Consider the following 55,460-nt stretch of genomic DNA (forward strand, 5'->3'; position numbering starts at 1 on the left):
CTCGGCCGCGCTGACGCCCTCTCCGACATGCAGGTCCACCGGGATGCCGCGGCCGTTGTCGCGCACGCTGACGCTGTTGTCGGCATGGATCTTCACGCGCACAAAGTCGGCATGACCGGCCAGCGCCTCGTCAATGCCGTTGTCCACGACCTCGTAGACCATGTGATGCAGGCCCGAGCCGTCGTCGGTGTCGCCGATATACATGCCGGGCCGCTTCCGGACGGCCTCCAACCCCTTCAGAACCTTGATGGAATCGGCGCCGTATTCGGCGGGTTGCGCTGCGGCTTCGCTCATGCGTGGGATTTCCTGTTCTTGCCCCTTCGATATAGCCATCCGGGCAGGGAAAGTCACGCCAGCGGCCCTGTTTTTCGCAATCTTTCGCGCATTTAGCCGGCCAGAAGCTGGCTTGCGCCAATCGCTGCGCCGACCGCCACCAGAAGCCAGCCCGAGACGAGGTTCATCCGCCGCATCCCCGCCGCCGTTGCCAGCCGCCGCCGCGCCAGGGCCAGCGCCCCGCCCATGCCGAGGTTCAGCGCGAAGGGGATGGCGCCCGACATCAGGACGATGATGCCGATGTCGGGCGGGCCGAGCCGGGCGATGTCGAAGAAGCCCGGCAGGACGCCGACGTAGAAGAGCGCCGCCTTGGGGTTGCCGGTGATCGCCATGAGGCCGGCGGAAAAGCCTGCCCAGCCTCCGGCGCGCGTCAGGCGGCTGTCGGTGTCCGGCGGACGGCCGGCATGGCGGATCAGCGCGATGCCCATGCCGGTGAAGACCAGAACGGCGATCCAGCGGAGGACCGCCAGGATCTCGGCCTGCGCGCCCGCGACAAGCGACAGGCCGAAGATGGCGATCAGCGGCCAGAGCATGTCCCCGATGGCGACACCAAGCGCCAGCGGCCAGACCCCGGCCCACCCGCCCGAGAGGCCGCGCGCCATGATGGCGACCCAGACCGGCCCCGGCGTCAGCCAGATCGCCACCAGCGCCCCGGCATAGAGCCAGATCGAGTCGGGCCCGAGGCTCATACGTCCTCGACCCGCGAGGCGCCGTCCAGCTTTGCGACCCGCAGCGCCCGGGCGCGGGGGCCGAAGTCCGAGAACAGCTCCGGCCCGGTGCCGGTCAGAAGGCTCTGGGCCGGCAGGGCGCAAATCAGGTCGTAGAGCGCGGCGCGGCGGTCCGCGTCCAGATGCGCGGCCACCTCGTCCAGCAGCAGCAGCACCGGCTGGTCCGACAGCGCGCGGGCATTGGCGAGGATCAGCGACAGCAGCAGCGCCTTCTGCTCGCCGGTCGAGGAAAGCGCGGCGGGCATGTCCTGCGGCCCCCAATGCGCCCCCAGATCGGCCCGGTGCGGGCCGGTCAGCGTCCGCCCCGCCGCCAGATCGCGCGGGCGCATGGCGGCCAGCCGCTCGGCGATGCTGGCAGGGTCCGGATCGTCCGCCTGCCCCTCGCCCGCCAGCAGCGTCAGGCGGGCGGCGGGAAAGGCGCCAGCCTCCTGCGCCGCCATGACCTGCGCCAGCGCGTCCTGCCGGTTGCGGGTGAGGGCCGCGCCGGCCTCGGCCATCTGCGCCTCCAGCGCGCGGTGCCAGCCGGGGTCCGTGATCTGGTCCCGCAGCAGGCGGTTGCGCTCGCGCATGGCCTTGTCATAGGCCAGCGCGTGGTCGGCATGGTCGGGCATCAGGCTGAGGGTCAGGCGGTCGAGGAACCGCCGCCGCCCCTCGGGCGCCTCGGTCCAGAGCCGGTCCATCGCCGGCACCAGCCAGACGACGCGCACCAGCCGCGCCAGCGCCGTCTGCGCGACCTGCTTGTCGTCGATGCCGACGCTGCGGGGCTGTCCGGGCGGCGCCGTCGTCTCGACCCGGTGATCGCCAAGCGAGGCGCGGATGCGCCAGCCGGCGTCCTTGCCCTGCCGCGCCTGCTCGGGAGCTGGCGCGGCGCGCAACCCCCGGCCCGGGGCCAGCATCGAGACCGCCTCGAGAATGTTGGTCTTGCCCGACCCGTTCGGCCCGAAGATCGCCAGCGGCCGGGCGTCCAGATCAAGCTCGAGCCGAGGCCACGAGCGGAACTGCGCCAGCGACAGGCGATGCAGCGTCACACGCGCATCGGCATGACGACATAGACCGCGCTTTCGTCGCTGCCCTCGCGGATCAGCGCGGCGTCGCCCGAGCCGTTGAACAGGAACACCGCGTTGTCGCGGTCGACCTGGCTGGCGATCTCTTGCAGGTACTTGGCGTTGAAGCCGATCTCGAGCGTTTCGTCGGCATAGGCGACGATCAGCTCCTCCTCGGCCGCGCCGGCATCGGGGGCGTTCACCGACAGGACCAGCCGGTCCTGGTCCAGCGACAGCTTCACGGCGCGCGACCGCTCGCTGCTGACGGTGGCGACGCGGTCGACCGCGCGGGCGAAGTCGCTGGCATCCACCTCGAGCTTGCGGCCGTTATGCATGGGGATGACGCGGCTGTAATCGGGGAAGGTGCCGTCGATGACCTTCGAGGTCAGGGTGATCGTGGGCGTGGCGAAGCGCACCTTGGTCTCGCTGACCGAGACGGCGATGTCCGCCTCGTCATCGTCCAGAAGCTTGCGCAGCTCGGCCACGGTCTTGCGCGGGACGATCACGCCCGGCATCTCGTCGGCGCCCGCCGGCAGCGGCGCGTCGATCCGCGCGAGCCGGTGCCCGTCCGTCGCCACGCAGCGCAGCACCGGGCTGCCGTCGGACTGCGCCACATGCATGTAGACGCCGTTGAGGTAGTAGCGCGTTTCCTCGGTCGAGATCGCGAATTTCGACTTGTCGAAGAGCCGCCGCAGCACGCCGGCCGGAGCCCGGAAGTTGGCGCTGTACTCGCTGGAGGCCATGACGGGGAAATCCTCGCGCGGCAGGGTCGCGAGGCTGAAGGAGGACCGCCCGGCCTGCACGGCAAGACGCCCGGTCGCGTCGTCGCTGCTGATCTGCACCAGCGCCCCGTCGGGCAGCTTGCGCGCGATCTCGTTCAGCATCACGGCGCTGACGGTGGTCGCGCCGGATCGCTCGACCTGGGCTGCGGCCTTGTCCACGACCTCGGTGTCAAGGTCGGTGGCGCGGAAGCTGACGCCCTCGGGCTTGGCCTCGATCAAGACGTTGGCCAGAATCGGGATGGTGTTGCGCCGCTCGACGACGGACTGGGCCTGAGACACGGCCTTGACCAGAACGGCACGCTCGATCGAGAATTTCATCTGCTTTCCCTGCCCCTTGTACCACCCGGCCTTGCGTCGGACCTGATGTGTAACCGCCCGCGCGAGCGGTCACAAGATTTTCGTGAGCGGGATCAGGCCTCGAGCAGCCGCTTCAGCACGGCCACGTCCTCGGCCAAGCTGGTGTCCTCGACCATCAGCTCGTCGATCTTCCTGACGCCGTGCATGATCGTCGTGTGATCGCGCCCGCCGAAGCGGCGCCCGATCTCGGGCAGGGACCGGCTGGTCATCTGCTTGGCCAGGTACATCGCGATCTGGCGCGGCCGGGCGACGTTGCGGGCGCGCTTCGGGCCGATGAGGTCGGCCAGGCGGATGTTGTAATGCTCGGCCACCTTGCGCTGGATGTCGTCGATGCTGACCTTGCGGTCGTTCGTGCGCAGGATGTCGGCCAGGCATTCCTGCGCCAGCTCCAGCGTGATCTCGCGGCGCAGAAGGCTGGCATGGGCGAAGAGGCGCTGCAGCGCACCTTCCAGCACGCGGACGTTGGTGCTGATGCGGTGGGCGAGGAATTCCAGCACGCCAGCGCCGATCTCGACATCGGGCTGCTGGGCGCGGAAGCTGTCGGTCTTGGACTGCAGGATGCCGAGGCGCAGCTCGTAGGTCGTCGGGTGCAGGTCCACGATCAGCCCGCAGCTGAGACGCGACTTGATCCGCTCCTCGAGCCCCTTGATCTCGGCCGGGGCGCGGTCGGCGGAAATGACGATCTGCTTGCCCTGATCGACCAGCGCGTTGAAGGTGTGGAAGAACTCCTCCTGCGTGCTGTCCTTGCCGGCGATGAACTGCACGTCGTCGACCATCAGCATGTTCACGTTCCGGAACATGCCCTTGAAGTCCATGATCGTGCTTTCGCGCAGGGCCTGCACGAAGCGGTACATGAACTGCTCGGCCGAGAGATAGAGCACCTGCGCGACCGGATGACGCGCCTGGAAGTCATGGGCGATGGCATGCATCAGGTGCGTCTTGCCAAGCCCGACGCCGCCATAGAGGAACAGCGGGTTGAAGCCGACGGGTCCGCCCTCGCCCACGCGGCGGGCGGCGGCATGGGCCAACTCGTTCGGCTTGCCGACCACGAAGTTGCTGAAGGTGTAGCGCGGGTCCAGCGGGGCGCCCAACTCGGCGCGGGGGGCGCGGGTCGTCGCGGGCGCGGCGCGTTCGGTGCGGGCCGGAGCCGCGGCGGGGGCATCATCGGCGGGCGCGGCCTCGGCGGGTGCGTCCTCGCGCAGGCGGGCGGCGGGCGCGCCGATCTCGAAGCGCAGCCGCTCGACCTCGGCGCCGGCGCGGTTCAGGACCGAGACGATCTCCTTGGCGAAGTGCCGGTTCACCCAGTCCGAGATGAACCGGGTCGGGCTGGCGAGGCGGGCGGCGCCGTCCTCGATCGAGGTCAGACGCAGGGGCTTGATCCAGTGGTTGTAGTTGTTCGGTCCAACGCTCTGCTCAAGTTCGGCGCAAGCCCGACCCCAGATACCGTCCATCATCTGCCTCATTTCCCGTGCCTGTCCCCAACCCCGCCGGTTCATCCGGCGGCCAGATCATGTGCCGCATGGGGTGCAGCGAACAGGACGCCCCTGCAGCCAAAGCGGCCGCATGTCGGGGCATCGCCCTTCGGTGTCGCCAAAACGGAGCATGTGGCGGTCGGTGGCAGCCGACAGCCCCTTTTCCGAGGGCGAATGTGAAAAAATCACAGCTTACATGGCCGGGTTTTCGAAAAGTCCGCAGACTGCTCGAAGGCTCGGCCCCCCATGCGACGTGAATCGCAAGGAGGAAACTAGCGCCTGCCACGGCGGGGCTGCAACCGAACTATGAGCTTGACAGAGTGTTAACGGATTCGAATCTGCGAGCTGGTTGAGTCCGTTGCAGAAAAACACCAGAGGGCTGTTTTTTAACGGTTTATTAAGAAGTTTTCGCAGCTGCGGCAATGGCAACGGGCGCATGCGTGAAGCATGCGCCCGTCGTTCCGGAAGGCCTCAAGAAGGCCGGTTTTGCTGGCTGCGGACGCGGCTGCGCCCGTCCCGATCAGGCCTGGCCGAGGGCGCCGACGCGGGCCGCAAGGCGCGAGATTTTCCGCGATGCAGTATTCTTGTGGACGACGCCCTTGGTGACGCCGCGCATCAGCTCGGGCTGGGCGATCCGCAGGGCTTCCTTCGCCGCGTCGGCGTTGCCGGAAGCGATGGCTTCCTCAACCTTGCGGATAAAGGTGCGGATGCGCGAGCGGCGGGCCTTGTTGACGTCGGTGCGGCGCTCGATCTGGCGGGCGCGCTTCTTGGACTGGGGCGTGTTGGCCATGAGAGGCTCCTTGTGTCTTCAGCGTTGTTCGGTTCGCGCAAAAGACCCAAGGCTCCGGCCCCGGAAAGGGACGGACTCGATTCTTGCCTAAGCGGGCCCACGCGCATGTAGCCGGGGCCTATACGGCAACCCGGCAGGAAAGGGAAGCGGGAATCAGCGGTCGCGAAACTGCGCCTCGCGCTTCTCGAGAAAGGCGGCCATGCCCTCTTTCTGGTCTTCCGTCGCGAACAGGGCGTGGAAGGCCCGGCGCTCGAACAGGAGGCCCTCGCGCAGCGTCGTCTCGTAGGAGCGGTTCACCGCCTCCTTCACCGTCTTGGTCGCGATCTGCGATTTCTCGGCGATCTTGCGGGCGGCGGCCATCGCCTCGGACATCAGCTTGGCCGCGGGGACGACGCGGCTGACGAGGCCCGCGCGCTCGGCCTCGGCGGCGTCCATGAAGCGGCCGGTGAGGTTCATGTCCATCGCCTTGGACTTGCCGATGAGGCGCGTCAGGCGCTGCGTGCCCCCGATGCCGGCGACGACGCCGAGGTTGATCTCGGGCTGGCCGAACTTGGCGGTGTCGGCGGCGATGATGAAGTCGCAGACCATCGCCAGCTCGCAGCCGCCGCCCAAGGCGTAGCCGCTGACGGCGGCGATGATCGGCTTGCGCACGCGGCCGATGGCGTCGATCTGCGCGCCGAAGAGATCGGCGTCATAGACATCGACATAGGATTTCGTGGACATCTCCTTGATGTCGGCGCCGGCGGCGAAAGCCTTCTCGCTGCCGGTCAGGACGATGCAGCGCACCTTGTCGTTGCGGTCCGCATCGGCGAGCGCGGCGGACAACTCGTCCAGAAGCTGGGCGTTCAGCGCGTTCAGCGCTTCGGGTCGGTTCAGCCGGATCAGCGCGACCTCGTCCTCGATGTCCACGATGATGGTTTCGTAAGCCATAGGCTCAGGCCCTCGTTGCCGTTGCAATGGCGCGGACCCTAGCAGCATGCGCGGGCGGAATCCATGCGTCAGCGTTGACAGGCAGGGCAGTAGAAGCTGGACCTGCCGGATTGCACGACGCGCCGCACCTCGCCGCGGCATCCCTCGCGCAGGCAGGGCAGGCCCGCGCGGTCATAGGCGCGGAAGCTGTGCTGGAAATAGCCCAGCTCGCCCGTGGCCTGCCGGTGATCGCGCAGGGACGAGCCGCCGGCGGCGATCGCGTCGGTCAGCACGTCGCGGATATGGCCGACCAGCGCGGCGATGCGCGCGGCCCCGATGCGGCCGGCGGCGCGGCGGGGGTCGATGCCGGCGCGGAACAGCGCCTCGCTGACATAGATGTTGCCAAGGCCCGCCACGATGCGCTGGTCCAGCAGGATCTGCTTCACCGGCGCCCGGCGCCCCGCGAAGGCCGCCGCCAGATAGGTCGCGTCAAAGCCCGGATCGAAGGGTTCGGGGCCGAGATGGTCCAGCAGCGGATGGCTCTGCCCCTCGCGGATCAGGTCCACCATGCCGAAGCGGCGGGCGTCGTTGAAGGTGATGGTCGTGCCGGCCTCGGTCACCAGCACGACGTGGTCGTGGCGCGGCAGGATCGCGGGATCGCGGTGAAAATCGCCGGGCGCCTGGCCCTCGATCAGCATGCGCCCCGACATGCCGAGGTGCCACAGCACCGTGCCGCCGCGGTCAAGATCGGCCAGCAGGTATTTCGACCGCCGCCGGAGCGCCGTCACCCGCGCCCCGGTCAGCACCTGCACCAGATCGGGCGGCAGGGGCCAGCGCAGGTCGGGGCGGCGCGCCTCGGCGCGTGCGATGCGCGCGCCCTCCAGATGCGGCAGCAGGCCCCGCCGCACCGTCTCGACTTCCGGCAGTTCTGGCAACCCGGTCCCTTTCGTCGCATTGTGCCCCGCGCTTGCCCCGGCCATTGTGCCGGGCGCGGGCCGGGCTTATCTGGCAACGGAACGGGAAAACGGCAAGCGCATGACGGACAGCAGACAGACCCATTTCGGTTTCCGGACCGTGGACGAGGATGCCAAGGCCGGGCTGGTCCACGGGGTCTTCTCTTCCGTCGCCTCGCGCTACGACGTCATGAACGACCTGATGAGCGGGGGCGTCCACCGGCTGTGGAAGGCCGCGCTGATGGACTGGCTGGCCCCGCGCGACGGCCAGCACCTGCTGGACGTGGCGGGCGGGACGGGCGACGTCGCCTTCCGCTTCCTCGACCGCGCCCCCGGCGCCCGCGTCACCGTCTGCGACATGACCGAGCAGATGCTGGTCGAGGGGCGCAACCGCGCCGAGGCGGTGGAGAAGGCCGACCGGCTGGCCTGGGTCACCGGCGACGCGATGGCGCTGCCCTTCGCCGAGAACAGCTTCGACCGCTACACGATCAGCTTCGGCATCCGAAACGTCACCCGCATCCCGGACGCCCTGGCCGAGGCTTACCGCGTCCTGAAGCCGGGCGGCCGGCTGATGGTGCTGGAGTTCAGCCAGATCCCGGTGCCGGCGGCGCAATGGGCCTATGACCGCTACAGCTTCAACGTGATCCCGGCGATGGGGCAGGCGGTGACGGGCGACCGCGACAGCTACCAGTATCTCGTCGAATCGATCCGCCGCTTCCCCGACCAAGAAGGCTTCGCGCAGATGATCCGCGAGGCGGGCTTCGACCGCGTGCAGTACCGCAACCTCTCGCTTGGCATCGCCGCGCTGCATTCCGGCTGGAAGCTCTAGGCCTTGCGCGGACCCCACAACATCCTGCGGCTGATCCGCACGGGCGCCACGTTCGAGCGCACCGGCGCCATGGAGGCGGTGCTGAACGCGGTGGACGCGCCCATCCGCCTGCGCCTCGCCGCGCGGGTGCTGGGCTGGCCCTTCCGCTGGCTGGGCTACAAGGGCGATCCGACCCTGCCGCCGCTGACGCGCGCGATCACGGCGCTCGGGCCGGCCTACATCAAGTTCGGGCAGATCATGTCCACCCGCGCCGACGTGGTGGGCGTCGAGCTGGCCGGCCAGCTTCGCATGCTCCAAGACCGGCTGCCGCCCTTCCCGACCGCCACCGCCCGGCAGGTGATCGCGGCCGAGCTGCGCGCGCCGGTGGACCAGCTCTTCAGCGAGTTCTCCGAGCCGGTCGCCGCCGCCTCCATCGCCCAGGTCCACCGGGCGCGGGTGCGCGAGACGGGGCAGGAGGTCGCCGTCAAGGTCGTCCGCCCCGGCATCGGCCGCGCCTTCAGCCGCGACATCGACGCCTTCCACCTCGGCGCGCAGATGATCGAGGTGCTGCTGCCCGGCGTGCGCCGGCTGCGCCCGCGCGACGTGGTGCGGCACTTCGAATCGGTCGTCACGGGCGAGCAGGACCTGCGGCTCGAGGCTGCCGCCGCCTCGGAATTCGCCGAGAACACCAAGGACGACGCGACCTTCCAGGTGCCGCTGCCGCATTGGGCGCTGTCCTCGCGGCGCGTGCTGACGGCCGATTGGGCCGAGGGCCTGCCGATGGGCGACCGCGAGGGGCTGATCGCCGCCGGCCACGACACCGCGCATCTGGCGCGGCGGGTGATCCAGCTGTTCCTCAGCCACGCCCTGCGCGACGGCTTCTTCCATGCCGACATGCATCACGGCAACCTCAAGGTCGCCGCGAACGGGGACATCATCGCCTATGACTTCGGCATCATGGGCGAGATCGACGAATATACCCGCCGGGTCTATGCCCAGATCCTCTACGGCTTCATCCAGCGCGACTACCGCCTGGTCGCCCGCGTCCATTTCGAGGCGGGCTACGTCCCCCGCGACCGCGACGAGGCCGCCTTCGCCCGCGCCCTCCGCGCCGTGGGCGAGCCGATCTTCGGCGCCGATGCGACCCGCATCAGTATGGCGAACCTGCTGTCCTACCTCTTCGAGGTGACCGAGCGCTTCGGCATGCCGACCCGGACCGAGCTGATCCTGCTGCAGCGCACGATGGTGGTGGTCGAGGGGGTCGCCCGCTCGATCGATCCGCAGCTGAACATCTGGGACGCGGCCAAGCCCGTCGTGACGGACTACATCCGCAGCAGCATCGGCCCGAAGGCCGCGGTCCACGACATGCGCCGCGTCGCGCAGACCATCGGGCGCTACGGCCCGTTGCTGCCGCAGATCGTCGAGAACGCGCTCTACGAGCGTGCCCATCCCGAAGAGGCGCGCATCGCGATCATCAGGACCCGCAGCCGCGCGGTGCCGTGGCTGGCGGCGGGCTTCGGCATCGCCTCGGGCATCGTGATCGGGATGCTGATCTAGCTCAGAAGCAGAGGATCTCGGCCTCGGCCTCGGCGCGGCGCAGCTCGGCCACGTCCTCGCCCAGCTGCGGCATCGAGCGGAACATGCCCGACCGCTCGCCGGTGGTCTGCCGCATCCTCAGGATCGTCTCGGCGCCGACATAGTCCTGATAGGGCAGCACCTCGGCGATCCGGTCGATCGCGCAGGAGCAGCGGTCGAGGAAGTCCCGCGTCTGCCCGTTCGTCGCCATGCAGGCGAAGACGTATTCCGCCCGCGCGTTCGTCGGATAGTCGTTCACCGCCTGCGCCCCCGCGGGCGCCGCCGCCGCAAGCGCCGCCGCGAGGGCGGCGGCGGCCGGGACCGCTCGGCTCACTGCAGCACCAGGCTGCTGCGATAGCCCGGTCCGCCCGGTGCGGTCTCGGCGCGCAGCTCGCGGATCGGCTCGGTTGGGTCGGTCATCACGAAGGTCATGGTCAGGCTCTCGAAGCCGCCCATCCGCGCCGCGTTCGGGTCCTCGGCGAAGGGCGTGAACTCGGCCAGGGTGGCGCCGTCCTGCTGCGTCAGGCTGCCGCCGCGGAACAGCGCGTCCTTCATGCGGTTGCGGATGTAGTGGGGATTGCCGCCGGTCATCGTCGCCATGTCGCGGGCGGTCTGCTCGAGGAAATAGGTCAGGACCGGATCGCCGCCCGAGGCCGGGAAGGGACCGATGCGCCGGCTGCGCGTGCCGTCCTCGCGCGTCATCTCGAGGACGGGCTGGCCGTCCGAGGGATCGACCGCCTCGGCCAGCGTCAGGCGTCCGTCCGCCACGGGGCGGAAGCCCTCGGCCGCCGGACCCTCCAGATCCAGCTCCCACGCGATCGTCTCATCGCCCAGTTGCCACGGCCCGCGCTCGGCAAAGACCGCATCGCCCGCCTCGCCCGCCCCTGCGGCCAGCGGCGCCAGCAGCATGGCGGCGGCAAGTCCTGCCGCCCGAAACACCTGTCGCATCGATTGTCCTCCCATCGTCGCGCGGACCATGATGCCGCCCCGGCGCCGGCCCGCAAGACCCGGCCGCGCGGCTCTCCACCATTTGTCCTAGGCCAGCAGCCGGGCAAGGATCTCGGCCAGGTCGGCCGGCCGCACGGGCTTTTCCAGAAGATGCACCCCCATCGCCGCGCAGGTCCGCGCGATTTCGGGGTCGCGATGGGCGGTGATCATCACCGCCGGCACCCACCGGTCCGAGGCGGCGCGCAGCGCCTCGATCGAGGCCGTGCCGGTGTCGCCGTTCTCGAGATGGTAGTCCGCCAGGATCACGTCGGGCGGCTCCTCGCCCATGGTCGCCAGCGCCTCGGCCGTGCCGCCGGCAAGGCGCGGGACCATGCCGAAGCGGTCGCGCAGGATCATCTGGTAGCCGCGCCGCATCTCGGCATCGTTCTCGACCACCAGCGCGACGCGGCCGCGCAGCCGCATCAGGGCCGGCTCGGCGGCCACCGGCCGGGGCGCCGCGTCGCCCTCGACGATCGGCAGGCCGACGCGGAAGACCGTGCCGCGCATCGCCTCGGAGCTGAGGCTGATCGGATGGCCGAGCTTCGCGCAGGCGCGGCGCACGATCGACAGGCCCAGCCCCATGCCCGGCGCGCCGTTGTCGTTCGACAGGCGCTGGAACTCGTCGAAGATGCGGTTGCGGTCCACCGCAGGGATGCCCACCCCGGTGTCGTAGACCGTCAGCCAGCACATGCCCTCCCGCCGCCGCGCCCCCACGGCGACGCCGCCGCGATGGGTGTATTTCAGCGCGTTCGACACCAGGTTCTGCGCGATCCGCCGCAGGAAGACCGGGTCGCTCTCGACGATCTGCTGGGTCGGCACGAAGCGCAGGCGCAGCCCCTTGGCCTCGGCGACGGGGGCGAATTCGGCGGCGAGGCGGCGGAACAGCTCGCCCAGGGGCACCGGCTGGCGGTTGAACTCGATCCGCTGGCTGTCGAGGCGCGAGATGTCGAGGACGGCATGCATCAGCTGCTCGACCGATTCGAAGGCGTCCGACAGGCGGCCGGTCAGCTCCTGCTGGAACTCGGTCATCGGGGTGTCGTTCAGCGCCGCCAGGAACAGCCGCGCGGCCGAGAGCGGTTGCAGCAGGTCGTGGCTGGCCGCGCGCAGGAACCGGGTCTTCGAGCGGTTCGCCTCTTCGGCGGCGGCGCGGGCGACGGCCAGCTCGCGGTTGCGCTGCGAGAGGTCCGCCATCGCCTGCTCCAGCTCGCGCCGGCGGGCCTGCACCTCCTGCTCCAGCGCGACGGCGGCCTGGAACATGGCCCAGGCCGAGCCGCGCGAGTCCTCCAGCCGGTCCAGCCGGTCGATCAGGACGCGGCTGATCTTGTCCAGCTTGGCGACCTGCCGCTCGGGCGGGTCGTCCTCACGCAGCATGGGCCGCCGCGTTGCCTGGGTCCATGAAGGCGAGGCCGACGAAGGTCTGGTTCACATGCATGCCGCTGTGCTGCTCGCCATAGGTGTTGAAGCCGGCCACGCGATGCTGCGCGTAGATGCGCGACATCGTCTCGGCCAGGCCCGCGCGCTCCAGCGCGAGGCGGCGCAGGATGCAGTCGAAGGCCAGCACCATCAGCGGCGGGCGGGGCAGGGCGGCCAGCGCCTCGGCCATGCCCTGCGTCATGTCCTCGGACCGGCCGAGGGTCAAAACGGTGCCGGTGTCGATGGCCGACATTAGCGACAGGCCGCCGTCCTCGGTCACGGCGCTGATGGCGCGGACGTGGAAGCGGCGGCCGGTGCGGATCAGCAGCGGCCGGCGGGCGAACTCGGCCGGGGTCAGCTCGTCCGGCCGGACGCCGATCAGCCGGGCATATTCCTCGGCCGCCGGCTCGGCGTTCAGCTCCAGGATGCGGCGGCGTTCGGGGGTGGCGGCGGTGACGACGGCGCGCACGTCGCTCGGGCTGAAATGGGCGAAGGTGATCTCGCTGACCTCAAGGTCGGTCTCGACCAGCAGGAAGACCGCCGCGTCCGAAAAGACCTGCCCGCCCGCCAGCAGCCAGGTCTCGCGAAAGTCCAGCCCGTCGCCGGCCGAGCCGCCGAGGACGGGGACCGAGGGCAGCGCCGCGTCGAGGGCGGCGACCAGCACGTCCTCCTGCCCGGCGATCCCGTCTACCAGCAGCAGCCCGAAGAGCGAGCGGCGCGGGTCGGGCGCGAAATCGCGGTGCAGCCGCCGCAGCCGGTTCATCCAGTCCGAGACCGGCAGGTCGGACAGGTCCGGCAGGGTCAGCACGGCAGCGCGGAAATGGCGGGCGGGAAAGCCGATCGCAACGACGCTGCCCGAGGCGTAGCCGCGCGGCCCGATCTCGCCCGCCGAGGAGCAGCCCGCGATCACGCAGTCCGCCGGCAGTCCGGGCGCCAGCCGCGCATGAAGCTGCGCCAGCTCCTCGCCCTTGGCGCCGAAGACCAGCACGATGGCGGGATTTACGGCGCGCAGGCCGGCCAGCAGGATCGGGGCCATGTCGGCCTCGCCGCGGTCGGCCTGCACGGCCACCGGCCCGACGGTGCCCTCCTTCACAGCCGGGCCGGTATCCATCACCCGGCCTCGAACAGCCGGATCGAGTTGGCCAGCAGCACCGCCTGCGTGCGGCGCCGGGCGTTGATCTTGGACATGATGGCGGTGATGTGGGTCTTCACCGTCGCCTCGGCGATGGACAGCTCGTAGCTGATCTCCTTGTTTGCCTTGCCCTGGCAGATCAGCCGCAGGATCTTCATCTGCTGCGGCGTCAGGGACGAAAAGCGCCGCGCCAGCTCGGCCCGCGCCTCGTCCTCGGCGCTGTCCTGGCTCGGCTCATAGCCCTCGGGGGTGACGTGCTCGCCCTCCCACATGCGGCGCAGGCTGTCGACCAGCGCCTCGCGCGAGAGGGACTTGCTGATGTAGCCCTGCGCGCCCGCCGCCATCGCGGCCGAGATCATCGCGCCCTCCAGATCGGCCGAGATCATTGTGATCGGCACGTCCGGCAGCTGCCGGCGCAGCGTCACGATCCCCTCGGCCCCGCGCGCGTCGGGCAGGTTCAGGTCGAGGATCACGGCATCCGGGGCGCCCTGCGTGCGGATCTGCTCCAGCGCCGCGGCAAGGCTGCGGGCCGTGCGGACATTCTTGAGGCCGAAGCTGATCTTCAGCGTCAGGGCCAGCGCGTCGCACATCAGCGGATGATCGTCGACGATCAGGATTTCTCGGACCTGGTCGGCGGTGGCTCGCTGTGACGACGTCGCGCGCACCTCTCTGGCCGCTGCGGTCATGGCTATCCTCCCTGTGACGCGCGCGATCCCCTCCGCCGGCGTCAAAGCCAAGTGTAGAAGCCTCGGCAGACAAAGCAAGCGGATGATGCGACGAAAGTCGCATGATCGGGACGTTGTGAGCGAAGGTGCGCCATGCCACGCTGGCAGCGCGACAGGCACGGGAGGGTTCATGTCGATCACGCGCCGCAGCGGCTTCGCGCTGGCCCTTGCGCTGGCGGTTCTGGCGGTGGCCGGCCGGGCCGATGCCGATCCGGCCGCGCTGCTGCCGGTCGTCACCGTGGGCGTGCAGGAGAACGGCACAGTCAACTGGGAGCTTCAGACGATCCAGGCGCGCGGGCTCGACCACGCCAACGGCTTCCGGCTGGAGGTCCTGCCCTTCGCCGGCGCGCAGGCGACCCAGGTCGCGATGCTGGGCGGGCAGGTGGACGCAATCGTCTCGGACTGGTTCTGGGTGGCGATGCAGCGCGGGGCAGGGGCGGGGCTGACCTTCTGGCCCTATTCCACCTCGGTCGGCGGAGTGGTTGTGCCGGCCGACAGCGCGGTCCATGAGCTGGCCGATCTGGAGGGGCAGGCGATCGGCATCGCCGGCGGGCCGCTGGACAAGAGCTGGCTGATCCTGCGCGCGCTTCACCGGCAAGAGACGGGGCGCGATCTGGCCGAGGTGACGCAGCAGGTCTATGGCGCCCCGCCGATCATCCAGAACGCCGCCGAGACGGGCGAGGTCGCCGGCGCGATCAACTTCTGGCATTTCTCGGCCAAGATGCAGGCGGCCGGGATGCGCCAGATCGCGACCACGGCCGAGGCGGCCGAGACGCTCGGCCTGTCCCCCGACACGCCGCTTCTGGGCTATGTCTTCCGCGACAGCTGGATCGAGGCGAACCCGGCGCGGGCGCAGGGGCTGGCCCGGGCCTCGCGGCAGGCCAAGGAGCTGCTGGCCACCGATCCCGCCGCGTGGGACGAGCTGCGCCCGATGATGAATGCCGCCACCGACGCCGAGTTCGAGGCGCTGCGCGACGGCTGGCTGGCCGGCATCCCGCCCGAGGGGCCGGTCGATGCCGGGGACGCGGCCGATCTCTTCGCGCTGATGGCCGAGCTTGGCGGCGACGAGCTGACCGGCGGCCTCGACGCGCTGCCCGAGGGGCTGTTCTGGCAAGGTGAGTGACCGCCCCCTCTTCCTGCGCCGCAGCCCCGGCCTGATCCCCGGCCTTCTGTCGGTTCTGGCACTTCTGGCGCTGTGGGCGGTCGCGGCCGAGCTGGCGGAGAACGCGCGCCGGATGCCCTCGCCGCTGGCGGTGGCGCTGCGGGTGCAGGCGCTGGCCGTAAGCGGCGAGCTGTGGTTCCATGCCGGCATGACCCTCTCGCGCGTGGCGGCCGCCTTCGGCATCGCGATGGTGCTGGGCGGGGTGCTGGGTCTCTGGATGGGGCGCTCGCGCGCGGCCGACCACTGGCTGAACCCCGGCCTCGTCATCCTGCTGAACATCCCGGCGCTGGTCGTGATTGTCCTTTGCTACATCTGGATCGGGCTCAACGAGACGGCCGCGATCCTGGCCGTCGCGCTGAACAAGATCCCGCTGGTGACGGTGATGCTGCGCGAGGGGGCGCGGGCGCTGCGTCCCGATCTGGACGAGATGGCGCGGGCCTTCCGCATGTCGCCGCTGGCGCGGCTGCGCCACGTGATCCTGCCGCAGCTCGCGCCGCATCTGGCGGCGGCGGCGCGGGCGGGCATCTCGCTGATCTGGAAGATCGTGTTGGTGGTTGAGTTTCTCGGCCGCTCGAACGGGGTCGGCTTCAAGATTCACCTCCTCTTCTCCAGCTTCGACGTGGCGGGCGTCCTGGCTTGGGCGCTGGCCTTCGTCGCGGTGATGCTGGCGATCGACCTGTCGATCCTGCGCCCGTGGGAGGCCGGCGCGAACCGCTGGCGGCACGATGAGGCTTGAGCTGCGCGCCAAGTCCTTCGGCAACCAGCCGGTGCTGGGGCCGCTGACGCTGAGCGTCGCGCGGGGGCAGCGGGTCGCGCTGCTCGGCCCGTCGGGCATCGGCAAGTCAACGCTGCTGCGCATCCTCGCGGGCCTCGATCGCAGCTTCGATGGCCGGCTGACGGCCCCCGAGCGGCTGGCGCTGGTCTTCCAGGAGCCGACGCTGCTGCCGTGGCGCCAGGCCGAGGCGAACATCACCCTCACCACCGGCGCGACCCCCGCCCGCGCCCGCGCGCTGATGGCCGAGGTCGGGCTGGCCGGGCACGAGGCGAAGTTTCCGCGCCAGCTTTCGCTCGGCCAGCAGCGCCGCCTGTCGCTGGCCCGCGCCTTCGCGACCGATCCGGGCATCCTGCTGATGGACGAGCCCTTCGCCAGCCTCGACGCCGACACCGGCGCGCGGATGCTGGACCTGACCGAGGCGCTGCTGACGCGCAGCGGCGCCGGGCTGGTGCTGGTCACGCATGATCCGGCCGAGGCGGCGCGGCTTGGCGCGACCGCGCTGCGGCTTGCGGGAAGCCCGGCCGTGCTGGGCTAGCTGGCCTGATCGAAGCTCTGGTCCCAGATGTTGCCGTTCGTGTCCTCGACATGGACATGGATCGGCTGGCCGTTCGGCTGGTAGGCGAAGCGGAAGACCGGGTCCTCGCTGACCGAGATGCCGGCGCTCATGGTGAAGAGCAGCTCATCCCCCTGGCGCACTTCCAGCCGGTCGATGAAATGCGCGGGGATCGGCAGCAGCGTTAGCTGGTCGCGCTGGAGTCCCGAGAAGTTCGGATGCCGGATCATCAGCGTTCCGATCTGACGCCCGTCCTCGGCGGTGCTGCGCCAGCGCATCTGGCCCATGACCTGCCGCATCTCGGCCATGTCGCGGCCCGGAGGGGCCGAGCATCCGCCCGCCGCCTTCACGAAGCGCCCCGCCATGACCGGCGCGCCGTCCTGCAGCGTCGCGATGGCGCGAACGCCCGAATAGCCGTCCACCCGCAGCCGCACCTCGAAATCGAGCGGCATCATCGCGTCGCCGAACGCGTATTCGGCGGCGACAGGCGCGGGATTCTCGTCCACGATCAGGCTGAGGCTCTGGATCTCGGGCGCGCCCTGCGGCTGCAGCAGGTGGACCGGCACGATGGCCGCCTCATGCGCGCGCATGGGCGCGGTCAGGTCCAGCACGCCCGCGTCCTGCGGCGGCTCGGCCTCGAGCCCGAGGACCGAGACGCGCAGGTCGTCCCAGGTGGGCGAGGGCAGTAACGGGTTCTCCTGCGCGAATGCGGGCACGGCCCACAGGCACAGCGCGGCAGTCAGCAGGGGTCTCATCGCTTATCCTCCCTTGGACATTCGGCGATAGATGAACTCGGCGGTGTCGGCGGCCGCATCCGCCTCGGCGGCGGCGACAACCTCGGCATGCAGCGGCGAAAGCGAGCAGACCGGATCGGTCGCCCGCGCATCCCCGGCCAGCGCCATCGCCTGGCAGCGGCAGCCGCCGAAATCGACGGTCTTGCGCGCGCAGCTTTGGCACGGCTCGGGCATCCAGGCGGTGCCGCGGAAGGCGTTGAAGCTGTCCGACAGGTGCCAGATGTCCGACAGACTGCGCTCCTTCACGTTCTCGAAGCGCATCCACTTGATCGACTGCGCGGCATGGCAGGGCAGCACCGTCCCGTCCGGCCCGACATTGAGGCCGATGGAGCCCCAGCCCCCCATGCAGGCCTTGGGATAAGCCGCGTGATGGTCGGCGGGCACGTAGTCGATGACCATCCGCCCACGCAGGCGGATGCGGGCGTCGTTGACGATCTGCCGGGCAAAGACGGCCTGCTCGCGCGTCGGCATCAGCGCCTTGCGGTTCAGGTCCGCCCACCCGTGGAATTGCACGGTCGCCACCTCGATCCGCCGGGCGCCGAGACGCTCGGCCAGCTCCAGCATGTCGGGCAGGCGCTCCATGTTCTGGCGGTGGACGACGGCGTTGATGGTCAGGGGAAAGCCGATCTCGGTGACCCAGTCCGCGAAACCCATCTTCTTGTCCCAAGACCCCGGATGCCCGCTGATCCGGTCGGCCATGTCGGGGCGGATTCCCTGAAGCGAGAGCTGGACATGATCGACGCCGGCCGCGTCCAGTTCCTGAAGTCGCGCCTTGGTGATCCCGATGCCCGAGGTGATGAGGTTGACGTAGAGCCCCGCATCCCGCGCATGGGCGACGATCTGCGCCAGATCGCGTCGCGCCCCCGGCTCGCCGCCCGAGATGTGGACCTGCAGCACGCCGAGCGCGGCGGCCTCGCGGAAGACGCGGCCCCAATCATTGGCCGGAAGCTCGCCCGCCGCACGCACCAGCTCGACCGGGTTCGAGCAATAGGGGCAGGCGAGGGGGCAGCGATGCGTCACCTCGGCCAGCATCGCCATGGGCAGGCCGGGGGTGACGGGGTTGCCGTCCAGATCGCGCGGCTGGTCCTGCTGGTCCTTCATGCGGCCTCCTTCAGGAACACCATGCGCCGCTCGATCAGCCCGGTCAGGAAGTCGCGCATGTCCGAGGCGATCTGGTCCTCGGGGGCATTGTAGCGGGCGGCGAGGTCGCTGGCGATGGTGGCCAGCGAGCGGGTGCCATCCAGCTCGGTCAGGATCGCTTCCCCGATGGGGTCCAGCTGCATCGCCCGCTCGGGCGCCTGCAGGACGCGGATGCCGCGGACGCGGTCCTCGGCCAGCCGCACGCCGCGGGGCAGGTAGGGAATGTCCGCGGGGGCGATCAGGTGGCTCATCGCGCCATGCCCTCGCCGGGGCGCCAGGCGCCGGGGGGGATGTTGCCCTCGACATAGCCGTGCCACAGCGCGTCGAGCTGCGCCCAGAGCACGTCCGTCTTGAAGGTCAGCGCCGCTGCCGCCGCGTCTTGCTTTTCCAGCGTGTTGGCATGGGTCAGCACGTAGTTGAGGCCGAACTTCACGTCTTCGGGCGCCTCGGTCAGGCGCTTCTTGAAGTAGGCAAGGCTGGAATCGTCGGCGAAGTGGTAATGCGCCAGCAGCCCCTCGATCCGCTGCGCGTGGATCTTGGGCGCGAACAGCTCGGTCAGGCTGGCGGCCACGGCGTCCAGCAGGGGCATCTCGCGCACGAAGCGGACATAGGCGTCCACGGCGAAGCGGGTCGCCGGCATGATCCCGACCCCGCTGGCGACATAGTCCGGGTCCAACCCGACCGCCTGTGCGAGGGCCAGCCAGCGCCGGATGCCGCCGCCCTCGGCGGTGCCGCCGTCATGGTCCTCGATCCGCTTGCGCCAGGCGCGGCGCAGGTCCGGGTCCTCGACGCGGGACATGAAGGCGGCGTCCTTCATCGGGATGCGCGACTGGTACATCCAGCGATTGATGACCCAGGCCCGCACCTCGTCGGGGGTGCAGTGCCCCCCGTGCAGGCGGCCGTGGAAGGGGTGGCGGTCGTGATAGCGTTCGGCGCCGATGGCGCGCAGGCGGGCCTCGAAGGCGTCGCGGGAAAGGGGGGCGTCCTGGATGTCCTTCACAGCGTGATCTCCATGCCGTCGCGGCCGACCTGCCAGCCCTGCGCCTCTGCCGTCGCGGTCTGGGGGCTGGCGGGGTCCGTCAGCGGGTTCGAATTGTTCATGTGGACGAAGATGCGCCGGCCGATGGCCGAGGCGGCAAGCACGTCCATCGTTTCGGTCGCCGGCATGTGTCCCATGCGGCGGCCGGTCTTCTGGCCGAGACCCATGCGGATCATCTCGTCATCCTCCCACAGGGTGCCGTCGAAGAACAGCGCGTCCGCGCCCTCGATCCGCGCGGCCAGCCAGTCGGGCATCGCGGCGCAGCCGGGAACATAGAGCGCCCGGCGGCCGTTCGCGGTCAGCTCGACCCCCACGGTGGTCTCGCCCACGAGGCCGGTCTCGACCACCTCGCCCTCCTGATAGAGCGGCACCTTGCCCGGCACGGCGAAGATCTCGGCCGTGAGGCCCGGCAGCAGCTCGAACGGCGCGTCCAGCGCGACGGCTCGCCGCGGCACCAGATCGGCGCGCACTGCGCCCAGCATCGGGTTCTGCGCCAGCACCTCGTGAATGGCCGCCGTCGCGAACAGCTCGAAGGGCTGGCTCTCGCGCAGGGTCAGAAGGCCGGCGACATGGTCGATGTCACCGTTCGTCACCAGCACCGCGCGCAGTGGCATCTGCCGCAGGCCCGTCGGATGCAGCGCCGGCGTCGCCTGCACCTGCACGCGGATGTCGGGCGAGGCGTTCAGGATCGCCCAGTCCTTGCCGTCCGCGCTGATCGCGACCGAGCTTTGCGTCATCGAAGGGATGCGGCCTGCGCGGGCAGCGTTGCAATTGCCGCAGCCGCAGTTCCATTGCGGCAACCCTCCTCCGGCCGCCGCGCCCAGGATGATGATCCGCATCTTGCCCCTTGCCGATGAAAAGACCCCGTCCGACAGGATCGGACGGGGCCGCAGAAGTGCCTGCCTGTTCGATCAGATCAGAACAGAACCGGCTCGTCTTCGGCCGGTGCGTACATGTTGATTTCCATGCCGCAGGCGATTTCTTTCAGGATGGGCTTCGTCCAGGCCATGTGCTTCTCCTCCAAGCCAGAACGCCGCGAGGGCGTCTGGACCAAAATGTAGAACGCAGGCAGGATCGGTCAACCCGACAAAGGTCGCAAGTTGCCCGCGCCTGCTGTCTGCATGGTCCAGAACGGGAAGTTTCGGCAAATGTTCCACCTCATCGTGACCGTCTGCCTTGCCGCCTCGTCCCAGAGCTGCGCGCCGGTGCTGCTGCCCGAGGGGGATGCAGGTGACTTGGCGAACTGCGAGGCGGGCGCGGCGCGAATCGCCGAAGGCTGGATGGAGGGCCGGACGGACCTGCGCGCCGCGGGTGCGGCCTGCACGGCGAACGCGGACCTGCCCGCCGCGCCCCTGCAAGAGATCGCGCCGGGCGTGCATGTTCAGCTTGGCGAGCCGGTGCAGATGGAGCAGTCCGCGAACGGGCGCATCGCCAACCTGGGCCTCGTTATCGGCGAGACGGTCGTGGTCATCGACGCAGGCGTCTCGCGGGCCGAGGGGCAGGCGCTTTATGTGGCGCTGCGGCGTCTGACGGACCGCCCGGTCTCGCATCTGGTGCTGACGCATCTGCATCCCGACCACATCTTCGGGGCCGGGGTCTTCGCCGAGGCGGGGGCCGAGATCGTGGTCCATGCCGCCTTGCCCGACGCACTGGCGGTGCGGGGGCCGATCTACCTCGAGAACGTGCAGCAGCTCTATCCCCCTGCCGAGTGGATCGGGACGGAGGTTCCGGTGCCGGACCGCCTCGTCGCGGGCACCGAGCGGCTGGAGCTTGGCGGGCGGGCGCTGATCCTGACCGCGCATCCCCTGGCCCATAGCGAAAGCGACCTGACGGCGCATGACACGGGGGCGGACGTGCTGTTCGCGGGCGATCTGGTCTTCCGGCAGCTGGCGCCGGTGGTCGACGGCTCGTTGCCCGGCTGGCTGGACTGGCTGGCGGCGCCGCCCCGTCCGCAGCCGCGGCTGATCGTTCCCGGCCACGGCCCCGTCGCCGAGGGCTGGGATCAGGCCGTGGCGCCGCAACGTCACTTCCTCGAGGCGCTGGCCGCCTCGGTCCGCCAGCAGATCGCCGCGGCCGTGCCGATGTCGCTGGCGGTAGAGGCCGTGGCGGATGCGCTTTCGCCGCTGTCGGGCGACTGGAACGACTTCGACGCGACCATCCGCCGCAACGCCACCGCCGCCTACAAGGAACTGGAATGGGAGTGAGAATGGTTTGACAGTTTTGCGCAATTTGCCTTTTGCTTGCGTTAACGCCCGGACATGATCGCCGGAACATCAAGGGAGGAAGTCTTGAGGATCACGTTTTTCACGACCGTCGCCGCCATGGCCCTGGCCGCCGGCAGCGCACAGGCGCAGCTGGTGATCGAACCGGGCAGCGATGACCGCATCAATTGGCAGAGCCTGGACGAGTTCGCCGCCGCCCATCCCGAGATCGAGGGGCAGAGCTTCAACATCCTCGGCCCCTGGCTCGGGGGCGACCAGGAGCTGTTCCAGTCCGTCATCGCCTATTTCAACGACGCGACGGGCGCGACGGCCAATTACAGCGGCTCGGACAGCTTCGAGCAGCAGATCGTCATCGACGCCGAGGCAGGCTCGCCCCCCGATGTCGCGGTCTTCCCGCAGCCGGGCCTTGCCGCCGATCTGGCAGAGCGCGGCCACCTCCGCCCGCTTGGCGCCGAGACGGCCTACTGGCTGCGCGAGAACTACGCCGCCGGCGAAAGCTGGGAGGCGCTTGGCACCTATGCCGGGCAGGACGGCACCGATGAGCTGTTCGCCTTCCCCTACAAGGCCGACGTGAAGTCGCTGGTCTGGTTCGTCCCCGAGAACTTCGAGGATGCCGGCTACGAGGTGCCGACCACCTATGAAGACCTGAAGGCCCTGACCGAGCAGATCGCCGAGGATGGCGAAACGCCCTGGTGCATCGGCCTGGGTTCCGGCGGCGCGACCGGCTGGCCGGCGACGGACTGGGTCGAGGACCTGATGCTGCGCACCGCCTCGCCCGAGGATTACGACCGCTGGACCACGAACGAGATGCCGTTCAACGACCCGGTCGTCGTGAACGCCATTGAGGAGTTCGGCTGGTTCGCCAAGAACCCCGACTTCGTCGCGGGCGGTACGGGCGGCGTCACCTCGACCGACTTCCGCGAAAGCCCCGCCGGCCTCTTCGCCAGCCCCCCGGCCTGCTACATGCACCGCCAGGCGAGCTTCATCCCGACCTTCTTCCCGGAAGGCACCGTGGTGGGCGAGGACGCGGACTTCTTCTACATGCCCGCGCCTGAATCCGGCGATCTGGGCCAGCCGGTCCTCGGCGGCGGCACCATGTTCGCCGTCATGTCGGACAATCCGGCGGCGATGGCCTTCATCGAGTTCCTCAAGACCCCCTTCGCGCACGAGATCTGGATGGCGCAGCAGGGCTTCGTGACCCCGCATAGCGGCGCCAACCTGGAAGCCTATGACGATCCGGTCGTGCGCCGGATGGGCGAGATCCTGCTGGAGGCGACCGTGTTCCGCTTCGACGGCTCGGACCTGATGCCCGGCGCCATCGGCGCGGGGGCGTTCTGGACCGGCATGATCGACTTCGTCGGCGGCGCCGAGGCGCAGGCCGTGGCCGACCAGATCCAGGCCACCTGGTCCTCGCTGAACTGACGACAGGCGGCGGGTTCGGCCCGCCGCGCCCCGCGGCGCTGAGGGAGGAGCCCCATCATGGAACTGTTCTGGCTGGCGACCAGCACCATCTTCATCGGCGTCTTCGGCTGCGTCGCTTGGTTCTGGGGCTCGAACTGGGTGCTGGACCGCATCCTGCCGCCCCGCGGCCCGAAGTCCGGCGACAACATCCGCCGCGCCAACCAGATCCGGCCCTGGCTGTTCCTGGGGCCGGCGATCCTGTTCCTGTCGATGTACCTGGTCTATCCGGTCATCGACAGCCTCTGGCGCTCGCTGCACAACGCCAACGGCTCGCGCTTCGTCGGCACGGCCAACTACCAGTGGCTGGCCGGGGACGCGAAATTCCGCGAGTCGATGGTCAACAACATGCTGTGGCTCTTGGTCGTGCCGGCGCTGGCGACGGTGTTCGGCCTGTTGGCGGCGCAACTGACCGACCGGCTGAAATGGGGCAGCATCGGCAAGTCGCTGATCTTCATGCCGATGGCGATCAGCTTCGTCGGCGCGGGCGTCATCTGGCGCTTCATCTACGAATACCGCGCGGCCGGAGAGACGCAGATCGGCCTTCTGAACTACATCGTCACCCAGCTCGGCGGCCAGCCGCAGCTGTGGCTGACCCTGCCCGGCTGGAACAGCTTCCTTCTGATGATCGTGCTGGTCTGGATCCAGACGGGCTTTGCGATGGTGATCCTGTCGGCCGCCCTGCGCGGCATCCCAGAGGAGACGATCGAGGCCGCGATCCTCGACGGCGCCTCGCCCTTGCAGGTCTTCTTCAAGATAAAGGTGCCGCAGATCATGGGCACCATCGCCGTCGTCTGGACGACCATCACCATCGTCGTGCTCAAGGTCTTCGACATCGTCTTCGTGATGACGAACGGGCAATGGGGCACGCAGGTGCTGGCCAACTACATGTATGACTGGTCCTTCCGCGCCAACGACACCGGACGCGGCAGCGCCATCGCCATCGTCCTGATGATCCTGGTCACGCCGATCATGATCTGGAACATCTACAACGCCCGCAAGGAGGTCCGGTGATGGAGGGCATGGCCGGCCAGAAATCCTCGCTCGCCTGGGCCGTCAACATCGCCGCCTTCCTGCTGGTGGTGCTGTGGACGATCCCGACGCTCGGGCTCTTCGTGTCCTCGTTCCGCGACCGCGACCAGATCACCGCCTCGGGCTGGTGGCAGTCCTTCACCGGGTCCGAGCAGACGGGCTTCGTCCGCTCGGGCACGGCGGACGACCAGGTGCAGCAGGAGGGTCTCTACGTCATCGAAGGAAACGCGCTCGAGGGCAGCCAGACGCTGCGGGCCTGGGGCATCCGCGCCCGCGAGCCGGCGGCCTTCCAGCCCGGCGAGACGGCCGAGATGGACGGCGGCATCCAGCTGACGGTCGAGGAGGACGGCACCTACCGCATGACCTCGCCCACCCCGTTCGAGATGACGCGGGGCGAGCGGATCTTCACCACCACCGTCAGCCCGCCCAGCTTCACGACCGAGAACTACAACCGCGTCATCGGCGCGACGGGCCTCGGCCGGGCCTTCATGAACACCTTCACCGTCACGATCCCGGCCACGGTCATCCCGATCCTGATCGCAGCCTTCGCCGCCTATGCGCTGGCCTGGATGCAGTTCCCCGGCCGCGCGCTGCTGACCGCCGCCGTCGTCGGCCTGCTGGTGGTGCCCTTGCAGGTCGCGCTGATCCCGCTTCTGCGCCTTCACAACGAGCTGGGCATCGGCAAAGGCTATCTTGGCATATGGCTCGCCCATACCGGCTTCGGCCTGCCGCTGGCCGTCTATCTCTTGCGAAACTACATGGTCGGCCTGCCGCGCGAGATCATCGAGAGCGCCCGCGTGGACGGCGCCACCGAGTTCCAGATCTTCCGCCGCATCATCTTGCCGCTGTCCTTCCCCGCGCTGGCGAGCTTCGCCATCTTCCAGTTCCTGTGGGTCTGGAACGACCTGCTGGTCGCCACCGTCTTCCTCGGCAACACCCGCGAGCAGCTGGTCATGACCGGATTGCTACGCGAGCTGATGGGATCGCGCGGCGGTGAATGGGAAATACTTGCAACCTCCGCCTTTATCTCGATAGCGGTACCACTGGTCGTGTTCTTCGCGATGCAGAAATACCTGGTCCGCGGACTGCTGGCCGGGTCCGTGAAAGGTGGATGAATTGACGGAACGGAACGGCGATTGGTGGAAGGGCGGGATCATCTATCAGATCTACCCGCGCAGTTTCCAGGACACGACAGGAAGCGGCACCGGCGATCTGGCCGGCATCGCGCAGCGCCTGCCCTATGTTGCCTCGCTCGGCGTGGACGCGGTCTGGATCTCGCCCTTCTTCACCTCTCCGATGAAGGACTTCGGCTACGACGTCAGCGACTATTGCGGCATCGACCCGATGTTCGGGACGGACGCGGATTTCGACTGGCTGGTCTCGGCCGCGCATGAGCAGGGGCTGAAGGTCCTGATCGACCTGGTGCTGTCGCACACCTCGGACCAGCATCCCTGGTTCAAGGAAAGCCGCTCCAGCCGCGACAACGCGAAGGCCGACTGGTATGTCTGGGCGGACCCCAAGCCCGACGGCACGGTGCCGAACAACTGGCTGTCGATCTTCGGCGGCAGCGCCTGGCAATGGGACGCCCGGCGCGAGCAGTATTACCTGCACAACTTCCTGACCGCGCAGCCCGACCTGAACTTCCACAACCCGGCCGTCCAGACCGCCCTTCTGGAGGTCGCGCGTTTCTGGCTGGAGCGGGGCGTCGATGGCTTCCGGCTGGACACGATCAACTTCTACTTCCACGACCGCGAGCTGCGCGACAACCCGCCTCTGCCGCCCGAGCAGCGCAAGTCCGACACTGCGCCGGCGGTGAACCCCTACAACCACCAGAGCCACAAATACAGCAAGTCCCAGCCCGAGAACCTCGCCTTCCTCGAGCGCTTCCGCCAGGTGATCGAGCCCTACGGCGCCGTCGTCGTGGGCGAGATCGGCGACAGCGAGCGCGGGCTTGAGCTGCTCGAGGAATACACCGGCGTGCCGGGCCGGGTGCAGATGTCCTATGTCTTCGACTTCCTGTCGGGCGACAGCCTGCCCGCGAACAGGGTCATCGAGGTCTTCGACAACCTCCATCGCCTTGCGCCGAACAGCTGGCCCTGCTGGGCCATGTCGAACCATGACGTTGTGCGCCACATCACTCGCTGGTCCCTGAGCGACCAGGCGGCCAAGGCCTATGCGACGGTGATGCTGTGCCTGAAGGGCTCGGTCTGCCTCTACCAGGGCGAGGAGCTGGGCCTGCCCGAGGCCGAGCTGAGCTTCGAGGACCTGCGCGATCCCTACGGCATCGAGTTCTGGCCCGAGTTCAAGGGCCGTGACGGCTGCCGCACGCCGATGGTCTGGGACATGGGCGTGAACGGCGGCTTCTCGACCAGCCAGCCCTGGCTGCCGGTGCCGCACACCCATCTGCAACGCACCGTGGTCAGCGAGGAAGCCGACGCGCAGTCGATGCTGCATCATTACCGGTGGGCCATCGGCCTCAGGCGCAAGCACAGCGCGCTGCGCCACGGCGACATGACCGACATGCGCGCCGACGGGCCGGTCCTGTCGTTCCGCCGCACCGACAAGCACCAGAGCCTGATGATCCGCGCCAACCTCTCGGACGAGGAAGTGGCGGGGCTCAATCCGTGGCAGGTGCAGATCATCGAAGGATAGGGGGAACGGGAATGACCGATCTGAAGCTGCGGGACGTCGCCAAGTCCTACGGGGACGTGAACGTCCTGCGGGACATCAATCTCGACATCACGTCGGGCGAGTTCATCGTCTTCGTCGGCCCTTCCGGCTGCGGCAAGTCCACCCTGCTGCGGATGATCGCGGGGCTGGAGCAGATCACCGGCGGCGAGCTGCAGATCGACGGGCAGGTGATGAACGACATCCCGCCCAGCCAGCGCGGGATCGCGATGGTGTTCCAGTCCTACGCGCTCTATCCGCACATGACGGTGCGCGACAACATGGCCTTCGCCCTGAAAATCGCGGGCCAGTCCAAGGACGAGATCCGGGCCGCGACCGACCGCGCCGGCAAGATGCTGCAGCTTACGCCCTATCTCGACCGCCTGCCCAAGGCGCTGTCGGGCGGGCAGCGCCAGCGCGTCGCCATCGGCCGGGCCATCGTGCGCGATCCGAAGGTCTACCTGTTCGACGAGCCGCTCTCGAACCTTGACGCGGCTTTGCGCGTGGCGACCCGGATCGAGATCGCGCAGCTCAAGGCTTCGATGCCCGACCGGACGATGATCTACGTCACCCACGACCAGACCGAGGCGATGACCCTGGCCGACCGCATCGTGGTTCTGGCCGGCGGCGGCATCGCCCAGGTCGGCGCGCCGCTGGAGCTGTACGAGCGTCCGGTGAACGAGTTCGTCGCGCAATTCATCGGCAGCCCGGCGATGAACCTGCTGCCGGGACGCGTGAAGCGCACCGGCCAGATGACCACCGTCGCCCTGGACGGCGGGCTGGAGGCCGAGGTGGCGATCCCGACGCGCGCGGGCGATCAGGACATGCCGGTGAACCTCGGCGTGCGCCCCGAGGACATGCGCGAGACGGACGGCACGCCGGTCTTCCAGGGGCAGGTGGACCTGACCGAGGCGCTTGGCGAGGTGACGCTGCTCTATTTCGGCACCAATGCCGAGACGGCGCCGATCATCGCGAAGCTTCCGGGCATCCATCCCGACCTCAAGGGACGGACCGTCCGGCTGACTGCGGACCCGCATGCGCTGCACCTGTTCCACAAGGGGCAGTCGCTGCTTTACCGCGACGGGCCGGACAGCCTGCCGCCCTATCAGCCGCGCATGGCCGCGCCCTCGGGCAGCATGGGCGGCACCCCGGCGGCCCCGCGCGAGGGCGGCGACCGGATCGACGAGGGGCTGATCAAGCCGCAGGGGCCGGTGCGCTGACGCCAAGCCCTGCCGCCGCCCGCCGATGCCGACCAAAGTCGTAGCTATCGGCGGGCGAATTTGCGCTAGTCTCCCGGCAGGGAGGACTCATGACACAGTGCAGCCACGCCGATCTCGTGGCCCAGCAGTCGCAGTCGCGCTCCGCGACCTCGGCCTTGGCCGCATCCTGGCGCCGGTCCATGCTGAAGCACGGGCTGGACCCCTCCGACCGCAGCCGTCCCGGCCGCCTGTCGGACCCCGAGCTGGCCGAACGCGCCGACGCGATGGCCTCGTTCCTCAACGTCGCCGCCCCGCAGCTGGATCAGCTCTACGGCCTCGTCGGCCTCTCGGGCTGCAACGTGATGCTGACGGACGCGCAGGGGATCGTGCTGGACCAGCGCGTGTCCGATGCCGACGCCGCGCAGTTCCGGGACTGGGGCCTCTGGCGCGGGACCGACTGGTCCGAGGCCGCGCAGGGCACCAACGGGATCGGCACCTGCCTGGCCGAGGGGCGGCAGGTGACGATCCACCGGGACGAGCATTTCCGCACCACCAACACCGCCATGTCCTGCATGGACGCGCCGATCTGGGGCCCGGACGGCCGGCTTCTGGCGGCGCTGGACGTCTCGAGCGCGCGGGCCGACCAGACCGAGCGCTACAACCGCCTGATCGCCGCGCAGGTCGCCCAGACCGCCAAGGCGATCGAGGCCGTGTTCTTCCGCGCCAGCTTCCCCAACGCGCGCATCATCGTGGCGCCGTCGGACGTGCCGGACCAGGCGGTGCTGCTGGCCGTGGACAAGGACGACCTGGCCATCGGCGCCACCCGCGCCGCCCGCCGCGCCCTGGGGCTGGAGCGCGAGGGGGCGATCCGCCCGCGCCCCGCCGCCGACCTTCTGGGACGCGAGGATGACCTGACCGGCTTCGACAAGGCCGAGCGCGCCGCCGTCGTGCGCGCGCTGGCCCGGGCCGAGGGGAACGTCTCGGCCGCCGCCCGCGCGCTCGGGATCGGGCGGGCCACCATGTATCGCCGCATGTCCCGGCTGGGGCTTGCGGGATAACAGGCCGCGACTGTCTCAGGCCTGAGACAGCGGCGGTCCTGCGGCAAACTGTCGGGCTTGATGCGAATCTTCTGGCCCGCGAAGTTGAAGACCAGACCGGATGGGGAGATCCGGCACTTTCATCAGAGGAGGAAGACCATGCCGAACGACCAGACGCACGAGTTCAAGGGCGTGGGCGTCATGCCCTTCGCGGCGCGCTACGACAACTTCATCGGCGGCCAGTTCATGGCGCCGAAGCAGGGCCGCTACTTCACCAACACGACCCCGATCACCGGCGGCGAGATCGGCGAGATCGCCCGCTCCAGCGCCGAGGACATCGAGGCCGCGCTGGACGCCGCCCACAAGGCCAAGGATGCCTGGGGCCGCACCTCGACGACCGAACGCTCGAACATCCTGCTGAAGATCGCCGACCGGATGGAGCAGAACCTCGAGCTGCTCGCGACCGCCGAGACCTGGGACAACGGCAAGCCGATCCGCGAGACGATGGCGGCCGACCTGCCGCTGGCCGTGGACCACTTCCGCTACTTCGCCGGCGTCCTGCGCGCCCAGGAAGGCGGTATTTCCGAGATCGACCACGACACCATCGCCTATCACTTCCACGAGCCCCTGGGCGTCGTCGGCCAGATCATCCCGTGGAACTTCCCGCTGCTGATGGCGGTGTGGAAACTCGCCCCGGCCCTGGCCGCCGGCAACTGCGTCGTGCTGAAACCGGCCGAGCAGACCCCCGCGGGCATCATGGTCTTCGCGACGCTGATCGCCGACCTGCTGCCGCCGGGCGTGCTGAACATCGTGAACGGCTTTGGCCTGGAAGCCGGCAAGCCGCTGGCCTCGAACCCGCGCATCGCCAAGATCGCCTTCACCGGGGAAACCACCACCGGCCGGCTGATCATGCAGTACGCGTCCGAGAACCTGATCCCGGTCACGCTGGAGCTGGGCGGCAAGTCCCCGAACATCTTCCACGAGGACGTCTGCCGCGAGGATGACGACTTCTTCGACAAGGCAATCGAGGGCTTCGTGATGTTCGCGCTGAACCAGGGCGAAGTCTGCACCTGCCCGTCGCGCGCCCTGATCCACGAGAAGATCTACGACCGCTTCATGGAGCGCGCGCTCAAGCGCGTCGAAGCCATCGTGCAGGGCGACCCGCGCGACAGCGCCACGATGATCGGCGCGCAGGCCTCGAGCGAGCAGAAGGAGAAGATCCTCTCCTACTTCGACATCGGCCGGAAGGAAGGCGCCGAGGTGCTGACGGGCGGCGAGGCGGCCGATCACGGCGGCGAGCTGTCGGGCGGCTACTACATCAAGCCGACCGTCCTGAAGGGCAACAACAAGATGCGGGTCTTCCAGGAGGAGATCTTTGGCCCGGTCGTGTCCGTGACCACCTTCAAGGACCAGGACGAGGCGCTGTCGATCGCCAATGACACGCTCTACGGCCTCGGCGCGGGCGTGTGGTCGCGCGATGCGAACACCTGCTACCGCTTCGGCCGCGCGATCCAGGCGGGCCGCGTCTGGACCAACTGCTACCATGCCTACCCGGCCCATGCGGCCTTCGGCGGCTACAAGCAGTCGGGCATCGGCCGCGAGAACCACCGCATGATGCTGGACCACTACCAGCAGACCAAGAACATGCTGGTGAGCTACAGCCCCAAGAAGCTGGGCTTCTTCTGAGACCTCGGCGCGGGGGCTCTGCCCCCGCACCCCCGGGATATTTGCGTGAAGAAGAACCAGGGCGGCAACTTCGCGGGTTCAGCGGTGTTGAGGTGATTGCACCTACCGGACGCGCGCCATGCCCAAGGACTGCGACATCATCGACCCCGAGGACGCGGCAGAGAGCGTCGGCCTCGTTTATGTGAACGACGACATGCCGGGGATCACCCGGAAGCGGTCGGGGAAGGGGTTCAGCTATCGCGGGCCGGACGGCAAGGTGATCAAGGACGCGGCCGAACGCAAGCGCCTCGCCTCTCTAGCGATTCCTCCGGCCTATACCGATGTCTGGATCTGCGCCGACCCGCGCGGGCATATCCAGGCGACGGGGCGCGACGATCGCGGGCGCAAGCAATACCGCTACCATCCCCGGTTCCGCGAGGTGCGGGACGGCGCCAAATACGAGCGGATGCTGGCATTCGCGAAGGTGCTGCCAGGGCTGCGCCGGCGGGTGGACGGGGACATGTCCCGCCGCGGCCTGCCGCCCGAGAAGGTGCTGGCGACGGTGGTCTATCTGCTGGAAAACACCATGATCCGGGTCGGCAACGCCACCTATGCCAAGGAGAACAAGTCCCACGGGCTGACGACGCTGCGCAATCGGCATGTGAAGCTGGAGGGGGGCGAGGTGCGCTTCCGCTTCAAGGGCAAGGGCGGCAAGGAATGGGATCTGGGGCTGAAGGACCGGCGCATCGCCCGCATCATCCGCGCGGTGCAGGAGCTGCCGGGTCAGCACCTCTTCCAGTATATCGACGAGGATGGCGAGCGCTGCGCGGTCACCTCCTCGGAGGTGAACGAATACCTGCGCGAGGTGACGGGCCAGCACATCACCGCCAAGGACTTCCGCACCTGGACGGGGACCGTGCTGGCCGCCCTGGCGCTGGCGGAATTCGAGAAGGCCGACAGCGAGGCGGCCGCCAAGCGCAACGTGCGCGACGCGATCGAGGCGGTGGCGGCGCGGCTTGGCAACACGCCGACGATCTGCCGCAAGTGCTATGTTCACCCGCGCGTCATCGACGCCTATCTTGCCGACGAATTGAAGCTGGAAGTGAAAGAGCAGATCGAGGAGGATCTTTCCGAGGACGAGCTGCGTCCCGAGGAGAAGCAGGTCCTCCGCTTCCTCAAGAAGAGGCTCAAGACATGACGACCCAGACCCGCGACCAGGTCAACGCGACGCCCGAGGCGCTGGCGCTGATCGCCGAGATCGTGGCCGATCACGGCCCGGTCCTTTTTCACCAGTCGGGCGGCTGCTGCGACGGCTCCTCGCCCATGTGCTATCCGCAGGGCGATTTCCGCATCAGCGAGCGCGACGTGAAGCTGGGCGAGATCGGCGGCGCGCCCTTCTACATTTCGGCCAGCCAGTTCGAGGCGTGGAAGCACACGCAGCTGACCATCGACGTGGTGCCGGGGCGCGGCGGGATGTTCAGCCTGGACAACGGGCGCGAGAAGCGCTTCCTCACCCGCTCGGACATCTGCAGCGTCTGAGCCCGGCGTTGTGGCGCGCGGCGTCCTGCGCTAGGAAGGCCACGTTCCGCAACAGGGGGTGGCGATGAGCTACAGCGTCTTCATCGATGGCGAGGCCGGCACGACCGGCCTTCAGATCCGCGACCGGCTGCTGCGCCGGGACGACATCCGCCTGGTGCAGATCGACCCCGCCCGCCGCAAGGACCCGGAAGCCCGCCACGAGGCCTTCGCCGCGGCGGATGTGGCCATCCTCTGCCTGCCGGACGACGCCGCGCGCGAGGCCGTGGCGCTTGCCGCCGATCTGGACACGCGGATCATCGACGCCTCCACCGCCTACCGGGTCGATCCGGCCTGGGTCTTCGGCTTCGCCGAGCTTGCGCCCGAGATGCGCGAGCGGATCGCTAGCGCGCGGCTGGTCAGCAATCCCGGCTGCTATTCGACCGGCGCCATCGCGCTGGTCGCACCGCTCGTCGCGGCGGGCCTGGTGCAGGCGGACGAGGCGCTGTCAATCAATGCCGTCAGCGGCTATAGCGGCGGCGGCAAGTCCCTGATCGCCGAATATGACGCGGGCGAGGCGCCGCCGCATTTCGTCTACGGCCTGACGCAGCAGCACAAGCACATCCCCGAGATCATGGCCCATACCGGGCTGACCCGGCGGCCGGTCTTCGCGCCCTCGGTCGGCAACTTCGCGCAGGGCATGGCGGTGCAACTGCCGCTGCATCTGGGCGGCGACCGCAGCACCAGCACGCTGCACCAGGCGCTGGCCGCCCACTACAACGGGCAGGACTTCGTGCGCGTCGTCCCGGCGGCCGAGCTTGGCGCGCGGCTGGACCCGACGGCGCTGAACGGCACCAACCTTCTGCAGATCAGCGTGCATGGCGACGACACGGCCGGATGCGCGACGGTCGTGGCGGTGCTGGACAACCTGGGCAAGGGCGCCTCGGGGGCGGCGGTCCAGAACCTCAACATCATGCTGGGCTGCGAGGAGGACGCGGGCCTGTAGGCCCGCGCCCCGGCGCCGGCCTCAGTCGTCGGCGACAACGTCCTGGCGCTGGCTGCCGAGCCTCTCGATCCCCAGCTCGACCACGTCGCCGGCCTTCAGGAAGCGCTGCGGCTTCATGCCCATGCCGACGCCCGGCGGCGTGCCGGTCGAGATGACGTCGCCCGGATGCAGCGTCATGAACTGGCTGAGGTAATGAATGAGGAACGGCACCTGGTAGACCATCGTCCGGGTCGAGCCGTCCTGCATCGTCTCGCCGTTGACCCTGAGCCACATCGGCAGGTCCTGCGGGTCGGCGATCTCGTCCGGCGTCACCAGCCAGGGGCCGATCTGGCCGAAATTGTCGCAGGACTTGCCCTTGGTCCACTGGCCCGCCCGCTCGGTCTGGAAGGCGCGTTCCGAGACGTCGTTGGTGACCGCGAAGCCCGCGACGTGGGACATGGCCTCGGCCTCGGTCACGTATTTGGCACGCTTGCCGATGATGACGGCCAGCTCGACCTCCCAGTCCGTCTTCTGCGACCCGCGCGGGATCACGATCGGATCGTTCGGCCCGCAGATGGCGCTGGTCGCCTTCATGAAGATCACCGGCTCGGGCGGCACGTCCATGCCGCTCTCGGCGGCGTGGTCGGCGTAGTTGAGGCCGATGCAGATGAACTTGCCCGTGCCCGCGACGGGCGGCCCGAGGCGGGGATCGCCGCTGACCTCGGGCAGGCCGGCAGGGTCCAGGTCGCCAAGCCGCGCCAGGGCCGCCGGGTCGAGCGCGTCGCCCGACAGGTCTGAAAGATGGCCCGAGAGGTCGCGGATCGTGCCATCGGCGGCCAGAAGTCCGGGTTTCTCGGCGCCCGCGGGCCCGTAGCGCAGCAGTTTCATGTCGGCTCCTTCAGGTCAGATCGTCCAGCCGCCGTCGATGCAGACGGCCTGGCCGGTGGTGTAGGTGGCGCCGGCCAGATAGACGGCAAGCTCGGCGATTTCGGCCGCGTCCGCAATCCGGCCCATGGGCTGGCGGGCGACGAAGGCGGCGCGCGCCGCCTCGGCATCCCCCGTCGCGGCGAGGCGCTGGTCCAACGAGGGCGACTGCACCGTGCCTGGGCAGATCGCGTTGCAGCGAACGCCATGCGCGACGACATCGGCGGCAACCGCCTTGGTCAGGCCCAGCACGGCGGCCTTGGTGGTGGAATAGGCCAGCCGGTTCGGCACGCCCTTCACCGCCGAGGCGACCGAGGACATGTTGATGATCGCGCCCTGCCGGCGCTGGATCATGCCCGGCAGGACCGCCCGGATCGTGCGGACCATCCCCTTCACGTTCAGGTCGAAGGCGAAGTCCAGCTCGGCCTCGGTAACCTCGAGGATGGTGCCGCCATGCACGACGCCCGCGCAGTTGAAGAGGACGTCCACCGGGCCGAGGCTGCCGCAGAACGCGTCGACCGCCGCCCCGTCCAGCACGTCCAGCCGCGCGGTGCGGCAGTCCAGCCCGGCAAGGCCCGCCTCGTTGATGTCGGTCGCGATCACCTCGGCCCCGGCGCGCGCGAAGGCCTCGGCACTGGCGCGGCCGATCCCCTGCGCGGCGGCCGTGATGAGGACGCGCTGGCCGTTCAGCTCCATCACATCACCGCCCCGATCTGCCAGGGCACGAACTCGACCGCACCAAAGCCCTGCGCTTCGGATTTGGTCGGCTCGCCCGAGGCGACGCGCAGCATCAGCGCGAAGATCTCGGCGCCCTTCTCCTCCAGCGTCACACCCGAGAGGATGTCGCCGCAATTCACGTCCATGTCCGGCTCCATCCGCTGCCAGAGGTCCTGGTTCGAGGCGATCTTGATGCAGGGCGCCGGGCGGTAGCCCGACACGCTGCCCCGCCCGGTGGTGAAGGCGATGAGGTTCGCGCCCGAGGCGATCTGCCCGGTGACCGAGCAGGGATCGTAGCCGGGGCTGTCCATGAAGACGAAGCCGGGCGTGTCGATCGGCTCGCCGTAGCGGTAGACGCCCGACAGCGGCGCATGCCCGCCCTTGGCCACCGCGCCGAGCGACTTCTCGAGGATCGTGGTCAGCCCGCCGCGCTTGTTGCCGGGCGAGGGGTTGTTGTCCATCTCGCCGAAGTTGCGGGCGGTGTAATCCTCCCACCAGTCGATCAGGTCCAGAAGCTTGCGGCCCGTCGCCTCGTCGGCGCGGCGCGTCAGCAGGTGCTCGGCGCCGTAGATCTCGGAGGTTTCGGACAGGATCGAGATGCCGCCCTGCGCCACCAGAAGGTCCGACGCGATCCCGAGCGCCGGGTTGGCGGTGATCCCCGAATAGCCGTCCGAGCCGCCGCATTGCATCCCCAGCACCAGCTTGCCCGCCGGGGCGGGGGCGCGGCTGGCCTTGTTCGCCTCGGCCGCCAGCTCGCGCAGGATGGCAAGGCCCTTGTCGACCGTGGCGCGGGTGCCGCCCGTCTGCTGGATGGTCATGTAGCGGAAGCGCGCGCTGTCCTTCAGCGCCTGCCGGTCGACCAGATCGCCGATCTGCATGACCTCGCACCCAAGGCCGACCATCAGGATCGCGCCGAAGTTCGGGTTGTGGCCGTAGCCGGCGATGGTGCGGAAGAGCGTCTCGTAGCCCTCGCCCTTGCCAGACATGCCGCAGCCGGTGCCGTGGACGATGGGCACGATGCCGTCCACGTTGGGGAAGGCGTCCAGCAGGCCCGACCGCTCGGCCTCTTCGGCGATGAAGCGCGCGACCGAGCCCGAGCAGTTCACCGAGGTGAGGATGCCGATATGGTTGCGCGTGCCGACCCGGCCCGAGGGGCGGTGAAAGCCCTGGAAGCTGGCCGGCTCGGCCGCCGTCAACAGGGCGAGGTCGCTGCCGAAGCCGTGGTCCTGCTTGTGCGGTCCCATCCCGAGGTTCTGCACATGCACATGCTCGCCCGGCGCGATGTCCTGCGTCGCGATCCCGATGACCTGTCCGTATTTCAGAACCGGCTCGCCCGCCGCGATCGCGCGGATGGCGACCTTGTGCCCGGCCGGGATGGCGCCGGCGGCAGTGACGCCCGCGCGCAGGGGCGCGCCCGGCGTCAGAGGCAGCAGGGCCACCATGATGTTGTCGCGCTCGTGCAGGCAAAGGGCGGTCGGGGTCGTCATGTTCACGGGGTCACCAGGATTTTCACGATGTCGTCGCGGCTTTCGGCAAGCGCCGCGAATCTGCTTGGCAACTCTGCCAGAGGCACCTTGCCCGAGACCAGCGCCGTCGGCACATGGCCGGCGCGGATCGCCGCCATGACGGCGTCGAAATCGGCGCGCAGGGCGTTGCGGCTGCCGATGATCCGGGCCTCGCGCTTGTGGAACTCGGCGTCCGAAAAGCGGATGTCGTCCTTGACCACGCTGACCAGCACCGCCGTGCCGCCATGGGCCAGGAGGGGAAAGCCCGCCTCAATCGCCCGGGCGCTGCCGGTGGCGTCGAAGACGGCGTCGAAACCCTCGGCCAGATCGCCGGACAGGACATCCGCGCCGGCCGGATGCAGGCGCTCGAAGCCGCAGAGCCGCCGCGCGAGGTCCAGCCGCTGCGGGCTGAGGTCCATCAGATGCACCTCGGCCCCCGCCAGCCGCGCGAAGATCGCCGTGCCAAGGCCGATCGGCCCCGCGCCGGTGACCAGCACCAGATCGCCCGCGCCGATGCCCGAACGGGCGACGGCATGGGCGCCGATGGCGAGGAACTCGACCATCGCCGCCTGCTCCGGGCTCAGCCCCTCGGCGGGGTAGAGGTTCCCCTCGGGCACCGCGATCCGCGCGCACATGCCCCCGTCGCGATGCACGCCCAGAACCTCGATCCGGCTGCAGCAGTTGGGCTTGCCCCGGCGGCAGGCGCGGCAGGTGCCGCAGGAGAGGTAGGGGTTCACCACGACCAGCTCGCCCCGGCGCGGGCCGCTGGCGATATGGCCGGACAGCTCGTGCCCGATGACGCGCGGGTAGTCGAGGAACGGGTGCTTGCCGGCGAAGATGTGGTAGTCGGTGCCGCAGATGCCGATGGCGGCGATGTCGACCAGCAGCCAGCCTTCGGGCGCGGCCTCGGGGCAGGGGCGGGGCTGAATCTCGAAGCGGCCCGGCGCGACGCAGACGCCACAGGCCATCGTGGGCGTGCCGGCGTCCTTCATTGCGCAGCCTCCAGCGTCCGCGGCCGCCAGCCGTCGGGCAGCGCGCCCTTCACGATCAGGCTGAGCACGTCGTCCTTGCTGACCTCGGCAAGCGGATGGGCCCCGACGACGCTGCCCTTGTTCATCACCACCACGCGGTCGCACAGCTCGAACACGTCATGCATGTCGTGGCTGACGAGGAAGATGCCGATCCCGTCCGCTTGCAGCTTGCGGATCAGGTCCGCGACCATCGCCGTCTCGGAGGGTCCGAGCGCCGCCGTCGGTTCGTCCATGATCAGCACCTTCGTGTCGAAATAGATCGCGCGGGCGATGGCGATGACCTGCCGCTGGCCGCCCGACAGGGACGAGACCGGATCGCGCAGGTTCTTGAAGTTGGGGTTCAGCCGGGCCAGCACCGCCCGCGCCTCGCGCAGCATCCGCGCGTCGTCGAGGTTGCCGAACCGCGTCTTCAGCTCGCGCCCGAGGAACAAATTGCTCGGCGCGTCCAGGTGGTCGGCCAGTGCCAGCGTCTGGTAGATCGTCTCGATGCCATGGGCGCGGGCGTCGTTCGGCTCGGCGAAGCGGACCGGCGTGCCGTTCACCCGGATCTCGCCGCCCGAGGGGATCATCGCGCCCGACAGGATCCGCATCAGGCAGGACTTGCCGGCGCCGTTATGGCCCAGAACGCCCACCACCTCGCCGGGATAAAGATCCAGCGACACGCCGTCGACGGCGCGGATGCCGCCGAAATGCTTCTCGATGCCGATCATCTCGACCAGCGGTTGCCGGGCCATGCTGCCCCCTTCGGGCTGGGGCGGGGGCCGCGCCGTGCGGCCCCCGCGGATGCGTCAGTAAAGGACGTTCTGCGCCTCGTCCGAGTCGATGTTCTCGGCATCCACCAGCACGACGCCGGTGTTGATGAAGGGCTCGACCGTCTCGCCGGCCAGGATGTCCAGCACCGCCTGCACGCCCATCTCGCCCATCGCGAACGAGCCCTGCACCGCCGTCGCCGTCAGCACGCCGTCGCGGACGAACTGCTGCAGGTCCTCGTTGCCGTCGAAACCGAGCGCCACGAGCTGCCCCGCCTTGCCCGCCTGCACGATGGCGCGGCCCATGCCCACGGCCGTCGGCTCGTTCGCGCCGAAGATGCCGACGAGGTCCGGATTCGAGGCCAGAATGTCGGTCGTCTGGTTCAGCGCGTTCGCCATCTGGCTTTGCGAATAGAGCGGGCCGACGATCTCCAGCTCGGAATTCTCCTGCAGGTGCTCGGTGAAGCAGCCGACGCGCCCGATCTCGGATCCGACGCCCGCGACATAGGACATGATCGCGACCTTGCCGGTGGTGCCGGCCTCCTCGATCATGCGCTGCGCGACCTGCTGGCCCGCCGCGCAGTTGTCGGTCGACAGGAACGCCTGGTAGCTGCCCTCGGCGCCCTCGCCCAGCATGCTGTCGATGATGACGACCGGGATGCCGGACTCGTAGGCGCGCTGGACGACGGGCACCAGCGCCTCGGGGTCGGACGGCGCCAGCACCAGGCCCGCCACGCCGCGGTTGATCGCGTTCTCGACCATGCTGACCTGATCGGCCACCGCGCTTTCCGCCGCAGGGCCGTCGAAGCTGAGCGTGTGCTCGCTGTTGCCCTCCATCGCGGCCTGTGCGCCGAGGTTCACGTTCTGCCAGAAGTTCGAGTTGGTGGTCTTCACGATCACCGCGATCTCGCCGGCGCCGGCGGCGCCCGCCGCAAGGGCCAGCGCGGATGCGGCCAGGCATGTCCTCAGTTTCATTTTTTTTCCTCCTCCGTTGGTTAGGTCTTGCCTCAGCGCCGGTTGCGCACCTGGTCGATCCAGACGGCGCCGATGACGACGAGGCCGATGACGATCTGCTGGATGAAGGCCGACACGCCGGACATGTTCAGCCCGTTCCTGAGGATGCCGATGATGAAGGCGCCGATCATCGTGCCCGCGATGGTGCCGACCCCGCCCGACAAGGACGCGCCGCCGATCACGGCCGCCGCGATGGCGTCCAGCTCGTACATGACGCCCTCGCTCGGCTGCGCGGTCACAAGGCGCGACATCAGCACGTTCCCGGCCAGCCCGGCCAGCGCGCCGGACATGGTGTAGGCGTACATCTTGGTCCAGTCGACATTGACCCCGGACAGCCGCGCGGCCTCCTCGTTCGAGCCGGTGGCGTAGATGTGGCGCCCGATCTGCCGGCGGCGCAGCAGGTAGGTCGCGGCGATGGCGACGACCAGCAGCAGGATGGCCGGGTAGGGGATGCCGGGGAAGACGACGCGCGGAAAGCCGTTCGGCTGCATCTCGACCACCCGGAACAGCGCGCCGTTGCCAAGGCGCCCGAAGCCCGCGCCCAGCTGCGAGATGGGCGTGGCGCCGGTCAGCTGCAGCGCCAGCCCGCGCGCGATCAGCATCATCCCGAGCGTGGCGACGAAGGGCGGGATGCGCAGCCGGGTGATGACGAGGCCGTTGAAGGCCCCACAGGCCGCGCCGGCCAGCACGCCGCAGCACATCGCCGGCACCACCGGCAGCCCCGCCTTTACCGCCATGGCCGAGACGACGCCGGACAGCGCCAGCACCGAGCCGACGGACAGGTCGATCCCGCCGGTGATGATGACCAGCGTCAGCCCGATCCCCAGAAGCCCGATCACCGAGGTCTGCAGAAGGACCGTCAGCCCGTTGTTCACCGAGAAGAAGGCCGGGCTCGCCATCGCGAAGCCGACGATCAGCAGCAGCAGCGTCAGCAGCGCCGAGGCGCGGTGCAGCTGCTCGCGCGCGATCAGCACGCGCCGCTCTCCTCCCGCGGTCCAGGGGTTGCTTGCCTCAGACATCGCGCCTCCCCGCCGATGACCGTGATTGGCCCCAAGCATGAGAAGCGGGCTTGCCGCTGTCAACGGTTTTAAATAATTTAGGACAAGAACCGCGAAACGGGGCAGGGGATGGCACGCAGCGACAGCCGCTATCGCGAGGCGTTCAACCGGATGCTGGACCGGTGCGCGGTCCTTTCCGTGGGCGCGCCGCTGCCGCCCGAGGCGGCGCTCGGCGCCGAGATCGGCGTCAGCCGCACCGTCGTGCGCCGCTGCCTTGCGCGGCTGACCGAGGCGGGGGTGATCGCGTGGGACGGCCGGCAGAAGCACGTGCTGCGCCATCCCGCCGCCGCGGACCGGATCGCGCTTGGCGGCGTCTCGGCCGACCGCGACCAGCTGGAGCAGCGCTTTCTTGACTGGATCCTGCGCTTCGACGTGCCGCCGGACACGCCCCTCTCGGTGGCCGAGCTGGCGCGCAACTTCGAGGTGGCCCAGCACGAGCTGAAGGAGTTCCTCGCCGGCCTCAGCCGCTTCGGCCTCGTGGCGCGGCGTCCGCAGGGCGGCTGGATGCTGCGCGGCTTCACCAAGGATTTCGCGGTCGAGCTGTCCGACTTCCGCCTGGTGCTGGAACTGGACGCGGTCGCCAAGCTGGTCGAGGCGGCGCCGGACCACCCGGTCTGGCCGCGCCTCGCCGCGCTGCGCGAGGCGCATCACGCGCTGGCCGGCCGGATCGAGACCGAGTTCCACGCCTTCTCGAAGCTGGACGAGGCGTTCCACGACGCCGTCAACTCGGTCGTGCGCAACCGCTTCGTGACCGAGTTCCAGAAGGTCATCTCGCTGATCTTCCACTACCACTACATGTGGGACAAGACGCACGAGAAGCAGCGCAACGCCGCCGCCATCGCCGAGCATCTGGCGATCATCGACGCGCTGGAGGCCCGCGACGCCCCGCGCGCCGCCGAGGCCGCCCGGCAACACCTGCGGACCTCGAAATCGACGCTGCTGTCCTCGCTGCGCCATCACGACCTGGGCTGAGGCTGCGCCCGGCCGCCGTCGGCGTCAGTCCGTGCCCTGGAAGCGCGCCGTGAACCGCGCCATCTCGCGCGGCTCGGGGCGACTGCCCGTGTAGATCTCGACATAGGTCGGGATGCGGGCGAGGCGGGTTTTCAGGTCCTCGCGCGCCTGCATCGAGATGTAGCCGATCTGGACAAGATAGACCGTCCGCGCCCGGACATCGGCCTCGCCCGGTTCGTGCCCCCAGTGCCGCATCATCGCCGTCAGCGCCGACAGCCGCGCGGCATCCGCCGCCTGCACCCGGCGCGCCACGTCCTGATCCTGCAGCGCCCAGCTGCGGATCGCAAATTCAAGCCGCGAGTCGAACGTGTCCTTCGACAGGAAGCAGCCGATCACGTTCAGCATCGCCTCGGCCTGCGTCTCGGCATAGTGGCGCGTCGCCGCGACCAGCGGCTCGGTCGTGCGGGCGGCCCATCCGTCCAGTAGCGCGGCCAGCAGCGCCTCGCGGTCGTCGAAGAACCAGTAGAAGCTGGTCCGCGACAGGCCCAGCTGCCGCGCGAGCGGCATGATCTTCACGGCGTCGACGCCGCTCTCGATCAGGGCCGTGTAGCCCGCCTCCAGCCAGCCGTCTCGGGAGCCTCGCCATCCGCTTGCGGGCAGGGATTGTTCGGTCATGCCGCAACGATAGGCGGCACGCCCAGCAGCCGCAAAGGAAATGTGCGCCTGAGGTGAGTCTCTGGACAGCCGCGTAAGTCTATCTTGACAGGTATGAACATTCTTCGTCTTCTGGTCGAGGTTCCACAGACAGGCAGACCTTCATGGCGCACGATCCGCTTTTGCAGCCCTTCCAACTGAAGCACCTGACCCTCCGCAACCGGATCATGATCACCAGCCACGAGCCCGCCTATCCCGAGGACGGGATGCCCAAGGGGCGCTACCGGGCCTATCACGCCGAGCGGGCGAAGGCCGGGGTCGCGCTGACGATGACCGCCGGTTCGGCGGCGGTCTCGCGCGACAGCCCGCAGGTCTTCAACAACATCCTCGCCTGGAAGGACGAGGTCGTGGGCTGGATGAAGCAGCTGGTGGACGAGTGCCACGACCACGGGGCGGCGGTGATGATCCAGCTGACCCACCTGGGCCGGCGCACCCGGTGGGACAAGGGCGACTGGCTGCCCGTGCTGGCCCCCAGCCACGAGCGCGAGGCCGCGCACCGGGCCTTTCCCAAGCGGCTGGAGGACTGGGACATCGCCCGCATCAAGGCCGACTTCGCCGACGCCGCCGAGCGCATGAAGGCCGCCGGCGTCGACGGGATCGAGCTGGAGGCCTACGGCCACCTGCTCGAGCAGTTCTGGTCGCCCCTGACCAACGATCTCGAGGCGCCCTATGGCGGCGACCTTCAGAACCGGCTGCGCTTCACGATGGAGGTGCTGGGCGCGATCCGCGAGCGCTGCGGGCCGGACTTCATCGTCGGGCTGCGCTACACGGGCGACCAGGTCCTGCCCGGCGGCATGACCGAGGACGAGGGCTTCCGCGTCTCGCAGATGCTCAAGGACAGCGGGCTGGTCGATTTCCTGAACGTGGTGCGCGGCCATATCGACACGGATGCGGGCTTGACCGACGTCATCCCCGTGCAGGGAATGCGCAACGCCCCGCATCTGGACTTCGCCGGCCAGATCCGCCGCGCGACGGGCTTTCCTACCTTCCATGCCGCCAAGATCCCGGACGTGGCGACGGCGCGCCACGCCATCGCGTCGGGCCTTCTGGACATGGTGGGGATGACGCGGGCGCACATGGCCGACCCGCATCTGGTCCGCAAGGTGATCGAGGGGCGCGAGGACGACATCCGGCCCTGCGTCGGCGCGAACTACTGTCTGGACCGCATCTACCAGGGCGGCATGGCCTTCTGCCTGCACAACGCGGCCACGGGGCGCGAGGAGACGATGCCGCACGACATCCCGCCCGCGCCGGCGCCGCGCCGCGTGACCATCGTCGGCGCCGGTCCAGCGGGGCTGGAGGCCGCCCGCGTCGCGGCCGAGCGCGGCCACCGCGTCACCGTCTTCGAGGCGGCCGACCGGCCCGGCGGGCAGATCCGCCTGACCGCCCAGCAGGAGCGGCGGCGCGAGATGATCTCGATCATCTCCTGGCGGATGGCGATGTGCGAGAAGCACGGCGTCACCTTCCACTTCAACCGCTTCGCCGAGGCAGGCGACGTCCTGGCGAGCGATCCCGACGAGGTCGTCATCGCCACCGGCGGGCTGCCCCATACCGAGGTGCTGGCAAAGGGGAACGAGCTGGTCTGCTCGGCCTGGGACATCCTGTCGGGCGACGTGAAGCCCGGCGCGAACGTCCTGATCTTCGACGACGCGGGCGATCATGCCGCGCTGCAGGCCGCCGATCTCATCGCCGCGACGGGGGCGGCGGTCGAGATCGCGACCCCCGACCGCAGCTTCGCGCCCGAGGTCATGGCGATGAACCTCGTGCCCTACATGCGCAGCCTCCAGCGGCGGGACGTGACCTTCACCGTGACCTGGCGGCTCATGTCCGTGGTGCGCGAGGGCAACCAGCTGCGGGCGACGCTTGGCAGCGATTATGGCGACATGACGCGGCAGCGGCTGGTCGATCAGGTCGTGGTGAACCACGGCACGCGCCCGTTGGACGATCTGTATTTCGAGCTGAAGCCGCTGTCGAGGAACCTGGGCGAGGTCGATTACGAGGCCCTGGTGGCGGGGGACGCGCAGCGCCTGTCCCGCCAGCCCGAGGCCGGCTTTCGGCTGTGGCGGATCGGGGACGCGGTGGCGGCCCGCAACACCCATGCCGCCATCTTCGATGCCCTGCGGCTGGTCAAGGATCTCTGAGGCGCGGCGGCCGGGTGGCAGGCATGCGGCTGCAGCACTGGCCGGCCCCATCAAATAAATGTTAGAAGGACGTTCCAATGCCTGCACAAATGCGGACCCCGGCCGGGTGCATGGCGGCGGGACACCAGGAGGCCAAGATGTCGCGCCCGCATGCGGGCGCGCGAGACCACCGCAACCACGTTTGAACGCAAGGAGGGTCGTGTGGACCTGAAGCCACCCCTGACGCAACTCGACATCCCAACCACCGACGGCGGCTTCTACGATGGCTTCACGCGCACCGTGGCCGTGTCGGGGAAGATCATCATCGGGGCGCTCATCTTCTGGGCCGTCGCCTTCCCCCAGAACGCGGGCAACCTTCTGAACGCGATCAACGAGGCGATCCTGGCGACCTTCAACTACTGGTATGTCTGGACCAGCGCGTTCTTCGTGGTGCTGTGCCTGCTGCTGGCGCTGATCCCCGCCTCGAGGCGGATGCGCCTCGGCGAGCCGGAGGACCGGCCCGAATTCACCAACTTCTCGTGGTTCTCGATGATGTTCGGCGCAGGGGTCGGGGTGGGCATGCTGACCTACTCGACCGGCGAGCCGATCTCGCATTTCCAGACCAACCCGGCCGTGATCCAGGGCCTGATCGCGGGCTCCTCGGCCGAGACGGTGCGTCCGGCCTATGAGTGGTCGTTTCTCCACTGGGGCCTGACGCCCTGGGCCTGCTACGCGCTGACGGGCCTCGCGCTGGCCTATTTCTCGTATCGCCGCGGCCTGCCGCTGACGATCCGATCGGGGCTGACATCGCTCTTCGGCTCACGGCTCGAGGGGCCGCTCGGGCATGTCGTGGACATCGTGGCCGTGGTGGCGACGGTTCTGGGCGTGTCGCAGACGCTCGGCTACGGGGTCGAGCAGTTCGTCGCCGGCGTGGCGCGGGTCAGCGGCGGCGCCTGGCTGCTGAACGACGACAGCACCGCCTCGGCCGCCGCGGTCATCACCGCGCTGGTGGTCATCGTCGGCGCCTCCACGCTGTCGGCCATGTCCGGCGTCGGCCGCGGGATCAAGTGGCTCTCGAACATCAACACGGGCCTCAGCATCTTCGTGCTGCTGTTCTTCCTGATCTTCGGGGCGACGCTGTTCAGCCTGCAGGCGCTGTTCGTGGGCATCTGGGACTACCTGACGACGCTGCCCTGGAAGCTGACCACCGTCTGGAGCGCTGACGGCACCGAAAGCGGGAACGAACTGGCCGCCTGGCAGGGCAGCTGGACCATCTTCTACTGGGCCTGGTGGATCGCCTTCGCCCCCTTCGTCGGTCTGTTCCTCGCCCGCATCTCCAAGGGCCGCACGATCCGCGAATACATCCTTGGCGCGATGATCGTGCCCTCGGCGGTCTGCTTCACCTGGTTCGCCCTGGTCGGCGGCACCGCGATCAGCCTTGAGCTGACGGGCCAGGCGCAGGGCGCGATCGTCGGCACCGGCCTGTCCGACCAGCTTTACGCGACGCTGGCGGTGATGCTGCCTGCCGGGCTGGCGACCCTGATGTCGGCCGTGGTCGTGGTGCTTCTGTTGACCTACCTCGTCACGTCGGTCGACTCGGCCGTCCTCATCATCAACACGATCAACGCGGCCGGCGACGAGGGGCCGAAGGCGCGCCCGCACATCCTGTTCTGGGGCGTGGCCCTGGCGCTGGTCGTCGGCGCCCTGCTGATCGTGGGCGGCCTGTCGGCCATCCAGACGGCGATGATCGTCGGGGCGCTGCCCTTCTCCTTCGTGATGATGCTGATGGGGCTGTCGCTGGTCAAGGCGATCATCATGGACAACCTGCGCAAGCAGGCCGACGTGCCGCGCACCGTCGGCACGATCAACTGAGCGAAGGCCGCAGCCCCGCGTGCCGGGGCTGCGCCGATTCCGCGGGCAACAGTCCCAAGGCGAATGACATCAGGACGCGACATCGCTGGCGCGCCGCCGCCCGGCAGGGCAGGACAGGGCAAGGCCGCTGGAGAAGGGTGACCGGGGGATGCAGAACGATCCGCGAAGCCACGGGCTATGGGAGACGAGCGCCCCCGAAGCTCCCCGGACCGCCGCGCTGGCCGAGGAAACGCGCGCCGAGGTCCTCGTCATCGGCGGGGGCTATACCGGCCTGTCGACCGCGCTGCACTTGGCCGAGTGCGGCGCCGATGTTGTCCTCCTCGAGGCGGTCGAGATCGGCTTCGGCGGCGCGGGCCGCAATGTCGGTCTGGTCAACGCCGGCATGTGGGTGATGCCCGACAGTCTGGTCCAGACCCTGGGGGCCGAGGACGGCGAGCGACTGATCGCCTTCCTCGGCGAAGGACCCGCCCATGTCTGGGAGATCATCGAACGCTACCGGATCGACTGCCAGGCCTCGCAGACCGGCACGCTGCACCTCGCCGCGCACAGGACCGGCCTTGCTGAGCTGGTCCAGCGCCACGCGCAATGGTCCCGGCGCGGCGCGCCGGTCGCGCTGCTGGACCCCGAGGCGACGGCGCAGCGGGTCGGAAGCCCTCGCTATCACGGCGCGCTCTTCGACAGCCGCGCGGGGACGATCCAGCCGCTGGCCTACGCGCGGGGCCTTGCGCGGGCCGCCATCGGGTGCGGAGCCCGCATCTTCACCGGATCGCCGGCCGTCGCCATGCAGCCGCAGGACGGGATGTGGCGGGTCGCGACGCCGAAAGGCGCCGTGATCGCGCGGCAGGTCGTCTTCGCGACCGACGCCTACACCCGGCACCTGATGCCCCAGATCCTGACCCAGCAGGTCTTCCTTCCCTATTTCAACCTCGCCACCGCGCCCCTGCCTGGGGAAATCGCGCGCATGATCCTGCCGGGCCGCGAGGGTGCCTGGGACACGCGCGAGGTGCTGACCTCGTTCCGGTTGGACCGTGAAAACCGGCTGGTCTTCGGCTCGGTCGGCGCGCTGCGCCATGGCGGGCAGGCGGTCCACCGGGCCTGGGCGCGGCGGGCGCTGAAACGGATCTTCCCCCAGCTCGGCCCCGTCGACTTCGCGGCCGAATGGTTCGGCAACATCGGCATGACCGCCGACAGCCTGCCCCGCTTCCACCAGCTGGCCGAGGGCGTCGTCAGCTTCTGCGGCTATAACGGCCGGGGCATCGCGCCCGGCACCGCCTTCGGCCGCGCGCTGGCCGGCTGGCTCATGGGCGCGAATGCCGCGCTGCCCCTGCGCCCCTCTGTCCCGAAGCCCGTCCAGCTGCGCGGGTTGCGAAGCGCCTGGTACGAGGCGGGGGCGCAGGCCTTTCACCTGATCGACGCGCGCCGCTAGTCCCGCCTGCGGCCGACCTGGGTGCCGCTCCACCCTCGGAAGGCCGCGGCGACCGGGTCCGAGGCGCGCGCGTCCGCATCGCGCGCGTTTCATTCCGAACGTCATGCTGTATGCGGATGAGCCAGACCGATGGAAAGATCAGGCGGGACGTGATGCCGACCCGAAAAGCCGCGCCCGCCGGCATGCGCGCCGCCCCGAACGAAACGAAAGGAACGACCCGATGATTGACGCCCGCGACATGGACCTGAAGACCGCCGCCCGCACCGTTCTTGACCGCCTCGGCGCCGACACCGCCGCGCTGGACGGCGGCAGCATGGCCAGCTTCTCGCCCGTGACGGGCGAGCAGATCGCCGCCCTTGCCGAACATTCCGCCGCCGAGGTGACCGCGGCCATCGACCGCGCCGCGGCGGCCTTCCGCAGCTGGCGCAACGTGCCGGCCCCGCGCCGGGGCGAGCTGGTGCGCCTTCTGGGCGAGGAGCTGCGCGCGGCCAAGGACGATCTCGGCCGCCTGGTGTCCATCGAGGCGGGCAAGAGCCCGTCCGAGGGCGCCGGCGAGGTGCAGGAGATGATCGACATCTGCGATTTCGCCGTCGGCCTGTCGCGCCAGCTCTACGGGCTGACCATCGCGACCGAGCGTCCCGGCCACCGGATGATGGAAACCTGGCATCCGCTCGGCGTCGTCGGCGTCATCTCGGCCTTCAACTTCCCCGTCGCGGTCTGGTCGTGGAACACGGCGCTGGCGCTGGTCTGCGGTAACCCCGTCGTCTGGAAGCCCTCCGAGAAGACCCCGCTGACCGCGCTCGCCTGCCAGGCGATCCTCGACCGGGCGATCGCCCGCTTCGGCGACGCGCCCGCGGCGCTGAGCCAGGTCGTCATCGGCGGCCGCGAGACCGGCGAGGCGCTGGTGGACGATCCGCGCGTGGCCCTCGTCTCGGCCACCGGCTCGACCCGGATGGGCCGGCAGGTCGGCCCGCGCGTGGCGGCGCGCTTCGGCCGCTCGATCCTCGAGCTGGGCGGCAACAACGCGGGCATCGTTTGCCCTTCGGCCGATCTGGACATGGCGCTGCGGGCCATCGCCTTCGGCGCGATGGGCACGGCCGGGCAGCGCTGCACCACGATGCGGCGGCTCTTCGTGCATGACGGCGTCTACGACCAGCTGGTCCCCCGGCTGATCAAGGCCTACGGCTCGGTCTCGGTCGGCAACCCGCTGACCTCGCGGGCGCTGGTCGGCCCGCTGGTGGACGGCCAGGCCTTCGCGGCGATGCAGGCGGCGCTGGAGGCCGCCAAGGCCGCGGGCGGCACCGTCCATGGCGGCGCCCGCGTCACCGACGCCGCGCCCGAGGCGGCCTTCTACGTCAAGCCCGCGCTGGTCGAGATGCCCGCGCAGACCGGACCCGTGCTGGAGGAGACCTTCGCGCCGATCCTCTACGTCATGCGCTACAGCGACTTCGGAAGCGTGATCGAGCAGCACAACGCGGTCGGCGCGGGCCTCTCCTCGTCCATCTTTACGACCGACCTGCGCGAGAGCGAGGCGTTCCTGTCGGCGTCGGGCTCGGACTGCGGCATCGCCAACGTCAACATCGGCACCTCGGGCGCCGAGATCGGCGGCGCCTTCGGCGGCGAGAAGGAGACCGGCGGCGGGCGCGAAAGCGGCTCGGACGCGTGGAAGGCCTACATGCGCCGCGCCACCAACACGATCAACTACTCGCGCGATCTGCCGCTGGCGCAGGGCGTCGTCTTCGACATCTGAGGGCGCCGGTCGAGACGCCCGGCCATATCCTGCGGGGCAGGGCGCGCGGCAGCGCCCTCGCCCCGCGATGAAGCGGGCGATCCGGGACAGGTTCCGCCGCGAGACTGGGCGCGACTGTCGCCAGGCGAGGTGACGGCGGGGGCAAAGCCAAGGCTCTTGCCGTCGCTGCCTTGCCGACCGCGGGCCGTACAGTGATCGTCGCGCGTGAATGCGGGATGTTTGAGTTTTCGATGAAGGGGGATAGTGCCCAGGAATGGCGACTATCGAGGCGATCCAGGACGGATCATCTGGTCGGAGCGAGAGGATTCGAACCTCCGACCCCCTGCTCCCGAAGCAGGTGCGCTACCAGGCTGCGCTACGCTCCGACCGTAGGACGGGCAGGTAGCGGATGCGCCTGGCGGATGCAAGCCCCGTCAGCGGCGGTGCGGCCACAATCTTTGCAGCACCGCCGATTTGGGCGCCGTCACAGTCTCGGCCCGCAGCCGCGCCGTGGTGGCGGGGCGGTTTGCCGAGACGCCGCGGCTCTCGCGCCAGACGATGTAGATGCCCGAGCCGATGATGATCCCCGCGCCGATCGCCGTCGGCAGGTCCAGCGCCTCGCCGAAGAGGAACCAGCCATAGGCCATCGCCCAGAGGATCTGGGAATACTGCATCGGCGCCACGATCGCCGCCTCGCCCGTCCGGTAGGCCTGGATCACCAGTACCGCCCCGCCGAGGCCGAGCGTCGCGATCACCCCCGTCAGAGCCAGGTCGGCCAGGGCCATCGGCTCGTAGGCCAGCGACAGCGCCGCGCCGGTGGCCAGGAAGTTGCCCAGCATCGGCCACATCAGCAGCACCATCGGGCGCTCGCGCCGGCCGAGGCGGCGGATGATGACCGCCGCCATGGCGCTGGCGACGGCGCCCGCCATTGCCGCCAGGTGGCCGGGCTGAAGCTCCTGTCCGCCGGGGCGCAGGACGATCAGCACGCCCGACAGGCCGACGATCACCGCGGCCCAGCGGTGCAGCCCCACCTTCTCGCCCAGAAGCGGGATCGAGAGGATGGTGATCAAGAGCGGCGTGGTGAAGAGGATCGCGTAGACCTGCGCCAGGGGCAGGGTCGAGAAGGCGTAAAAGCCCCCCATGCCGGCGATGACCGCGCAGACGGTCCGCAGGATCACCCAGCCGAAGTTGCTGGGGCGCAGCGTGCCGGGCTGGGGGTCGCGCATCAGCACCACCACCACCAGCGGGAAGGACAGGAGCGAGGCGAAGAACAGGATCTGCAGCGCCGGGTAGGTTTCGCCCAGCGCCTTGATGATCACGTCATGCGTCGCGTAAAGGCCCATCCCGGCCAGTTGCAGGAGCGCGCCCTTGACGTTGCCGGTCAGGGCCAATCAGGCCTCCGCCGCCAGCGCGGCGACGATCCTGTCGCCCATCTCCGCGGTGCTGACGGGCGTGCCCCCATCCGGCCCCATCAGGTCGGCGGTGCGCACGCCCTCGGCCAGCACCCGCTCGACCGCGGCCTCCAGCGCGTCGGCGGCCGCGCCCTCGCCGAAGGAATAGCGCAGCGCCATCGCGAAGCTGAGGATGCAGGCGATAGGGTTGGCCTTTCCCTGACCCGCGATGTCGGGGGCCGAGCCATGCACCGGCTCGTACATCGCGCGCGGCCGGCCATTCGCCATCGGCGCGCCGAGGCTGGCCGAGGGCAGCATCCCGAGGCTTCCGGTCAGCATCGCGGCCGCGTCGGACAGCAGGTCGCCGAAGAGGTTGTCGGTCAGGATCACGTCGAACTGGCGCGGCTGGCGGACCAGCTGCATCAGCCCGTTGTCGGCATACATGTGGGTCAGCTCGACATCGGGGAACTCGTTGTCATGGACCCACTGGGTCTCCTCGCGCCAGAGGATGCCCGATTCCATCACGTTGGCCTTCTCCATCGAGCAGACCTTGCCGCGGCGCTTCTTCGCCAGCTCGAAGGCCGAGCGCGCCACGCGCCGGATCTCTCCGCTGGTGTAGCGCTGGGTGTTGATCCCCACGCGGCCGCCCTCGTTGTCGCCGTTGTCGTCCGCGTGAATGCCCCGCGGCTCGCCGAAATAGACGCCCGAGGTCAGCTCGCGCACGATCAGGATGTCGAGGCCGGCGACGACCTCGCGCTTCAGGGACGAGAAGTCGGCCAGCGCGTCGAAGCACTGCGCCGGGCGCAGGTTCGCGAAGAGGTCCAGCTCCTTCCTCAGCCGCAGCAGCCCGCGCTCGGGCTTCACGGCGAAGTCGAGGACGTCGTATTTCGGCCCGCCCACGGCGCCCAGCAGCACCGCGTCCACCGCCTGTGCCTTCGCCATGGTCGCGTCCGTCAGGGGCACGCCATGGGCGTCGTAGGCCGCCCCGCCGACCAGGTCCTGCGTGACGTCGAAGGCCATGCCGCGATGGGCGCCGAGCCAGTCGATCACCTTGACGACCTCGGCCATGACCTCGGGGCCGATCCCGTCGCCGGGCAGGATGAGAAGCGAGTAACGGTCTGACATGAACCCTCCTTGTCGGCGCCGCCGCAGGCGCGCCTTTCGGGTTAGACGCCGCCTGCCGAAGGGTCAAGCCGGCCCGCTCACGAGGGTTTGCCTTGCGCCGGGCGCCGGGCGGGGCGAGGCTGCGGCCCGATATGCAGCCAAGCGAGCTTAGGGAGAACCCGATGAAGACCTGGCAGGCGAATGCGAAGGGCGCGCTGGCGGCGCTGGCGCTGATGACGGCGGCACCCGCCGCGATGGCGCAGGATGCGGGCGCGGTTCCCGGCGACCGGCTGGTCGTCCCGCTGCCCGACGTCTCGACCCTGTCCGAGGAGGAGGCGCGCGACCTGACGCGCCAGGTGGCCGAGGCCAACGTCATCAGCGACAACTGCCCCGCGTGGGAGGCGACGGATGGCGAGTGGCAGCTGCTGAACGGCACCTCGGACGCGCTGACCGCGCGGCTCGGCCTCGATCCCCTGGCCTATGACCGCGAGTTCTTCCGCCCCGCCTACAACCTCCTGGACGAGAGCGGCGCCTGCGAGACCCACGGCCCCCAGGTCGCCTCCCTGGTCGAGCGGCTGGTCGCGATGGGCGGCGACACCCGCCCCGCCGCCGAGCTGGCCGAGGAGGCCGCCGCAGAGGGCGCTGCCACTGATGCCGCGGCCGATCCCGCAGCCGAGGCCGACGCCCCGGACGCCGCCGAGCCCGAGGCCCCGGCCGAATAACCGCCTGCCGGGAATTTGCACGTCTTGCAGCTTCCGCTCCGCTGTCGCAGCTTGCGCGGCGGGAACGGAGGTCCATGAATGCCCGCAGTCTCGGCCGGAATCGTCAGCCTCGTGCTGGCCTATGTGCTCAGCCAGTTCTACCGCGCCTTCCTGGCCGTCATGGCCCCCGTGCTGCAGGCCGACATCGGCGCGAGCCCGGGCGATCTGGCGCTGTCCTCGGGCCTGTGGTTCATCGCCTTCGCGCTCATGCAGATTCCCGTCGGCGGCTGGCTCGACCGCTTCGGCCCCCGCCGCACCGTCGCCTGGATGCTGGCGCTCGGCGGGGCAGGGGGCGCGGCCGTCTTCGCGCTGGCCAGCCAGCCCTGGCACCTGCACCTCTCGCTCAGTCTTCTGGGGATCGGCTGCGCGCCGGCGCTGATGGGCTCCTACTACATCATCGCGCGCAACTACCCGGCCGCGCGCTTCGGCACGCTGGCGGGTGCCGTGGTGGGCTTCGGCTCGCTCGGCAACATCCTGGGCGCGGCGCCCCTGGTGGGCGCGGCCGAGGCCTTCGGCTGGCGCCCGACCATGTGGGGCCTCGCCGTCATCACCCTTGCCGTCGCCGCGCTGATCGGCGGCACGGTCCGCGACCCCGACCGCCTCTCGGCGGACAGTCCCCAAGGCACCTTTTCCGAGATCCTGCGCCTCAGGGCCCTGTGGTTCATCCTGCCGCTCTTCGCCGTGAACTACGCGGCCTCGGGCGCGATCCGCGGCCTCTGGGCGGGGCCGTGGCTGGCCGACGTGCTGGACGCCGACGCCCGCACCATCGGCAATGTCGCGCTGGCGATGGGCCTTGCGATGGTCGTCGGCAACTTCCTCGTCGGCCCGGCCGCGCGGCTTCTGGGCGGGCTGCGCCGCACCATCCTGATCTTCACCGCCGCGACCTGCGCCGTTCTCGCCGCCATGTGGCTGATTCCGCAGCCCTCGCTCGGGACGGCGACGCTGCTGCTGGCGCTGGTCGGCCTGTCGGGCGCGGCCTATCCGCTGCTGATGGCGCATGGCCGGTCCTTCCTGCCGCCGCATCTGGTGGGGCGCGGCGTCACCTTCCTCAACATGTTCTCGATCGGCGGGGTCGGCGCGATGCAGTTCGCCTCGCGCCCTGTCTTTGAGGCCAGCCAGTCCGCCTATCCCGCGCCGCAGGCCTATGCGATGCTGTGGCTGTTCTTCCTGATCCCGCTGGTGATCGGCCTCGTTCTCTACTTCCGCACGCCCGAGGCGAAACATGCCTGAAGCCCTCGCCGATCCGCTGGTCGTCGCCCCGAACCTCAAGCGCCGCCTGTCGGGCGTGACGGCGACCGTCGTGCGGCTGATCCCCATCCAGGCGCGGATGATCCCCATCGCCGCGACCGGCCCCGGCCTGCCGCCCGAGGTTCCGCACATCCCGCTGCTGCGCGCCGCGCGCCTGCCGCGCACCCGCTGGCGCGTCTGGCACGCCCGCCGCAACACCGAGATGGCACTGGGACTGTTCTTCCGCCATGTCCTGCGGCGGCGCTACAAGCTGCTCTTCACCTCAGCCGCGCAGCGCCGCCACACCGGCTTCACCCGCTGGCTGATCGGGCAGCAGGACGCGCTAGTCGCCACCTCGCCGCAGGCCGCCTCCTACCTCGACCGCCCGGCCGAGGTGATCCTGCACGGCGTCGACACCACCATCTTCCACCCGCCGCCCGATCGCGCGGCCCTCCGGCGCGAGCTGGGCCTCGACCCGGATGCCATCCTCATCGGCTGCTTCGGCCGCATCCGCGCCCAGAAGGGCATCGACCTGCTGGTCGAGGCCGGCCTCGTCCTCTTGCGCAGCCGCCCCAAGGTCCAGATCCTGATGACCGGCCGCATCACCCCGGACCAACGCACCTTCGCCGACGAGCAACTCGCCAAGATCGCCGCCGCCGGCCTCGACGCCCGCATCCGCTTCCTCGGCGAGCTGCCCTGGAGCGAGGTCGTTCGCCACTACCAAGCGCTCGACCTCTTCGCCGCCCCCGCCCGCTGGGAGGGCTTCGGCCTCACCCCGCTTGAGGCGATGGCCTGCGGCGTCCCCACCGTCGCCGCCCGCGTCGGCGCCTACGAGACGCTCATCAAGGACGGCACGACCGGCACACTGATCCCCCCCGGGGACGCCCCCGCCCTGACCGCCGCCCTCGCCCATTGGCTTGACGACGCCCCCGCCCGCGCCGAGGCCGGCCGCGCCGCCCGCGCCCATGTGGCGGCCAGCCACGCCATCGAGGGCGAGGCCGAGGCGCTGGTCGCCCTCTACCGCCGCCTTCTGGCATGAACCGCGCCGGCTTCCTTCTCGCGCGCACGCTGCGGCGCGAGGCGCCGCTGGCCGCGCTGTCCGTTCCGCAGGCAGAGCTGCTGGCGGCGCTTGCCGGCCGCCATGTCGCGCTGGTCGGCAATGCCCGCGCGCTGGGCGAGGCGCGGCACGGCGCCCGGATCGACGCCGCCGACTTGGTGATCCGCATCAACCGCGCGCCCATGCCGGGCGCGCAAAGCCACGGCACCCGCACCGACTGGCTGGGCCTTGCGACCAGCCTGCCGCCGGCCGACCGCGCCCGCCTCGGTCCCGGCCGCATCCTGTGGATGTCGCCCAAGCGCAAGCGGCTGGACTGGCAGACGGCGCGCGGTCCCGGCTTCTACCTCCACCCGCTGCCCGACATCGCCGCCCTGGGCGCGCAGCTCGGCGCGCCACCCACCACCGGCGCGATGCTGATCGATCTCTGCCTCAGGGCGCCGCTGGCGTCGCTGACGCTCTACGGCTTCGACTTCTTCGCCAGCCTTTCGCTCTCGGGCCGCCGCGCCGCCGCGGACGTGCCGCATGACTTCGGCGCCGAGGCCGCATGGGTGCAGGAACTCCTCGCGCGCGATCCGCGCCTCGTCTGGCAGCGCTGAGGGCGCAACGTGCGCAAGCGGTGCACATCCGGTGCACGCGCGGTGCACTGCCCGTGCATGGCCGGTGCGGCCGTTTTTCCAGCAGATGCTGGCCCGGGCGCGCCGGCCCGCCCGCCGCCGCCCCGCGGTGCACCTGCGCAACGCGCGCTGGCGTTGCGGGCGGCTATGCGGTAAACGCGCCCGACCGCAGGAAAAGGAGTCCCCCCGGATGGGCTACAAAGTCGTCGTCGCCGGCGCCACGGGCAATGTGGGCCGCGAAATGCT

55 protein-coding genes and 1 tRNA gene (2 of these 56 cut by a window edge) are annotated in these 55,460 nt (G+C 69.7%); 26 read left to right on the forward strand and 30 right to left on the reverse strand.

What is annotated here, in order from left to right; genetic code table 11:
- From gyrB to mutM, 8 genes are all read right to left on the reverse strand, one after another.
- Positions 1-294, reverse strand: partial view of a DNA topoisomerase (ATP-hydrolyzing) subunit B gene (gene gyrB, locus BLP73_RS05545; RefSeq protein ID WP_090741129.1) — the 5' end (the start) only. The gene continues 2,142 nt to the left of window position 1, outside the view; only the first 294 of its 2,436 coding nucleotides appear in the window; it begins with the start codon at positions 292-294; its stop codon lies beyond the left edge, outside the window.
- A 92-nt stretch (positions 295-386) separates the two neighbouring features.
- Positions 387-1,022 carry a LysE family translocator gene (locus BLP73_RS05550; protein ID WP_090741131.1) on the reverse strand — a complete coding sequence of 212 codons (636 nt, stop codon included), beginning with the start codon at positions 1,020-1,022 and terminating at the stop codon, positions 387-389.
- Positions 1,019-2,089, reverse strand: coding sequence for a DNA replication/repair protein RecF (gene recF / locus BLP73_RS05555; protein WP_090741133.1), 1,071 nt, complete (start codon positions 2,087-2,089; stop codon positions 1,019-1,021). Before recF ends, BLP73_RS05550 begins: the two co-directional genes overlap by 4 nt.
- A complete protein-coding gene (dnaN, locus tag BLP73_RS05560) occupies positions 2,086-3,204 on the reverse strand; it encodes a DNA polymerase III subunit beta (protein WP_090741135.1) in 1,119 nt (372 codons plus the stop codon). The genes recF and dnaN overlap by 4 nt, the downstream gene beginning before the upstream one ends.
- 92 nt (positions 3,205-3,296) lie before the next feature.
- Positions 3,297-4,697, reverse strand: coding sequence for a chromosomal replication initiator protein DnaA (gene dnaA, locus BLP73_RS05565; RefSeq protein WP_217630639.1), 1,401 nt, complete (start codon positions 4,695-4,697; stop codon positions 3,297-3,299).
- A gap of 538 nt (positions 4,698-5,235) precedes the next feature.
- Complete coding sequence (rpsT, locus tag BLP73_RS05570) at positions 5,236-5,505, reverse strand: 30S ribosomal protein S20 (protein ID WP_090741139.1); 270 nt, start codon at positions 5,503-5,505, stop codon at positions 5,236-5,238.
- 153 nt (positions 5,506-5,658) lie between these two features.
- Positions 5,659-6,435 (reverse strand): enoyl-CoA hydratase, encoded by a 777-nt coding sequence (locus tag BLP73_RS05575; RefSeq protein ID WP_090741140.1) that lies wholly within the window; start codon positions 6,433-6,435, stop codon positions 5,659-5,661.
- Between the two features lie 68 nt (positions 6,436-6,503).
- Positions 6,504-7,349 (reverse strand): bifunctional DNA-formamidopyrimidine glycosylase/DNA-(apurinic or apyrimidinic site) lyase, encoded by an 846-nt coding sequence (gene mutM, locus BLP73_RS05580; RefSeq protein ID WP_090741143.1) that lies wholly within the window; start codon positions 7,347-7,349, stop codon positions 6,504-6,506.
- A 100-nt stretch (positions 7,350-7,449) separates the two neighbouring features.
- On the opposite strand from mutM, the gene ubiE reads away from it, so the two are divergent.
- Positions 7,450-8,196, forward strand: coding sequence for a bifunctional demethylmenaquinone methyltransferase/2-methoxy-6-polyprenyl-1,4-benzoquinol methylase UbiE (gene ubiE / locus BLP73_RS05585; protein ID WP_090741145.1), 747 nt, complete (start codon positions 7,450-7,452; stop codon positions 8,194-8,196).
- A 3-nt stretch (positions 8,197-8,199) separates the two neighbouring features.
- Positions 8,200-9,732: a 2-polyprenylphenol 6-hydroxylase gene (gene ubiB, locus BLP73_RS05590; RefSeq protein ID WP_090741147.1), complete on the forward strand. Its 1,533-nt coding sequence runs from the start codon at positions 8,200-8,202 to the stop codon at positions 9,730-9,732.
- A 1-nt stretch (position 9,733) separates the two neighbouring features.
- On the opposite strand, the gene BLP73_RS05595 is transcribed toward ubiB, so the two are convergent.
- The 5 genes from BLP73_RS05595 to BLP73_RS05615 form a co-directional block, all read right to left on the reverse strand.
- Positions 9,734-10,084 (reverse strand): hypothetical protein, encoded by a 351-nt coding sequence (locus tag BLP73_RS05595; protein WP_090741150.1) that lies wholly within the window; start codon positions 10,082-10,084, stop codon positions 9,734-9,736.
- Positions 10,081-10,698, reverse strand: coding sequence for a hypothetical protein (locus tag BLP73_RS05600; protein WP_090741152.1), 618 nt, complete (start codon positions 10,696-10,698; stop codon positions 10,081-10,083). Before BLP73_RS05600 ends, BLP73_RS05595 begins: the two co-directional genes overlap by 4 nt.
- 87 nt (positions 10,699-10,785) lie before the next feature.
- Positions 10,786-12,108, reverse strand: a complete 1,323-nt coding sequence (locus tag BLP73_RS05605; protein ID WP_090741154.1) for an ATP-binding response regulator — start codon at positions 12,106-12,108, stop codon at positions 10,786-10,788.
- Positions 12,098-13,261, reverse strand: a complete 1,164-nt coding sequence (locus tag BLP73_RS05610) for an FIST N-terminal domain-containing protein (protein WP_175453247.1) — start codon at positions 13,259-13,261, stop codon at positions 12,098-12,100. Before BLP73_RS05610 ends, BLP73_RS05605 begins: the two co-directional genes overlap by 11 nt.
- A complete protein-coding gene (locus tag BLP73_RS05615) occupies positions 13,261-13,968 on the reverse strand; it encodes a response regulator transcription factor (protein ID WP_090741156.1) in 708 nt (235 codons plus the stop codon). The genes BLP73_RS05610 and BLP73_RS05615 overlap by 1 nt, the downstream gene beginning before the upstream one ends.
- Positions 13,969-14,137: 169 nt before the next feature.
- Between BLP73_RS05615 and BLP73_RS05620 the strand changes: the two genes are divergently transcribed.
- Genes BLP73_RS05620 through BLP73_RS05630 form a run of 3 tightly spaced genes read left to right on the forward strand, consistent with a single transcriptional unit; the run spans position 14,138 to position 16,479 of the window.
- Positions 14,138-15,130 (forward strand): ABC transporter substrate-binding protein, encoded by a 993-nt coding sequence (locus BLP73_RS05620; protein WP_090741158.1) that lies wholly within the window; start codon positions 14,138-14,140, stop codon positions 15,128-15,130.
- Positions 15,123-15,905, forward strand: coding sequence for an ABC transporter permease (locus BLP73_RS05625; protein ID WP_245686559.1), 783 nt, complete (start codon positions 15,123-15,125; stop codon positions 15,903-15,905). Before BLP73_RS05620 ends, BLP73_RS05625 begins: the two co-directional genes overlap by 8 nt.
- Complete coding sequence (locus BLP73_RS05630; RefSeq protein ID WP_090741160.1) at positions 15,895-16,479, forward strand: ABC transporter ATP-binding protein; 585 nt, start codon at positions 15,895-15,897, stop codon at positions 16,477-16,479. The genes BLP73_RS05625 and BLP73_RS05630 overlap by 11 nt, the downstream gene beginning before the upstream one ends.
- Here BLP73_RS05630 and BLP73_RS05635 read toward each other — a convergent pair.
- From BLP73_RS05635 to pqqA, 6 genes are all read right to left on the reverse strand, one after another.
- Positions 16,476-17,252 carry a quinoprotein dehydrogenase-associated SoxYZ-like carrier gene (locus BLP73_RS05635; RefSeq protein WP_090741162.1) on the reverse strand — a complete coding sequence of 259 codons (777 nt, stop codon included), beginning with the start codon at positions 17,250-17,252 and terminating at the stop codon, positions 16,476-16,478. The two genes, BLP73_RS05630 and BLP73_RS05635, sit on opposite strands and share 4 nt — an antisense overlap.
- A 3-nt stretch (positions 17,253-17,255) precedes the next feature.
- The gene (pqqE, locus tag BLP73_RS05640) at positions 17,256-18,392 is read right to left on the reverse strand and encodes a pyrroloquinoline quinone biosynthesis protein PqqE (protein ID WP_090741164.1); all 1,137 of its coding nucleotides are present in this window, start codon (positions 18,390-18,392) and stop codon (positions 17,256-17,258) included.
- Positions 18,389-18,682, reverse strand: a complete 294-nt coding sequence (pqqD, locus tag BLP73_RS05645; RefSeq protein ID WP_090741166.1) for a pyrroloquinoline quinone biosynthesis peptide chaperone PqqD — start codon at positions 18,680-18,682, stop codon at positions 18,389-18,391. The genes pqqE and pqqD overlap by 4 nt, the downstream gene beginning before the upstream one ends.
- On the reverse strand, positions 18,679-19,431 hold the full coding sequence (pqqC, locus tag BLP73_RS05650) for a pyrroloquinoline-quinone synthase PqqC (RefSeq protein WP_245686560.1): 753 nt from the start codon (positions 19,429-19,431) through the stop codon (positions 18,679-18,681). The genes pqqD and pqqC overlap by 4 nt, the downstream gene beginning before the upstream one ends.
- Positions 19,428-20,309 carry a pyrroloquinoline quinone biosynthesis protein PqqB gene (gene pqqB / locus BLP73_RS05655; protein WP_090741168.1) on the reverse strand — a complete coding sequence of 294 codons (882 nt, stop codon included), beginning with the start codon at positions 20,307-20,309 and terminating at the stop codon, positions 19,428-19,430. The genes pqqC and pqqB overlap by 4 nt, the downstream gene beginning before the upstream one ends.
- 77 nt (positions 20,310-20,386) lie before the next feature.
- Positions 20,387-20,479, reverse strand: coding sequence for a pyrroloquinoline quinone precursor peptide PqqA (gene pqqA, locus BLP73_RS05660; RefSeq protein WP_043131127.1), 93 nt, complete (start codon positions 20,477-20,479; stop codon positions 20,387-20,389).
- 139 nt (positions 20,480-20,618) lie between these two features.
- Here pqqA and BLP73_RS05665 point away from each other — a divergent pair, with 139 nt between their 5' ends.
- The 11 genes from BLP73_RS05665 (at position 20,619) to argC (ending at position 33,271) form a co-directional block, all read left to right on the forward strand.
- Complete coding sequence (locus BLP73_RS05665) at positions 20,619-21,674, forward strand: quinoprotein relay system zinc metallohydrolase 2 (protein ID WP_090741170.1); 1,056 nt, start codon at positions 20,619-20,621, stop codon at positions 21,672-21,674.
- Between the two features lie 117 nt (positions 21,675-21,791).
- The gene (locus tag BLP73_RS05670) at positions 21,792-23,114 is read left to right on the forward strand and encodes an ABC transporter substrate-binding protein (RefSeq protein ID WP_090741455.1); all 1,323 of its coding nucleotides are present in this window, start codon (positions 21,792-21,794) and stop codon (positions 23,112-23,114) included.
- 57 nt (positions 23,115-23,171) lie between these two features.
- Positions 23,172-24,164 (forward strand): carbohydrate ABC transporter permease, encoded by a 993-nt coding sequence (locus tag BLP73_RS05675; RefSeq protein WP_090741172.1) that lies wholly within the window; start codon positions 23,172-23,174, stop codon positions 24,162-24,164.
- Positions 24,164-25,297: a carbohydrate ABC transporter permease gene (locus BLP73_RS05680; protein ID WP_090741174.1), complete on the forward strand. Its 1,134-nt coding sequence runs from the start codon at positions 24,164-24,166 to the stop codon at positions 25,295-25,297. Before BLP73_RS05675 ends, BLP73_RS05680 begins: the two co-directional genes overlap by 1 nt.
- A complete protein-coding gene (locus tag BLP73_RS05685) occupies positions 25,290-26,834 on the forward strand; it encodes an alpha-amylase family glycosyl hydrolase (RefSeq protein ID WP_175453249.1) in 1,545 nt (514 codons plus the stop codon). Before BLP73_RS05680 ends, BLP73_RS05685 begins: the two co-directional genes overlap by 8 nt.
- A gap of 11 nt (positions 26,835-26,845) precedes the next feature.
- Positions 26,846-28,069: an ABC transporter ATP-binding protein gene (locus BLP73_RS05690; RefSeq protein ID WP_090741178.1), complete on the forward strand. Its 1,224-nt coding sequence runs from the start codon at positions 26,846-26,848 to the stop codon at positions 28,067-28,069.
- A gap of 89 nt (positions 28,070-28,158) precedes the next feature.
- Positions 28,159-29,106 carry a GAF domain-containing protein gene (locus BLP73_RS05695; protein WP_175453250.1) on the forward strand — a complete coding sequence of 316 codons (948 nt, stop codon included), beginning with the start codon at positions 28,159-28,161 and terminating at the stop codon, positions 29,104-29,106.
- A 138-nt stretch (positions 29,107-29,244) separates the two neighbouring features.
- Positions 29,245-30,771 (forward strand): aldehyde dehydrogenase, encoded by a 1,527-nt coding sequence (adh, locus tag BLP73_RS05700; RefSeq protein ID WP_090741180.1) that lies wholly within the window; start codon positions 29,245-29,247, stop codon positions 30,769-30,771.
- A 118-nt stretch (positions 30,772-30,889) separates the two neighbouring features.
- Entirely contained in the window at positions 30,890-31,948 is a 1,059-nt protein-coding gene (locus BLP73_RS05705; RefSeq protein ID WP_090741182.1) for a DNA topoisomerase IB, read from the forward strand.
- Positions 31,945-32,289 (forward strand): DUF779 domain-containing protein, encoded by a 345-nt coding sequence (locus tag BLP73_RS05710; RefSeq protein WP_090741184.1) that lies wholly within the window; start codon positions 31,945-31,947, stop codon positions 32,287-32,289. Before BLP73_RS05705 ends, BLP73_RS05710 begins: the two co-directional genes overlap by 4 nt.
- Before the next feature lie 64 nt (positions 32,290-32,353).
- Complete coding sequence (argC, locus tag BLP73_RS05715; protein ID WP_090741186.1) at positions 32,354-33,271, forward strand: N-acetyl-gamma-glutamyl-phosphate reductase; 918 nt, start codon at positions 32,354-32,356, stop codon at positions 33,269-33,271.
- A gap of 21 nt (positions 33,272-33,292) precedes the next feature.
- Here the strand turns inward: argC and BLP73_RS05720 are convergent, their stop codons facing one another.
- The 7 genes from BLP73_RS05720 to BLP73_RS05750 are packed head-to-tail and all read right to left on the reverse strand — an operon-like array spanning position 33,293 to position 40,209.
- Positions 33,293-34,138, reverse strand: coding sequence for a fumarylacetoacetate hydrolase family protein (locus tag BLP73_RS05720; protein WP_090741188.1), 846 nt, complete (start codon positions 34,136-34,138; stop codon positions 33,293-33,295).
- Between the two features lie 15 nt (positions 34,139-34,153).
- Entirely contained in the window at positions 34,154-34,870 is a 717-nt protein-coding gene (locus tag BLP73_RS05725; protein ID WP_175453258.1) for an SDR family oxidoreductase, read from the reverse strand.
- Positions 34,870-36,378 carry a UxaA family hydrolase gene (locus BLP73_RS05730; protein WP_090741459.1) on the reverse strand — a complete coding sequence of 503 codons (1,509 nt, stop codon included), beginning with the start codon at positions 36,376-36,378 and terminating at the stop codon, positions 34,870-34,872. The genes BLP73_RS05725 and BLP73_RS05730 overlap by 1 nt, the downstream gene beginning before the upstream one ends.
- Positions 36,379-36,380: 2 nt before the next feature.
- Positions 36,381-37,388 (reverse strand): zinc-binding alcohol dehydrogenase family protein, encoded by a 1,008-nt coding sequence (locus BLP73_RS05735; protein WP_245686561.1) that lies wholly within the window; start codon positions 37,386-37,388, stop codon positions 36,381-36,383.
- Positions 37,385-38,161, reverse strand: a complete 777-nt coding sequence (locus BLP73_RS05740) for an ATP-binding cassette domain-containing protein (RefSeq protein WP_217630640.1) — start codon at positions 38,159-38,161, stop codon at positions 37,385-37,387. The genes BLP73_RS05735 and BLP73_RS05740 overlap by 4 nt, the downstream gene beginning before the upstream one ends.
- Positions 38,162-38,215: 54 nt before the next feature.
- Positions 38,216-39,151 (reverse strand): ABC transporter substrate-binding protein, encoded by a 936-nt coding sequence (locus BLP73_RS05745; RefSeq protein WP_090741191.1) that lies wholly within the window; start codon positions 39,149-39,151, stop codon positions 38,216-38,218.
- Positions 39,152-39,183: 32 nt separating this feature from the next.
- A complete protein-coding gene (locus tag BLP73_RS05750) occupies positions 39,184-40,209 on the reverse strand; it encodes an ABC transporter permease (protein WP_090741193.1) in 1,026 nt (341 codons plus the stop codon).
- Between the two features lie 108 nt (positions 40,210-40,317).
- On the opposite strand from BLP73_RS05750, the gene BLP73_RS05755 reads away from it, so the two are divergent.
- The gene (locus BLP73_RS05755) at positions 40,318-41,220 is read left to right on the forward strand and encodes a GntR family transcriptional regulator (RefSeq protein WP_090741195.1); all 903 of its coding nucleotides are present in this window, start codon (positions 40,318-40,320) and stop codon (positions 41,218-41,220) included.
- Positions 41,221-41,244: 24 nt separating this feature from the next.
- On the opposite strand, the gene BLP73_RS05760 is transcribed toward BLP73_RS05755, so the two are convergent.
- Complete coding sequence (locus BLP73_RS05760; RefSeq protein WP_090741197.1) at positions 41,245-41,874, reverse strand: TetR/AcrR family transcriptional regulator; 630 nt, start codon at positions 41,872-41,874, stop codon at positions 41,245-41,247.
- 143 nt (positions 41,875-42,017) lie between these two features.
- Between BLP73_RS05760 and hpbA the strand changes: the two genes are divergently transcribed.
- From hpbA to amaB, 4 genes are all read left to right on the forward strand, one after another.
- Positions 42,018-44,054: an N-methyl-L-proline N-demethylase HpbA gene (gene hpbA / locus BLP73_RS05765; protein ID WP_090741199.1), complete on the forward strand. Its 2,037-nt coding sequence runs from the start codon at positions 42,018-42,020 to the stop codon at positions 44,052-44,054.
- Positions 44,055-44,255: 201 nt separating this feature from the next.
- A complete protein-coding gene (locus tag BLP73_RS05770) occupies positions 44,256-45,905 on the forward strand; it encodes a BCCT family transporter (protein ID WP_090741201.1) in 1,650 nt (549 codons plus the stop codon).
- Between the two features lie 148 nt (positions 45,906-46,053).
- Positions 46,054-47,331, forward strand: a complete 1,278-nt coding sequence (locus tag BLP73_RS05775) for an NAD(P)/FAD-dependent oxidoreductase (protein ID WP_090741203.1) — start codon at positions 46,054-46,056, stop codon at positions 47,329-47,331.
- Between the two features lie 220 nt (positions 47,332-47,551).
- Entirely contained in the window at positions 47,552-49,081 is a 1,530-nt protein-coding gene (gene amaB / locus BLP73_RS05780; protein WP_090741206.1) for an L-piperidine-6-carboxylate dehydrogenase, read from the forward strand.
- A 288-nt stretch (positions 49,082-49,369) separates the two neighbouring features.
- On the opposite strand, the gene BLP73_RS05785 is transcribed toward amaB, so the two are convergent.
- The 3 genes from BLP73_RS05785 to leuB all read right to left on the reverse strand — a co-directional run bounded on the left by BLP73_RS05785 (position 49,370) and on the right by leuB (position 51,576).
- Positions 49,370-49,446 (reverse strand) — tRNA-Pro (locus BLP73_RS05785).
- A gap of 48 nt (positions 49,447-49,494) precedes the next feature.
- Positions 49,495-50,445 (reverse strand): DMT family transporter, encoded by a 951-nt coding sequence (locus BLP73_RS05790; protein WP_090741465.1) that lies wholly within the window; start codon positions 50,443-50,445, stop codon positions 49,495-49,497.
- 6 nt (positions 50,446-50,451) lie between these two features.
- Positions 50,452-51,576, reverse strand: a complete 1,125-nt coding sequence (leuB, locus tag BLP73_RS05795) for a 3-isopropylmalate dehydrogenase (protein ID WP_090741208.1) — start codon at positions 51,574-51,576, stop codon at positions 50,452-50,454.
- A 161-nt stretch (positions 51,577-51,737) separates the two neighbouring features.
- Here leuB and BLP73_RS05800 point away from each other — a divergent pair, with 161 nt between their 5' ends.
- From BLP73_RS05800 to BLP73_RS05820, 5 genes are all read left to right on the forward strand, one after another.
- Positions 51,738-52,277, forward strand: a complete 540-nt coding sequence (locus BLP73_RS05800) for a hypothetical protein (RefSeq protein WP_175453251.1) — start codon at positions 51,738-51,740, stop codon at positions 52,275-52,277.
- Positions 52,278-52,355: 78 nt separating this feature from the next.
- Complete coding sequence (locus BLP73_RS05805; protein WP_090741210.1) at positions 52,356-53,546, forward strand: MFS transporter; 1,191 nt, start codon at positions 52,356-52,358, stop codon at positions 53,544-53,546.
- On the forward strand, positions 53,539-54,582 hold the full coding sequence (locus tag BLP73_RS05810; RefSeq protein WP_090741212.1) for a glycosyltransferase family 4 protein: 1,044 nt from the start codon (positions 53,539-53,541) through the stop codon (positions 54,580-54,582). Before BLP73_RS05805 ends, BLP73_RS05810 begins: the two co-directional genes overlap by 8 nt.
- On the forward strand, positions 54,579-55,196 hold the full coding sequence (locus tag BLP73_RS05815; protein WP_090741215.1) for a glycosyltransferase family 29 protein: 618 nt from the start codon (positions 54,579-54,581) through the stop codon (positions 55,194-55,196). The genes BLP73_RS05810 and BLP73_RS05815 overlap by 4 nt, the downstream gene beginning before the upstream one ends.
- A gap of 208 nt (positions 55,197-55,404) precedes the next feature.
- Positions 55,405-55,460, forward strand: the start of a protein-coding gene (locus BLP73_RS05820; RefSeq protein ID WP_090741217.1) for an aspartate-semialdehyde dehydrogenase. It continues 967 nt past the right edge of the window; 56 of the gene's 1,023 nt are visible here — the first part of the coding sequence; its start codon is at positions 55,405-55,407; its stop codon lies beyond the right edge, outside the window.

The sequence above is a fragment of the Paracoccus tibetensis genome, assembly GCF_900102505.1.
Taxonomy (GTDB): Bacteria; Pseudomonadota; Alphaproteobacteria; order Rhodobacterales; family Rhodobacteraceae; genus Paracoccus; species Paracoccus tibetensis.

Bases quoted from the DNA above. Each gene is read 5' to 3' on its own strand.
- BLP73_RS05550 (WP_090741131.1), bottom strand. From the start codon at position 1,022: ATGAGCCTCGGGCCCGACTCGATCTGGCTCTATGCCGGGGCGCTGGTG.
- dnaN (WP_090741135.1), bottom strand. From the start codon at position 3,204: ATGAAATTCTCGATCGAGCGTGCCGTTCTGGTCAAGGCCGTGTCTCAG.
- dnaA (WP_217630639.1), bottom strand. From the start codon at position 4,697: ATGATGGACGGTATCTGGGGTCGGGCTTGCGCCGAACTTGAGCAGAGC.
- rpsT (WP_090741139.1), bottom strand. From the start codon at position 5,505: ATGGCCAACACGCCCCAGTCCAAGAAGCGCGCCCGCCAGATCGAGCGC.
- BLP73_RS05575 (WP_090741140.1), bottom strand. From the start codon at position 6,435: ATGGCTTACGAAACCATCATCGTGGACATCGAGGACGAGGTCGCGCTG.
- ubiE (WP_090741145.1), top strand. From the start codon at position 7,450: ATGACGGACAGCAGACAGACCCATTTCGGTTTCCGGACCGTGGACGAG.
- BLP73_RS05600 (WP_090741152.1), bottom strand. From the start codon at position 10,698: ATGCGACAGGTGTTTCGGGCGGCAGGACTTGCCGCCGCCATGCTGCTG.
- BLP73_RS05605 (WP_090741154.1), bottom strand. From the start codon at position 12,108: ATGCTGCGTGAGGACGACCCGCCCGAGCGGCAGGTCGCCAAGCTGGAC.
- BLP73_RS05610 (WP_175453247.1), bottom strand. From the start codon at position 13,261: ATGGATACCGGCCCGGCTGTGAAGGAGGGCACCGTCGGGCCGGTGGCC.
- BLP73_RS05615 (WP_090741156.1), bottom strand. From the start codon at position 13,968: ATGACCGCAGCGGCCAGAGAGGTGCGCGCGACGTCGTCACAGCGAGCC.
- BLP73_RS05620 (WP_090741158.1), top strand. From the start codon at position 14,138: ATGTCGATCACGCGCCGCAGCGGCTTCGCGCTGGCCCTTGCGCTGGCG.
- BLP73_RS05630 (WP_090741160.1), top strand. From the start codon at position 15,895: ATGAGGCTTGAGCTGCGCGCCAAGTCCTTCGGCAACCAGCCGGTGCTG.
- BLP73_RS05635 (WP_090741162.1), bottom strand. From the start codon at position 17,252: ATGAGACCCCTGCTGACTGCCGCGCTGTGCCTGTGGGCCGTGCCCGCA.
- pqqE (WP_090741164.1), bottom strand. From the start codon at position 18,392: ATGAAGGACCAGCAGGACCAGCCGCGCGATCTGGACGGCAACCCCGTC.
- pqqD (WP_090741166.1), bottom strand. From the start codon at position 18,682: ATGAGCCACCTGATCGCCCCCGCGGACATTCCCTACCTGCCCCGCGGC.
- pqqB (WP_090741168.1), bottom strand. From the start codon at position 20,309: ATGCGGATCATCATCCTGGGCGCGGCGGCCGGAGGAGGGTTGCCGCAA.
- pqqA (WP_043131127.1), bottom strand. From the start codon at position 20,479: ATGGCCTGGACGAAGCCCATCCTGAAAGAAATCGCCTGCGGCATGGAA.
- BLP73_RS05665 (WP_090741170.1), top strand. From the start codon at position 20,619: ATGTTCCACCTCATCGTGACCGTCTGCCTTGCCGCCTCGTCCCAGAGC.
- BLP73_RS05670 (WP_090741455.1), top strand. From the start codon at position 21,792: ATGGCCCTGGCCGCCGGCAGCGCACAGGCGCAGCTGGTGATCGAACCG.
- BLP73_RS05675 (WP_090741172.1), top strand. From the start codon at position 23,172: ATGGAACTGTTCTGGCTGGCGACCAGCACCATCTTCATCGGCGTCTTC.
- BLP73_RS05680 (WP_090741174.1), top strand. From the start codon at position 24,164: ATGGAGGGCATGGCCGGCCAGAAATCCTCGCTCGCCTGGGCCGTCAAC.
- BLP73_RS05690 (WP_090741178.1), top strand. From the start codon at position 26,846: ATGACCGATCTGAAGCTGCGGGACGTCGCCAAGTCCTACGGGGACGTG.
- BLP73_RS05695 (WP_175453250.1), top strand. From the start codon at position 28,159: ATGACACAGTGCAGCCACGCCGATCTCGTGGCCCAGCAGTCGCAGTCG.
- adh (WP_090741180.1), top strand. From the start codon at position 29,245: ATGCCGAACGACCAGACGCACGAGTTCAAGGGCGTGGGCGTCATGCCC.
- BLP73_RS05705 (WP_090741182.1), top strand. From the start codon at position 30,890: ATGCCCAAGGACTGCGACATCATCGACCCCGAGGACGCGGCAGAGAGC.
- BLP73_RS05710 (WP_090741184.1), top strand. From the start codon at position 31,945: ATGACGACCCAGACCCGCGACCAGGTCAACGCGACGCCCGAGGCGCTG.
- argC (WP_090741186.1), top strand. From the start codon at position 32,354: ATGAGCTACAGCGTCTTCATCGATGGCGAGGCCGGCACGACCGGCCTT.
- BLP73_RS05720 (WP_090741188.1), bottom strand. From the start codon at position 34,138: ATGAAACTGCTGCGCTACGGGCCCGCGGGCGCCGAGAAACCCGGACTT.
- BLP73_RS05725 (WP_175453258.1), bottom strand. From the start codon at position 34,870: ATGGAGCTGAACGGCCAGCGCGTCCTCATCACGGCCGCCGCGCAGGGG.
- BLP73_RS05730 (WP_090741459.1), bottom strand. From the start codon at position 36,378: ATGACGACCCCGACCGCCCTTTGCCTGCACGAGCGCGACAACATCATG.
- BLP73_RS05735 (WP_245686561.1), bottom strand. From the start codon at position 37,388: ATGAAGGACGCCGGCACGCCCACGATGGCCTGTGGCGTCTGCGTCGCG.
- BLP73_RS05740 (WP_217630640.1), bottom strand. From the start codon at position 38,161: ATGGCCCGGCAACCGCTGGTCGAGATGATCGGCATCGAGAAGCATTTC.
- BLP73_RS05745 (WP_090741191.1), bottom strand. From the start codon at position 39,151: ATGAAACTGAGGACATGCCTGGCCGCATCCGCGCTGGCCCTTGCGGCG.
- BLP73_RS05750 (WP_090741193.1), bottom strand. From the start codon at position 40,209: ATGTCTGAGGCAAGCAACCCCTGGACCGCGGGAGGAGAGCGGCGCGTG.
- BLP73_RS05755 (WP_090741195.1), top strand. From the start codon at position 40,318: ATGGCACGCAGCGACAGCCGCTATCGCGAGGCGTTCAACCGGATGCTG.
- BLP73_RS05760 (WP_090741197.1), bottom strand. From the start codon at position 41,874: ATGACCGAACAATCCCTGCCCGCAAGCGGATGGCGAGGCTCCCGAGAC.
- hpbA (WP_090741199.1), top strand. From the start codon at position 42,018: ATGGCGCACGATCCGCTTTTGCAGCCCTTCCAACTGAAGCACCTGACC.
- BLP73_RS05775 (WP_090741203.1), top strand. From the start codon at position 46,054: ATGCAGAACGATCCGCGAAGCCACGGGCTATGGGAGACGAGCGCCCCC.
- amaB (WP_090741206.1), top strand. From the start codon at position 47,552: ATGATTGACGCCCGCGACATGGACCTGAAGACCGCCGCCCGCACCGTT.
- leuB (WP_090741208.1), bottom strand. From the start codon at position 51,576: ATGTCAGACCGTTACTCGCTTCTCATCCTGCCCGGCGACGGGATCGGC.
- BLP73_RS05800 (WP_175453251.1), top strand. From the start codon at position 51,738: ATGAAGACCTGGCAGGCGAATGCGAAGGGCGCGCTGGCGGCGCTGGCG.
- BLP73_RS05805 (WP_090741210.1), top strand. From the start codon at position 52,356: ATGCCCGCAGTCTCGGCCGGAATCGTCAGCCTCGTGCTGGCCTATGTG.
- BLP73_RS05810 (WP_090741212.1), top strand. From the start codon at position 53,539: ATGCCTGAAGCCCTCGCCGATCCGCTGGTCGTCGCCCCGAACCTCAAG.
- BLP73_RS05815 (WP_090741215.1), top strand. From the start codon at position 54,579: ATGAACCGCGCCGGCTTCCTTCTCGCGCGCACGCTGCGGCGCGAGGCG.